The 57,671-nt window shown below is 53.4% G+C and carries 51 protein-coding genes (2 of these 51 cut by a window edge); 11 read left to right on the top strand and 40 right to left on the bottom strand.

The window, feature by feature from the left end; translation table 11 throughout:
- The 6 genes in view from trkA to ACFQDM_RS18080 are tightly spaced (at most 57 nt apart) and all read right to left on the bottom strand, a layout consistent with a single transcriptional unit that may run on beyond the window.
- Positions 1 to 1,250, bottom strand: the 5' portion of a protein-coding gene (trkA, locus tag ACFQDM_RS18105) for a Trk system potassium transporter TrkA (protein ID WP_377381757.1). 130 nt of this gene lie to the left of the window's left edge; only the first 1,250 of its 1,380 coding nucleotides appear in the window; it begins with the start codon at positions 1,248 to 1,250; the stop codon falls past the left edge of the window.
- A gap of 11 nt (positions 1,251 to 1,261) precedes the next feature.
- Positions 1,262 to 2,647, bottom strand: coding sequence for a nitrogen assimilation response regulator NtrX (ntrX, locus tag ACFQDM_RS18100; protein ID WP_377381755.1), 1,386 nt, complete (start codon positions 2,645 to 2,647; stop codon positions 1,262 to 1,264).
- On the bottom strand, positions 2,647 to 4,860 hold the full coding sequence (locus ACFQDM_RS18095; RefSeq protein ID WP_377381754.1) for a sensor histidine kinase NtrY-like: 2,214 nt from the start codon (positions 4,858 to 4,860) through the stop codon (positions 2,647 to 2,649). The genes ntrX and ACFQDM_RS18095 overlap by 1 nt, the downstream gene beginning before the upstream one ends.
- Before the next feature lie 57 nt (positions 4,861 to 4,917).
- Entirely contained in the window at positions 4,918 to 6,342 is a 1,425-nt protein-coding gene (locus ACFQDM_RS18090) for a sigma 54-interacting transcriptional regulator (RefSeq protein WP_377381751.1), read from the bottom strand.
- 2 nt (positions 6,343 to 6,344) lie between these two features.
- Positions 6,345 to 7,421 carry a two-component system sensor histidine kinase NtrB gene (locus tag ACFQDM_RS18085; protein ID WP_377381749.1) on the bottom strand — a complete coding sequence of 359 codons (1,077 nt, stop codon included), beginning with the start codon at positions 7,419 to 7,421 and terminating at the stop codon, positions 6,345 to 6,347.
- On the bottom strand, positions 7,418 to 8,641 hold the full coding sequence (locus ACFQDM_RS18080) for a tRNA dihydrouridine synthase (RefSeq protein WP_377381747.1): 1,224 nt from the start codon (positions 8,639 to 8,641) through the stop codon (positions 7,418 to 7,420). Before ACFQDM_RS18080 ends, ACFQDM_RS18085 begins: the two co-directional genes overlap by 4 nt.
- Here ACFQDM_RS18080 and ispF point away from each other — a divergent pair.
- Both ispF and ACFQDM_RS18070 read left to right on the top strand, forming a co-directional pair.
- Positions 8,594 to 9,718, top strand: coding sequence for a 2-C-methyl-D-erythritol 2,4-cyclodiphosphate synthase (gene ispF / locus ACFQDM_RS18075; protein WP_377381744.1), 1,125 nt, complete (start codon positions 8,594 to 8,596; stop codon positions 9,716 to 9,718). The genes ACFQDM_RS18080 and ispF overlap by 48 nt on opposite strands.
- Positions 9,719 to 9,750: 32 nt before the next feature.
- The gene (locus tag ACFQDM_RS18070) at positions 9,751 to 10,245 is read left to right on the top strand and encodes a CinA family protein (RefSeq protein ID WP_377381741.1); all 495 of its coding nucleotides are present in this window, start codon (positions 9,751 to 9,753) and stop codon (positions 10,243 to 10,245) included.
- A 5-nt stretch (positions 10,246 to 10,250) separates the two neighbouring features.
- On the opposite strand, the gene ACFQDM_RS18065 is transcribed toward ACFQDM_RS18070, so the two are convergent.
- Complete coding sequence (locus ACFQDM_RS18065) at positions 10,251 to 10,703, bottom strand: type II toxin-antitoxin system RatA family toxin (RefSeq protein WP_377381738.1); 453 nt, start codon at positions 10,701 to 10,703, stop codon at positions 10,251 to 10,253.
- Positions 10,704 to 10,727: 24 nt separating this feature from the next.
- Entirely contained in the window at positions 10,728 to 11,702 is a 975-nt protein-coding gene (gene lipA, locus ACFQDM_RS18060; RefSeq protein ID WP_377381735.1) for a lipoyl synthase, read from the bottom strand.
- Positions 11,703 to 11,839: 137 nt separating this feature from the next.
- On the opposite strand from lipA, the gene ACFQDM_RS18055 reads away from it, so the two are divergent.
- A complete protein-coding gene (locus ACFQDM_RS18055) occupies positions 11,840 to 13,411 on the top strand; it encodes an AMP-binding protein (RefSeq protein WP_377381732.1) in 1,572 nt (523 codons plus the stop codon).
- Here ACFQDM_RS18055 and lpdA read toward each other — a convergent pair.
- The 10 genes from lpdA to tpiA form a co-directional block, all read right to left on the bottom strand.
- Complete coding sequence (lpdA, locus tag ACFQDM_RS18050) at positions 13,408 to 14,820, bottom strand: dihydrolipoyl dehydrogenase (protein ID WP_377381730.1); 1,413 nt, start codon at positions 14,818 to 14,820, stop codon at positions 13,408 to 13,410. The genes ACFQDM_RS18055 and lpdA overlap by 4 nt on opposite strands.
- Positions 14,821 to 14,889: 69 nt before the next feature.
- Positions 14,890 to 16,236: a pyruvate dehydrogenase complex dihydrolipoamide acetyltransferase gene (locus tag ACFQDM_RS18045; RefSeq protein WP_377381727.1), complete on the bottom strand. Its 1,347-nt coding sequence runs from the start codon at positions 16,234 to 16,236 to the stop codon at positions 14,890 to 14,892.
- 9 nt (positions 16,237 to 16,245) lie between these two features.
- Positions 16,246 to 17,640: a pyruvate dehydrogenase complex E1 component subunit beta gene (locus ACFQDM_RS18040; RefSeq protein WP_377381724.1), complete on the bottom strand. Its 1,395-nt coding sequence runs from the start codon at positions 17,638 to 17,640 to the stop codon at positions 16,246 to 16,248.
- On the bottom strand, positions 17,640 to 18,647 hold the full coding sequence (pdhA, locus tag ACFQDM_RS18035; RefSeq protein WP_377381722.1) for a pyruvate dehydrogenase (acetyl-transferring) E1 component subunit alpha: 1,008 nt from the start codon (positions 18,645 to 18,647) through the stop codon (positions 17,640 to 17,642). The genes ACFQDM_RS18040 and pdhA overlap by 1 nt, the downstream gene beginning before the upstream one ends.
- 31 nt (positions 18,648 to 18,678) lie before the next feature.
- Positions 18,679 to 19,020: an FtsB family cell division protein gene (locus tag ACFQDM_RS18030; RefSeq protein ID WP_377381720.1), complete on the bottom strand. Its 342-nt coding sequence runs from the start codon at positions 19,018 to 19,020 to the stop codon at positions 18,679 to 18,681.
- 51 nt (positions 19,021 to 19,071) lie between these two features.
- Positions 19,072 to 20,349, bottom strand: a complete 1,278-nt coding sequence (eno, locus tag ACFQDM_RS18025; protein ID WP_377381717.1) for a phosphopyruvate hydratase — start codon at positions 20,347 to 20,349, stop codon at positions 19,072 to 19,074.
- 40 nt (positions 20,350 to 20,389) lie between these two features.
- Positions 20,390 to 20,572 carry a 50S ribosomal protein L32 gene (gene rpmF / locus ACFQDM_RS18020; protein WP_377381714.1) on the bottom strand — a complete coding sequence of 61 codons (183 nt, stop codon included), beginning with the start codon at positions 20,570 to 20,572 and terminating at the stop codon, positions 20,390 to 20,392.
- Positions 20,573 to 20,688: 116 nt separating this feature from the next.
- Positions 20,689 to 22,320, bottom strand: coding sequence for a CTP synthase (locus ACFQDM_RS18015; protein ID WP_377381711.1), 1,632 nt, complete (start codon positions 22,318 to 22,320; stop codon positions 20,689 to 20,691).
- Between the two features lie 65 nt (positions 22,321 to 22,385).
- Complete coding sequence (gene secG / locus ACFQDM_RS18010; RefSeq protein WP_377381709.1) at positions 22,386 to 22,814, bottom strand: preprotein translocase subunit SecG; 429 nt, start codon at positions 22,812 to 22,814, stop codon at positions 22,386 to 22,388.
- Between the two features lie 97 nt (positions 22,815 to 22,911).
- The gene (gene tpiA / locus ACFQDM_RS18005) at positions 22,912 to 23,652 is read right to left on the bottom strand and encodes a triose-phosphate isomerase (RefSeq protein ID WP_377381706.1); all 741 of its coding nucleotides are present in this window, start codon (positions 23,650 to 23,652) and stop codon (positions 22,912 to 22,914) included.
- Positions 23,653 to 23,751: 99 nt separating this feature from the next.
- Between tpiA and ACFQDM_RS18000 the strand changes: the two genes are divergently transcribed.
- Genes ACFQDM_RS18000 through lexA form a run of 6 tightly spaced genes read left to right on the top strand, consistent with a single transcriptional unit; the run spans position 23,752 to position 30,242 of the window.
- Positions 23,752 to 25,653 carry a peptidylprolyl isomerase gene (locus ACFQDM_RS18000; RefSeq protein WP_377381703.1) on the top strand — a complete coding sequence of 634 codons (1,902 nt, stop codon included), beginning with the start codon at positions 23,752 to 23,754 and terminating at the stop codon, positions 25,651 to 25,653.
- Positions 25,650 to 27,098, top strand: coding sequence for an anthranilate synthase component I (trpE, locus tag ACFQDM_RS17995; RefSeq protein ID WP_377381700.1), 1,449 nt, complete (start codon positions 25,650 to 25,652; stop codon positions 27,096 to 27,098). The genes ACFQDM_RS18000 and trpE overlap by 4 nt, the downstream gene beginning before the upstream one ends.
- Positions 27,095 to 27,667 (top strand): anthranilate synthase component II, encoded by a 573-nt coding sequence (locus tag ACFQDM_RS17990; protein ID WP_377381697.1) that lies wholly within the window; start codon positions 27,095 to 27,097, stop codon positions 27,665 to 27,667. Before trpE ends, ACFQDM_RS17990 begins: the two co-directional genes overlap by 4 nt.
- Positions 27,667 to 28,704, top strand: coding sequence for an anthranilate phosphoribosyltransferase (gene trpD / locus ACFQDM_RS17985; RefSeq protein WP_377381694.1), 1,038 nt, complete (start codon positions 27,667 to 27,669; stop codon positions 28,702 to 28,704). Before ACFQDM_RS17990 ends, trpD begins: the two co-directional genes overlap by 1 nt.
- Positions 28,704 to 29,501 (top strand): indole-3-glycerol phosphate synthase TrpC, encoded by a 798-nt coding sequence (gene trpC, locus ACFQDM_RS17980; RefSeq protein WP_377381692.1) that lies wholly within the window; start codon positions 28,704 to 28,706, stop codon positions 29,499 to 29,501. Before trpD ends, trpC begins: the two co-directional genes overlap by 1 nt.
- 57 nt (positions 29,502 to 29,558) lie before the next feature.
- Entirely contained in the window at positions 29,559 to 30,242 is a 684-nt protein-coding gene (lexA, locus tag ACFQDM_RS17975; RefSeq protein ID WP_377381689.1) for a transcriptional repressor LexA, read from the top strand.
- Here lexA and ACFQDM_RS17970 read toward each other — a convergent pair.
- Positions 30,239 to 32,158, bottom strand: a complete 1,920-nt coding sequence (locus ACFQDM_RS17970) for a ComEC/Rec2 family competence protein (protein ID WP_377382501.1) — start codon at positions 32,156 to 32,158, stop codon at positions 30,239 to 30,241. The genes lexA and ACFQDM_RS17970 overlap by 4 nt on opposite strands.
- Positions 32,159 to 32,321: 163 nt before the next feature.
- Here ACFQDM_RS17970 and gltX point away from each other — a divergent pair, with 163 nt between their 5' ends.
- On the top strand, positions 32,322 to 33,794 hold the full coding sequence (gene gltX, locus ACFQDM_RS17965; RefSeq protein WP_377381687.1) for a glutamate--tRNA ligase: 1,473 nt from the start codon (positions 32,322 to 32,324) through the stop codon (positions 33,792 to 33,794).
- A 17-nt stretch (positions 33,795 to 33,811) separates the two neighbouring features.
- A complete protein-coding gene (gltA, locus tag ACFQDM_RS17960) occupies positions 33,812 to 35,116 on the top strand; it encodes a citrate synthase (RefSeq protein ID WP_377381684.1) in 1,305 nt (434 codons plus the stop codon).
- Positions 35,117 to 35,170: 54 nt separating this feature from the next.
- Here gltA and lpxB read toward each other — a convergent pair whose 3' ends face one another.
- The 21 genes from lpxB to ACFQDM_RS17855 all read right to left on the bottom strand — a co-directional run.
- Positions 35,171 to 36,316, bottom strand: coding sequence for a lipid-A-disaccharide synthase (lpxB, locus tag ACFQDM_RS17955; protein WP_377381681.1), 1,146 nt, complete (start codon positions 36,314 to 36,316; stop codon positions 35,171 to 35,173).
- Positions 36,313 to 37,155, bottom strand: a complete 843-nt coding sequence (locus ACFQDM_RS17950; protein ID WP_377381678.1) for an LpxI family protein — start codon at positions 37,153 to 37,155, stop codon at positions 36,313 to 36,315. The genes lpxB and ACFQDM_RS17950 overlap by 4 nt, the downstream gene beginning before the upstream one ends.
- Complete coding sequence (gene lpxA, locus ACFQDM_RS17945; RefSeq protein WP_377381676.1) at positions 37,155 to 37,946, bottom strand: acyl-ACP--UDP-N-acetylglucosamine O-acyltransferase; 792 nt, start codon at positions 37,944 to 37,946, stop codon at positions 37,155 to 37,157. Before lpxA ends, ACFQDM_RS17950 begins: the two co-directional genes overlap by 1 nt.
- Before the next feature lie 17 nt (positions 37,947 to 37,963).
- Positions 37,964 to 38,971, bottom strand: coding sequence for a UDP-3-O-(3-hydroxymyristoyl)glucosamine N-acyltransferase (lpxD, locus tag ACFQDM_RS17940; RefSeq protein WP_377381672.1), 1,008 nt, complete (start codon positions 38,969 to 38,971; stop codon positions 37,964 to 37,966).
- 15 nt (positions 38,972 to 38,986) lie between these two features.
- The gene (locus tag ACFQDM_RS17935) at positions 38,987 to 39,577 is read right to left on the bottom strand and encodes an OmpH family outer membrane protein (RefSeq protein ID WP_377381669.1); all 591 of its coding nucleotides are present in this window, start codon (positions 39,575 to 39,577) and stop codon (positions 38,987 to 38,989) included.
- A 22-nt stretch (positions 39,578 to 39,599) separates the two neighbouring features.
- Positions 39,600 to 42,143: an outer membrane protein assembly factor BamA gene (gene bamA, locus ACFQDM_RS17930; RefSeq protein WP_377381666.1), complete on the bottom strand. Its 2,544-nt coding sequence runs from the start codon at positions 42,141 to 42,143 to the stop codon at positions 39,600 to 39,602.
- A 46-nt stretch (positions 42,144 to 42,189) separates the two neighbouring features.
- On the bottom strand, positions 42,190 to 43,344 hold the full coding sequence (locus ACFQDM_RS17925) for a M50 family metallopeptidase (protein ID WP_377381663.1): 1,155 nt from the start codon (positions 43,342 to 43,344) through the stop codon (positions 42,190 to 42,192).
- 5 nt (positions 43,345 to 43,349) lie between these two features.
- Positions 43,350 to 44,525, bottom strand: a complete 1,176-nt coding sequence (gene dxr, locus ACFQDM_RS17920; RefSeq protein WP_377381661.1) for a 1-deoxy-D-xylulose-5-phosphate reductoisomerase — start codon at positions 44,523 to 44,525, stop codon at positions 43,350 to 43,352.
- A 6-nt stretch (positions 44,526 to 44,531) separates the two neighbouring features.
- Positions 44,532 to 45,359: a phosphatidate cytidylyltransferase gene (locus tag ACFQDM_RS17915; protein ID WP_377381658.1), complete on the bottom strand. Its 828-nt coding sequence runs from the start codon at positions 45,357 to 45,359 to the stop codon at positions 44,532 to 44,534.
- Positions 45,356 to 46,093 carry a polyprenyl diphosphate synthase gene (gene uppS / locus ACFQDM_RS17910; RefSeq protein WP_377381655.1) on the bottom strand — a complete coding sequence of 246 codons (738 nt, stop codon included), beginning with the start codon at positions 46,091 to 46,093 and terminating at the stop codon, positions 45,356 to 45,358. The genes ACFQDM_RS17915 and uppS overlap by 4 nt, the downstream gene beginning before the upstream one ends.
- Positions 46,094 to 46,114: 21 nt before the next feature.
- Entirely contained in the window at positions 46,115 to 46,681 is a 567-nt protein-coding gene (frr, locus tag ACFQDM_RS17905) for a ribosome recycling factor (protein ID WP_377381652.1), read from the bottom strand.
- A gap of 10 nt (positions 46,682 to 46,691) precedes the next feature.
- Positions 46,692 to 47,435 carry a UMP kinase gene (gene pyrH, locus ACFQDM_RS17900; RefSeq protein ID WP_377381649.1) on the bottom strand — a complete coding sequence of 248 codons (744 nt, stop codon included), beginning with the start codon at positions 47,433 to 47,435 and terminating at the stop codon, positions 46,692 to 46,694.
- Positions 47,436 to 47,500: 65 nt separating this feature from the next.
- The gene (tsf, locus tag ACFQDM_RS17895) at positions 47,501 to 48,418 is read right to left on the bottom strand and encodes a translation elongation factor Ts (RefSeq protein WP_377381646.1); all 918 of its coding nucleotides are present in this window, start codon (positions 48,416 to 48,418) and stop codon (positions 47,501 to 47,503) included.
- Positions 48,419 to 48,439: 21 nt separating this feature from the next.
- On the bottom strand, positions 48,440 to 49,282 hold the full coding sequence (rpsB, locus tag ACFQDM_RS17890; RefSeq protein WP_377381643.1) for a 30S ribosomal protein S2: 843 nt from the start codon (positions 49,280 to 49,282) through the stop codon (positions 48,440 to 48,442).
- Between the two features lie 138 nt (positions 49,283 to 49,420).
- Entirely contained in the window at positions 49,421 to 52,846 is a 3,426-nt protein-coding gene (dnaE, locus tag ACFQDM_RS17885) for a DNA polymerase III subunit alpha (protein ID WP_377381641.1), read from the bottom strand.
- Between the two features lie 35 nt (positions 52,847 to 52,881).
- Positions 52,882 to 53,589, bottom strand: coding sequence for an ABC transporter ATP-binding protein (locus ACFQDM_RS17880; protein WP_377381638.1), 708 nt, complete (start codon positions 53,587 to 53,589; stop codon positions 52,882 to 52,884).
- On the bottom strand, positions 53,589 to 54,887 hold the full coding sequence (locus ACFQDM_RS17875; protein ID WP_377381635.1) for a lipoprotein-releasing ABC transporter permease subunit: 1,299 nt from the start codon (positions 54,885 to 54,887) through the stop codon (positions 53,589 to 53,591). Before ACFQDM_RS17875 ends, ACFQDM_RS17880 begins: the two co-directional genes overlap by 1 nt.
- A 10-nt stretch (positions 54,888 to 54,897) precedes the next feature.
- The gene (gene proS, locus ACFQDM_RS17870) at positions 54,898 to 56,217 is read right to left on the bottom strand and encodes a proline--tRNA ligase (RefSeq protein ID WP_377381632.1); all 1,320 of its coding nucleotides are present in this window, start codon (positions 56,215 to 56,217) and stop codon (positions 54,898 to 54,900) included.
- Positions 56,218 to 56,288: 71 nt separating this feature from the next.
- Positions 56,289 to 56,543: a DUF1467 family protein gene (locus ACFQDM_RS17865; RefSeq protein WP_377381629.1), complete on the bottom strand. Its 255-nt coding sequence runs from the start codon at positions 56,541 to 56,543 to the stop codon at positions 56,289 to 56,291.
- Positions 56,543 to 56,965, bottom strand: a complete 423-nt coding sequence (gene mce / locus ACFQDM_RS17860) for a methylmalonyl-CoA epimerase (RefSeq protein WP_377381626.1) — start codon at positions 56,963 to 56,965, stop codon at positions 56,543 to 56,545. The genes ACFQDM_RS17865 and mce overlap by 1 nt, the downstream gene beginning before the upstream one ends.
- Before the next feature lie 13 nt (positions 56,966 to 56,978).
- Positions 56,979 to 57,671 carry the end of a ribonuclease J gene (locus ACFQDM_RS17855; protein WP_377381623.1) on the bottom strand. 987 nt of this gene lie beyond the right edge of the window, so 693 of the gene's 1,680 nt are visible here — the last part of the coding sequence; its start codon lies off the right edge, out of view; it ends in the stop codon at positions 56,979 to 56,981.

Raw genomic sequence — 57,671 nt, 5'->3', positions numbered from 1 at the left:
TCACCTCGAAGTACTGCGCCGGCGACAACGCCTTCAGGCAAGCTGCCTGGCGAGAGGTTTGAATCCAGCAGCAATGAGTGCTCGAGGACTTCACCTTCCGCGATTTCGCCTGAACCGTCTTCCAGAGAATGAAGCGACAGGATACGCCCGCGTCTCAAGCGTAGAAGAATTTGAGAGACGGTCACAGCACGCGGGTCGATCAGTACATCCACATCCAGTGCAGAGTGTATCATGGCAAGGTCGGGCGTGTTGACCAATGCGATAGTCTTTTTGGCGCCCAGACGTTTTGCCATGGTGGACGATAGCAAGTTTACTCTATCGTCATTCGTCAGGCCGATCACAGCATCGGCGCGCGATACGCCGGCTTCCTCCAGAATTTCAGGATTTAGCCCTTCACCATGAATGACGATGGAGCGTGTGAGTTGTGAGGCTGCGGACTCTGCGCGCTTGAGATTCGTTTCAATCAGTCGAACTTTTCGACCGCGCTTCTTTTCAAGTTGTTCGGCAACATACATGCCAATATTGCCAGCCCCGATAATCACCGTTCGCTGGTCTGAGGTATTGCTGAGCCCCAGAAGCTCCGACAGACGTTCGATCTGTTCTTTTTCAATGATCAAATAGGCGCGGTCACCGGCCACGAGCTGATCACTTGGCGTTGCGGCGAACAAATGTCCGTTTCGCATGATCGCCAGCACACGGATGTGAAGGGCTGGAAAGAGCTCACTGATCTGAGAAAGCGTTGTGCGCGACAGTGGAGTGTCTTCGTGAATCTCAATGCCCACGCAGCGCACTTTTCCTTTCGCGAAGGGGATTGAGAAAAAGGCGCCCGGTGTTTCGAGACGCTGAAAGATCGAGTCGGCAACCGCTTTTTCTGGTGAAATAACAACATCGACGGCAAGGCCGCTTTTGCCGAACAGGTCGCCCGATTTCTTGTTCATATAAGCGCGTGAGCGAATGCGTGCGATTTTGGTCTGTATCTGAAACAGCACGTGAGCGACCTGGCAGGTCACCATGTTGACTTCGTCTGAGTAAGTCACCGCGACGATCATATCGGCATCAGCCGCGCCTGCAGAGCGCAATACATTCGGATGCGCCGCATGACCAGTGATGCCCTGTACTTCAAGTTCCGATGTCACAGACTGAATAAGCGAAGCATCTTCATCAATGATCGTGACTGAATGCCCATCAGACGCGAGGCGCCTAGCTATGCCCTGCCCCACACGACCAGCGCCGCAAACGATAATTTTCATACCAGTCTATCCTAGCTGTCAGAAGACGCTGATGGATCTACTCCTAAGGCCTTTAGCTTTCGATGCAATGCTGAACGTTCCATGCCGATGAAAGCGGCTGTGCGTGAAATATTACCGCCAAAGCGCGTGATTTGCAGAGAAAGATACTCTTTCTCGAACTGTTCACGCGCATCGCGAAGCGTCATCCCAATCACTTCAAGGGACGAATTCTGATTTTGATTCATCCCCATATCGGCCGCATCACTCGGAAGTTCATGTGCTCCAACCGGTGTTTCTCGACTTTCTCCGGAAAGAATGAGGACACGTTCCACAACATTGCGCAACTGGCGAACATTGCCCGGCCATGGCGCGGATTGAAGAACGGCAAGTGCCTCGTCGCCAAATGAACGCGGAGTCAAACCGACCGTCTGTGCCGCGCGCTTCACGAAAAATCGCACAAGGTCTGGAATATCTTCGCGACGTTCGGACAGTGATGGCACAGAGAGCGGTACGACATTGACCCGGTAGTAGAGGTCCTCGCGGAACTTTCCGTCCAGAATAAGGTGCTGCAAATCTGCAGAGGTCGAACTTATCAGGCGCACATCAACAGATACGTCGGCTTTGCCTCCGACGCGGCGGAAGCGTTGCTCCGTGAGGACGCGCAAGATCTTGTTCTGGGTGCCGAGCGGCATTTCACCGATCTCATCGAGATAGAATGTTCCTCGGTGCGCCTGCTCGAAAAGCCCGACCGATTGAATGCGCCCATCTGGTGTTTCGCGACCGAACAATTCACTTTCCATCTGGTCCGGCGTGATCGATGCCGCGTTGATCACCACGAATGGGCCTTTCTCACGTCGTGATTTGCGGTGGATGAGTTTTGCGGCCAATTCCTTGCCTGCGCCCGACGGGCCGGTGATCAGTACACGCGAGTTTGTCGGTGCGACCTTGTCGATTGCCAGGCGCAATTGAGTTGCTGCTGCCGATTTTCCGAGGAGTTCGTCTCCTTCAGACATATGAACGCGTAGCGCGGAGTTTTCTCGTTTGAGTGACGCTGCTTCAAGAGCGCGTTCGACAACAACGAGCAGTCGGTCTGCCTTGAAAGGTTTTTCCAGGAAATCGTAAGCGCCGCGACGAATTGCGGTGACCGCCGTTTCAATGGATCCGTGTCCGCTGATCACGATCACGGGCAAGACGGGGTCGATGGATTTGAGATAGTTCAACATCTCCAAACCATCCATATCGCTACCCTGAAGCCAGACGTCGAGGATAACAAGCTCCGGCTTGCGTTCTGTGATGGCTGCGAGGGCGCCTTCGGCGGTCGAGGCTGTTCGGATCAGATAGCCTTCATCTTCCAGAACGCCGCCAATCAGTTCCCGAATATCCGGTTCATCATCTACGATCAGAATCTCTGCTGACATCACGCTTGCTCCTCGGACAGTGTCCAACTCTCTACAGTTTCGTCTGAAGGCCCTGATAATGGCAGCTGAATGCAAACTCGTGCGCCGCGCGTCTCATCGCGACGGTCGAGCAGCGTGAGCTGTCCGCCATGGTCTTCCACAATTCGATTGACGATTGCGAGCCCAAGGCCGACGCCCTGCTCGCGAGTGGTGTAATATGGTTCAAGAAAATGGTGGCGATTGGCTTTCGGAAAGCCAGGGCCGGTATCTTCGATATCCAGAATGACGTAGTCGTCTGTCACTTGAATATCCGTGGTGACAGATGGCGATCGGCTTTCGCATTCATCATCTGCTTCGAGAGATCGTTCGACCGCTTCACCAGCATTCTTTAGCAGGTTGGTCAGTGCCTGACTAAGGAGGCGAGAGTCGCCGAAAATCTGAATTTCTTTCTGATTGGTCTGATAATCATACTCGATATTCGGTTTCGAAAGTCGCGCAGCGAAGACGCATTCGCGCACCTGCTCGATCAGGTCAAAAGCTTTGACCTCAGGCTTTGGCATTCGGGCAAATGTGGAGAACTCTTCAACCATACGGCCGATATCTGACACCTGGCGGAAAATCGTATCAATGCACCGATCAAAGACCTGATCTTCTTCATCAATCGATTTGCGATAGCGCCTGCGCAATCGCTCTGCAGACAGCTGTATTGGCGTCAAAGGATTACGAATTTCGTGTGCAACCCGGCGAGCAACGTCTCTCCAGGCTGTCTGGCGCTGTGCTGAGATCAGGCGCGTGGTGTCGTCGAATGTCAGAATGCATCCGAGTTCGTCTTCATGACTTGGCACGGCTCTCACCAGCAGGTGACGATACGACTGGTCGGTATTCAGAATGATGTTCGCTGATTTCGACTCCTTGTCAGCCATTGCCTTCATGGCGAGATCTGAGATTTCCGGACTGAATTGTCCTAGGAAAACATCTCCTGGTGTTTCCAGAATCGCGAAGATCCCGATCGCTGACGGGTTGGCGAGTGTGACCCGGAGATGGTCATCAACCCGGACGACACCGGCGCTGACGCCTTGCAGTACCGCTTCGATGAACTCTGAGCGTTCAATTGCTTCCCGGCTGGCAATATCAATTGCTTCGTGTTGCTGACGCAATTGCGACGTCATGGCGTTAAACGATGTCGTTAATTCAGCGACTTCATTGTTCTGCTCAGGCAGAGACACCTGAACGCTAAGGTCGCCGTGCCGTACCTGATCGGCTGCTTTCGCGAGTTTCAGAATTGGGTTGGATATGAGACCGGCAGCCCATACGCCGTATTGAACAAAGAAGAGAAGAATCAATGCTGTGATCTGACTGAAGCCCAACAGGAAGATGATCTGAAGTTGGCGGCTTTGCTCTTCTGCCTTCCGGTACACATTCAGCGTCTGTTCTGCGTTTCGTAGACTGCCGAGCAGCGGCGAGTCGATTGGCCTGACGGTGTAAAGATAGGCGTCGTCGAAATCAGACAGTTTATATAACGCCCAGAACTGAAGGGTCTCGTCAGAAAGCAACACGGACACGTCACCCTGATTGGCAGTGTCAAACATGTCTTGTGTTGGCCGTTCATACTTACGCTGACTTACGGGGTCAGACGCCAGCAGAATCTCACCTTCCGAAGACAGAATCAGTGCGCCGGTAAAATCTCTGAAAGCGGCCTGCTCTCGCATGAACTGTGCAAACACGTCAGGCTCTGTTTCAAAGCCTATCACGGCACGGTTCAAATCCATCGCCATAATGCCGGTATCAAGGCGAATGTCGTCACCCACAGATTCCAGGTTTGAGCGAGATACTGCTGCAGCGCCTTCGACAACGGCTTCAACACGCTCAGAGAACCAGTTGTCGATTGCTTTGTTGAGTGAGCTTCCGAGGAAGACACTGAAGAGTAGCGCCGGTGCGATCGCTGCGAAGCTGAAGAGCGTCGCGAACTGTGTCGCCAGGCGTCCTGTGCCCTTTTCGGGGCTTTTTGATCGCAGCTGGAAATAGTTTCTCAGCACGTTGATCGCGAGCACCGCGATCAGCAGAAAGTTGAAAATCAGAAGCCAGAAAATCGTGTTTGATTCTGGTCCCAGAGGTCCCGCGCCGGTGAAAGAAATCAGTGTAACCGCAACAGCGATAAGAGACGCGATCAGAAACAGGATCCGCGTCCAGCGCCCGAAAATCTTGATGATGGACTTATCGTTCAACTGTGGCACTACAAACACTCATGTGTCGCCTTCGCGACACTGTTTCATTTTGGCCACAGTATCTGATCAGTCAGGAGATGCAATCTCCAAACTGTTAATTTTGCTACGCAGCGTATTCCGGTTCATACCGAGCAGCTGAGCGGCTTTCACTTTGTTACCGCCGGTGACATTGAGCGCGAGTTCTATGAGCGGGCGTTCAACCATGGAGATGACATCCTGATAGATCGTGCCCTCGCCTTCTCCGGCTGACCGAAGTTCAGGTTCCACGTACTCCCGAAGAATGTCTTTCAGCTTTTGCTCAAGGCTTTCTCCGTCTTCCTGCGGCAGGCGACGCTCGGATACCAAGGACGCCTGCACCAGCTCTTCGGAGATGACGGGTTCGGAAGAGAGCGCGATCATGCGCATCACAACGTTCTGTAATTCGCGAACGTTTCCTGGCCAGTCATGTAGAGAGAGGCGCTTGAGGGCTTTGGCATCAATCGTCTTCTGGCCGAGGCCTTCGGCTTCTGCGCGTTTCAGAAAGCGTTTCGCCAGTTCAGGAATGTCGTCCTTACGAGCCCTGAGGGGCGGAATCGTAATCGTAACAACATTCAGTCGATAAAACAGATCATTCCGAAATGCGCCCTTTTCGACAAGAGCTCGCAGATCGTGTGACGTTGCCGCGATGACGCGGGTCGTTGAAACATCCGTTGTTGTTGAGCCAACGGGTGAAAACTCGCCGTTCTGCAGAAATCGCAGCAATTGCGTCTGGGCATCGAGCGGCATGTCACCGACCTCATCCAGAAACAATGTTCCGCCGTCACTTTGTGCCACACGTCCTGGTGTGACATTTCCATCGGGACCGACAACGCCAAAGAGCTCAGCTTCGATGCGCTCGCGTTCAACGGCTGCCATATTGACCGGTACAAATGGTCTTCCATTTCGATTGCCGAGATCGTGGATCGCGCGGGCGATTGTCTCTTTACCGGTGCCTGATTCTCCTTCGATCAGAACGGTCAGCGACGTATTCTTCACACGAGACATGGTGCGGAAGACAGCTTGCATAGGTGCTGAACGACCAATGACGGCTTCATTCAACCGACTGTCTGGCGCACGAACGGTTCGTTCTATCTTCTTTGGCCCCGCTTTGGAGCTCAGCGCTTTCTTGGTCAGCGTTGCCAGTTCATCGATATCAAATGGCTTCGGAAGGTAGTCGAATGCGCCGTGTTCCGCTGCGGACATGGCCGTCATCAGCGTGCTTTGTCCGCTGATCACGATGATTGGCAGATCAGGACGTTCGGCGCGAATGTCCGGCATAAGGTCAAAAATGCAGTCATCGCCCATGTACACGTCTGTGATCAGCAAATCGCCATCGCCGTTTCTGACCCAACGCATCAACGCTGTTGGATTCGTGGTGGATCGCACGGAATGACCTTCTGCAATGAGGGTCTGGCTGGCGATGAGACGGATACCTGCGTCATCATCTGCGAGCAAAATAGTGGATTGCGCCATGCCTATGACCTTGTCGTTTCTCGTTGAATTGGAAGAATGATGTCAAATTGGGTGCGACCCGGACGGCTCGTGAAAGAGATGCGTCCGCCGTGCGCCAGAATGATGTCCTGACAAACCGATAGTCCGATACCGGAACCCGATGATTTGGTAGAGAAAAAGGGCTTGAAGACCTGTTCCTGCGCGGCGTGTGGAATGCCTGGGCCATTATCGCGAATGCTGATCTGAAGGGCACCTGAGAAGCGGCGTTCATTTCCAGGTCGCGGGAGTCGAATGCCAGCCTGATAAGAGGTCGAGACTTTGACTTCTGGATGCTCTTCTCCGGATACGGCCTCCGCTGCGTTCTTGGCAATATTCAGAATGCACTCGTGCAGATGGTCCCGGTCAGCTGAGATTTCTGGCAAGGAGGGATCGAACGACTTCTTGAAGGTTACATTTGGTGACGCAACCGTTTGCATGGTCAGAATGTCATCCAGGATTTCATGGATATTGACCGGTGCGAAACGCGGCGCGTTATAAAGTTCGAACGCGGTGAAACGATCAATCAGCCTGCCAATGCGTTGGGCTTCGGACCGGATCAAGTGCAAAAGCTCCATTTGGTCGGCCCGGCATGATCTTTCCATCAGCTGAGCCGCGCCAGAAATACCTCCGAGCGGATTTTTGATCTCATGACCCAGCATGCGGGCAAACGTTGCGAGACCTGAGGGATCTTGTCTTACCCGCGTGGTCGGAGGAGAAAGTGCAATGTTCATAACGCAAGTCGGATGATCATAATTCATCCGAACATCGAACTGTTGAGACTGGAAGAAAGGCCCAGTCAGCGTGATGCCAGATGCGCTGACCTCCCCTGTTTCGCGCAAGACGCGGTCGATCAGTTGGAACAGTTCGCAGTCGTGAAAAAGGACTTCGCTGAGTTTTCGGCCAACAAGTCTGTCATGCCCGCCCCCAAGAAACGTTTGTGACTGGAGGTTTGCGCTGAGAATTTTTTGGCTGTCGTCGACCTGAATCAGGGCGACAGGCGCGTCCTGGGCAAGAATTGCTAGCAATTTCTGTGTGGCCTCATCTCTCGGATGGTCAATCATGCGGCGACCTCCAGTTTGGTTTTCAGCGTTGAAAGAAGGGTGCTCTTGAGCTCAGGGAGTGTGTTTGACTGGCATGCTATCTTCTTCAGCGCTTGCCAGTCTTCATGCTCGCCTTGTTGATAGCCCTGGCTCCAATGGGAAATGGCTTCGGCAAGATGTTTTCGAATGGTTCTAATACCGACACGCTCGCCATAAACTTCGACGCTGTCATGGGCTTGTTCAATAAGGCTTTCGACCTGTTCCGCGAAACTCGGTTCTTCGGCCGCAATACCCGTGTTGATCTCCTGCTCGATTGCAGACGGTAGCCACGCGAGGCCAATGGCGGCGCGTCCAACCATGGCGCCGCGGGCGCCTGATTGTTGCAATGCTTCTTTCGCAGTCGCGGCGTCCTTGATGTCGCCATTTACAATGACGGGGATTGAAACAGCATTCACGACCTCGGATATTGTGGCCCAATCTGCCACCCCGTTATAGAAATCCTGCCGTGTTCTTCCATGGACGGTGATCAATTCCGCGCCGACGTCCTGAGCACGTTGCGCAAGTGTTGGTGCGTTCATTGTGTCACGATCCCAGCCGAGACGCATTTTTAATGTAACAGCGGTGCCTGCTGCGCCATCAACGACGGCCTCAATGAGAGAAACGGCGTGCTCTAAATCACGCATCAGCGCTGAACCGGAAAGACCGCCGGTCACGCGCCGTGATGGGCAGCCCATATTGATGTCGATGACATCTGCACCGGCATTGCGTGCAATTGATGCGCCTCTTCTCAGAGAATCGTGATCGCGACCAATTAGCTGCACCACGTAGGTCGCATCACCGTTTGGGCGACGAAATCTCTGCAAGGCTTCGCGTCGACCGGCGTGTAGGTCGTCGCCAGCTACCATTTCAGTAATTGTGGCACTCGCGCCGAATTTATCAGCTTGCTTCCGGAATGGTGCATCAGTTACGCCAGACATGGGCGCCAAAAAAACTGGCGTTACGTCTGTACCAAATGCATAAGGTCCAAACACGGTGATAAAACTCTCTCGCTGCCCAAGATTTGCGCAGATAAGCATACCGGGGGCGATATGAAAACAGCCGCTAACGAAAAATGCCCAAATATTGACCAGAAGGATTCTCTGTTCTCTGCGGTGGTCGTCGCCGCCGGAAAAGGCCGTCGTGCCGGACAATCCTTGCCAAAACAGTACCGAAGCTTCGGTGGAAAACCGGTCTTTCTTCATGCGCTCGACACGTTTTTAAATCACCGGTGTTGCGTTGAAGTCGCACTGGTTCATCCCGAAAATGAGGCAGAACATGTTCATAAGTTGCTTGAGCAGCTTGAACCCGCGGGATTTGCGAAGCTCGTGCTTGTAGAAGGCGGAGCCGAACGTGTGGAGTCGGTCCGTAAAGGATTGGCTGCTATACAGTCGGAACGTTCCCAGCATTTCATGGTGCATGATGCCGCGAGGCCCGGGGTGTCTGGCGTGGTGATCGATAACCTGCAAGCTGCCCTTCAGAAACATGAGGGTGCTGCCCCTGCTCTTCCCATCGTCGATGCGTTGAAATTCTGGGATAAAGCGAGCGTTCGGTCGGTCTCGCGATCGGACCTTTATAGGATTCAGACACCTCAGGCTTTCCGAATGAGTAAGAAACAGGAGCTCACGGCATCTTCGGATGACTCGGCTTTGGATGAATTTGAACTCGCGGAAAAGCTCGGATTTGATCTCACGCTTACGGAGGGCAGTGAGCAGTTGTCGAAGCTGACATATCCGCAGGACTTTGAGCGATTGGAGAGGCTTTTGTTTGACTGGGAGACGCGGACCGGGCTTGGTTACGACGTGCACGCCTTTGAAGATGGTGCGCAGGTATTTCTGTGCGGTATTGAAATTCCTCATGAAAAGAAACTCAAGGGACATTCGGATGCGGATGTTGGCTGGCACGCGCTGACAGATGCGATTCTCGGTGCCCTCGCGGATGGTGATATCGGCGACCACTTCCCTCCAACGGATCCACAGTGGAAGGGCGCACCATCCGATGTCTTCTTACGTTTCGCGGCAGACCTGGTTCGCTCCAGAGGAGGCAAGATTCTCCATTTGGACGTGACGTTGATTTGTGAGGCTCCAAAAATAAAACCTCACCGAGACGCTATGCGTTACAAAACAGCTCAAATCGTCGGGGTCGACGCAGATCGCGTTTCTGTGAAAGCAACCACAACGGAAGGATTGGGATTTGAAGGGCGACGGGAGGGAATTTCCGCGCAAGCTATTGCCACGATTTCCTTACCTTCAAAGTCTCGACTTAAGGATAAAGCTGAGTAACCCTTACGCTTATAAAGTGGAGGAGACTTACCTTGTTTTCAGACAAATTGCTCAATATGGCACGTCTGTTTCTGGATGATGCTCAGCAGAGGCGTTTGAAAGTTGTCACCGCGGAGAGCTGTACGGGAGGACTGGTAGCCGCCTTGCTGGTTGAAATTCCAGGCTCATCCAAGGTGCTCGAACGTGGATTTGTCACCTATTCCAATAAAGCAAAGGAAGAAGTGCTGGGAATACCCGGTGACTTGATCGCAGACTATGGCGCAGTCAGTGAGCCGATTGCCCGCGCGATGGCAGAAGGTGCTTTGGAAGAAAGTCGCGCTAACATGGCGATCTCCATCACCGGTATTGCGGGACCTGGTGGTGGCACACGCCTGAAACCCGTTGGGACGGTTCATTTCGCTTTGGCACGTGAGAATGCACCTATCCGCCACCGAATGGAAAACTTCGGTGATATCGGGCGCAGCGAAATTCGAATGGCGAGCGTAGAAGTCGCGCTTCAGATGATGATGGAAAGCGTGAGTGGTTGACGGAGCTAGCTTTTGTTGCCGTATCGACGATCTGCTTCGGCAACAAAGGCAGCCATAATTCGGTTCACCGCCAATTCGAAATTAGCTGCAGCCAGCGCTCTCAAGATAAAATTCTTGAACTCAAAATCGATGAAAAATTCGATATCAGTGCCAGATTCCGCTGGTTTGAAGGTCCACTCATTTTCAAGGTGTTTAAGCGGCCCATCTTCAAGACTGACCTTGATGTGGCGTGTCTCTGCATCTGAGACAACTTGGGTGGAGAACGTTTCGGTGAAGTTTGCGAATCCAACCCGAGCGGAGCCAATCTTGATGGATTTAACACCATCTTCTTCGACAGGGCTGACATCCATCTTCTGAACCCACTTTATGAATTCTGGATACTGTTCAATTCCGGATACAAGTTCAAACAGGTTATCTGGATCGTGATTGATCCGAACCACTCTACGAAAACGGGTCATAATGTGTCTTGTCGCTAGATAGGGCTAAGCGTCTGCAGCAAGTTGGGCTTGTCTTGCGGCGCGAAGTTTCTCGAAGTCGTCACCGGCATGATAGCTGGAACGCGTCATGGGAGATGATGAGACCATCAGAAAACCTTTGGCACGAGCAATGGTTTCATATGCAGCGAACTCCTCAGGAGACACATAGCGATCAACAGCGGCGTGTTTCCTGGTTGGCTGGAGGTACTGGCCGATCGTTATGAAATCCACTCCGGCGGACCGCATATCGTCCATAACCTGCATGACTTCTTCTTTGCTCTCACCCAAGCCAACCATAAGTCCTGATTTGGTGAACTGAGAGGGATCGCGTTCTTTCACGCGCTCAAGCAACCGCACAGAATGATAATAGCGAGCGCCCGGACGGATAGACAAATATAGCCGCGGGACTGTCTCCAGATTGTGGTTGAACACGTCCGGTTTGGAATCGATCGCGATGTTGAGCGCGTCGCCTTTGCGGAGGAAGTCAGGCGTCAGGATCTCAATCGTTGCACCAGGTGCTTTCGAGCGAATAGCGGTGACGGTATCTGCAATATGTTGGGCCCCACCATCCGTTAGATCGTCGCGATCTACAGACGTGATGACAACGTGCTTAAGCTCCATAGCTGCCACTGCATCGGCCACGCGATCAGGCTCTGTCGCGTCAAGAGCATCCGGACGGCCAGTCTTCACATTACAAAAGCTACAAGCACGCGTGCATGTGTCGCCCATGATCATCATGGTTGCGTGTTTCTGTTGCCAGCATTCGCCGATGTTCGGACAACCTGCTTCTTCACACACGGTGACCAGATTGCGGTCTTTAACGATCGCGCGTGTGTCGGCATAGCCCTGACTGACAGGCGCTTTGACGCGAATCCATTCCGGCTTGCGTAGCACCGGAGTGTCAGGACGATTACGTTTTTCGGGGTGCCGAAATTCCGACGCTGGGCGTCGTTCAGACACGTTATCAATCAGCTTGGCCATAGCTAGCAAATGGCCCGTTTTGAGGCAGACATCAAGTGGCGTTTCCGGCAATAGTACGGAACTAATGTGCCATGATTGCTTTCACGTAGTGTGACATAGTGTTACAGAGCGTCAAAAAAGTTTCATGGAGTGAACGCATGGCGGCATCGTCTTACGCCTTTCGCCCTCAACTGGCACGTACTGACCTCTTTTCAGGTCTCTTGAGAGCGCGGCGCCAATTCGGTGGTAAGAAAGAGATTATCGTCGATGGCGACGAGCGCGTATTGACTTATGACGAGGTCGTTCGCGCGGCATTCGGTCTCGGCTCTGCGCTGTGTCGCTTCACTGATAGAGAAGAGAACGTTGCGGTGATGCTTCCGACAGGCGCGGGCGCTGTGATCGCGTTTTACGCGCTGCTCGCTTATGGGCGCATCCCGGCCATGTTCAATTTCACGGCTGGTAGTCGCAATCTCAAGGCGGCCGGTCAGGCTGCCAATGTTACGAAAATTGTAACCGCGCACAAGTTTGTTGAAATCGGACAGCTGCAGCCGCTGATTGAAGAGCTCTCAGACCGCTATGAAATCATCTATCTGGAAGATGTCCGCGAACAATTGTCTCTGAAAGATAAAATCGCGGGAGCGTTGGGGCCGTTCATTCCTTCACTCTTCAAAGCGTCACAAGGGCACGACGAAACAGGCGTGGTGCTTTTTACGTCAGGCACCGAAGGTGACCCTAAAGGCGTTGTCCTATCGCATGAAAATGTAATGGCGAATGTTGAACAGGTTCGTTCACACATTGACCTCTACCCCGAAACAGATTCCGTATTTAATCCCCTTCCTACCTTCCACTGTTTCGGTTTGACGGTAGGAGCCGTGTTGCCACTGGTCGCCGGGATCAAAGCGGTATTCCACCCTTCCCCGCTCCAGCCGCGCGAGATTGCACGCCGAATCCGCGAACACGGAACCACGGTTCTTCTGGCGACTGATACCTTCATTTCCCAGTATGCGCGCGCAGGTGATCAAGGCGATCTGATGTCACTTCGCCTCGCGGTTTGCGGCGCAGAGCGTGTTCGGGATGAGACCCGCCAGATGGTGCGGAAAAAATATAATATTGAGATTTTGGAAGGTTATGGTGCGACCGAGGCTTCTCCTGTTGTGGCTGCGAATTCGGTCGGTGCAAATGTACCAGGCACCGTCGGTCAGTTCATGTCTGGCGTCGAACACAAGCTTGAGCCTGTTCCGGGCATCGACAAAGGTGGCCGACTTTGGGTGCGTGGCCCTAACATCATGCAGGGATATTTGCGTTCGTCTTCGCCAGGTGTTCTTGAGCCGCCGAAAGATGGTTGGCATGACACCGGTGATATTGTCACGATCGACAAAGAAGGCTTCATTCGCATCCGTGGACGCGTGAAACGTTTCGCAAAGGTCGGCGGGGAAATGGTATCGCTGGCCGTCGTTGAGAACTGCGCATCCGCGATCTGGCCTGACAATATGCATGCCGCTGCTGCTGTTCCGGATACCCGTAAAGGCGAGCAGATCATTCTGTTGTCAGATTGCTCGGACGTGAATCGCCCAGACATTTTGGCCTGGGCGCAGAATCACGGTGTTTCGGAGCTCTCTGTTCCCCGCAAGGTGTTTCATGTCGATGCGATACCGGTTCTGGGAACTGGCAAGGTCGACTACGGCACTGTGACGAAACTTGCGCTCGAACTATCCGGGAAACAGACTTAGTAGTGGATTGCACGTCCAAATGCATCCAGCGTACTCTCATGCATCATCTCTGAGAGCGTTGGGTGCGGGAATACAGTCTCCATGAGCTCACCTTCAGTGAGCTCGCCTTGGCGAGCGACCACATAGCCCTGGATAAGCTCTGTAACCTCGGCACCGATCATATGCGCACCGAGCAACTCTCCCGTCTTCGCATCGAACACGGTTTTGATCATACCCTCAGGCTCGCCGAGCGCGATCGCTTTACCATTTCCAATGAATGGGAAACGACCGACCTTAACGTCGTGGCCGGTTTCTTTTGCTTTGGCTTCTGTCAGACCAACTGACGCAATTTGCGGACGGCAATAGGTGCAGCCAGGAATATTCCAGGTTTCAAATGCATGTGGGTTCTTACCAGCAATCTTCTCGACGCAGACAATCCCTTCGTGGCTGGCTTTGTGAGCGAGCCATGGAGGTCCGGTCAGATCCCCAATTGCATAAAGTCCTGGAACATTGGTTTGTCCGAATCCGTCCACAGTCACGTGTGAACGGTCAACTTTCACACCAAGATCCTCCAGTCCCAGATTTTCAACATTTCCAACAATGCCGATCGCGAGCACGATGCGGTCATATGATTCTGTTGTTTGCTTACCGTCCTTGGGTTTGATGGTTGCCTGAATGGTGTCTTTTCCGGGCTTCACGCTATCAACGGCAGCGCCTGTTATCACCTTCATGCCGTCCTTTTTGAACGATTTCAGCGCCATTGCGGAAATTTCTTCATCCTCCACAGGGAGGATGCGGTCCATCATCTCGACGACAGTGACGTCGGCACCCATGGTCTTGTAGAAGCTTGCAAACTCAATACCGATTGCACCGGAACCGATGACGAGAAGCTTCTTGGGCATGGTGTCCGGCACCATGGCTTCTTTTGCAGTCCAGATAAACTTTCCATCTGGTTCCAGACCGGCCTGAGGAATTGTTCGCGCTCGTGCGCCGGTCGCCAGCATCACATGTTTTGCTTCCAGGCTGGTGTCTTTGCCGTCTTTGCCTTTGACGATCACTTTGGGAGCGGGCTTGCCTTTCTCAAGGCGTCCCTCTCCCTCAATCACTGTGACCTTGTTCTTCTTGAGCAGGTGTTTGACGCCGCCAGATAGCTGTCCGGCGATCTGGCGTGACCGCTTCACAACGGCATCGAGATCAAAGCTGACGCCTTCTGCTTTCAGACCGAATGCTTCTGCGTGCTTCATGTTGTGATAGACTTCGGACGTCCGCAGCAGGGCTTTCGTTGGGATACAGCCCCAGTTTAGACAGACGCCGCCCAGCGCGTCGCGCTCAACGATCGCTGTTTTCAGTCCAAGCTGGCTTGCGCGAATGGCAGCGACATAGCCCCCAGGCCCTGAGCCCACTACGATCAGATCAAATTTATCAGCCATGTGTGTGTCCTGTCGTCAGGATTGTGTGTCTGGAACGCGCGGCAGGAGTCTGCGCGCGTTCCTTTGAATTTAGAGCAGCATCGCTTCTGGCGTTTCGACAAAGCGCTTGAAGGCTTGCAGCCATTTCGCACCTTCTGCGCCACCGATGACGCGGTGGTCACAGGTCAACGTTACGGTCATGACGCTGCGCGCCGCAAGGCTTCCGTCTTCCAGAACGACGGCTCGTTTCTCACCTGCGCCAACGGACATGATCATGCCTTCCGGCGGATTGATGATAGAGCCGAATGACTTGATGCCGAACATACCAAGGTTGGAAATTGAGAATGTTCCACCCGAGTATTCTTGTGGTTTCAGCTTACGGTCACGCGCGCGAGTTGCGAGATCTTTCATCTCTTCTGATATCTCTCTCAGGCCCTTCTGCTCCGCGTCCCGGATAACGGGCGTGATCAGTCCGCCATCAATCGCAACGGCAACAGAGATATGCGCGCCTTTGTGATAGGCGATACCTTTATCTGTATAGCTGGCATTGCAGTCTGGCTCAGTCATGAGTGCGAGCGCAGATGCCTTGATCAGCATATCGTTCACAGACACCTTAACGCCTTCTGGTGCTGCTGCATTGATTGCTGCGCGTGCCGCCAACAGTTTGTCGAGCGTGATGTCCACTTCGAGCGGGAAGTGTGGCACTTGCATAAAGCTCGTTGTCAGACGCTTGGCGACCGTCTTGCGCATACCGTCCAACGGTACGAGTTCGTAGCTGTCAGGCGCATAGACGCGATCGTCGAGGACTTGAGGCAGGATCAGACCGTCCGGAGAGCCAACAGACGCAACGGGTGAATCCGGCTGACCAGAAGCAGTTTCTGCTGCTTCGACATCCTTGCGGATAATTCGTCCATGTGGACCCGAGCCTTTCAGGCCTGAAAGGTCCACACCTTTTTGTTCTGCGATACGCCGCGCCAGAGGGCTTGCCTTGATGCGGTCTTTCCCGGAGCCAACGCTTTGAAGTTTGCCTGATGTGTCCAGTTCGACAGCCTGCTTTTTCGAAGACTTCTCTGGTTTGGCAGGAGTGTCGTCCTTTGGTGGAGCGACTTCCTTCTTTTCCTCGTTAGAAGCTTCACCAGATTTTGCTTCAGGTGCAGTGTCTTCATCATTGGCTTCGACGTCGTCAGGATTCTCTCCCTCTTCTGCCAGCACAGCGATAACGGAATTGACTTTCACGCCTTCGGTACCGGCGTCGATCAGGATTTTGGCCAGTATGCCTTCATCGACTGCTTCAACCTCCATCGTTGCCTTGTCGGTTTCGATTTCAGCGATTACGTCTCCGGAGGATATCGTATCGCCTGGTTTGACGAGCCATTTTGAAAGCGTGCCCTCCTCCATGGTGGGAGACAGTGCAGGCATGGTGATATTAATAGCCATGACGTCCTCCTAAAGACCTTCGCAGACAGCGCGGGCGGCTTCCAGAATGTCTTCGACACCCGGCAATGAGAGCTTCTCAAGATTTTCCGCATACGGCAGCGGAACGTCTTTCTGGTGAACCCGCACAGGTGGTGCATCCAGATAATCGAAAGCTTCGTTGACAACGGTCGCGGCGATTTCGGCCCCGACGCCCATAAAGCGCCAGCCTTCTTCGCAACAGACAAGACGGTTTGTCTTTTTCACGCTCTCAACGACCGTATCGGTGTCCAATGGACGAAGCGTGCGAAGGTCGATGACCTCGGCGTCAATGCCTTCGTCGGCAAGGATTTCTGCAGCTTGCAGTGCAAATCCGACCATGCGGGAGTGAGCGACCAGCGTCACATCGCTACCTTCGCGTTTGATCTTCGCTTTGCCGATGGGCAGGATCCAGTCATCAAGCTCCGGAACATCGAAACTCTCACCGTAAAGCATCTCATGCTCGAGAAAGACGACCGGGTTTGGATCTCGAATAGCGGCTTTCAAGAGCCCCTTAGCGTCCGCGGCATCATATGGGGCAACCACTTTAAGCCCTGGCACGTGTGCGTACCAGGCTGAGTAATCCTGGCTGTGTTGTGCGCCGACGCGTGAAGCCGCGCCGTTCGGGCCACGGAATACGATCGAGCAACCCATTTGCCCGCCAGACATGTAGAGCGTCTTGGCCGCAGAGTTGATGATTTGGTCAATCGCCTGCATGGCGAAGTTGAACGTCATGAACTCGACGATTGGTTTCAGTTTTCCGAAGGCTGCACCAACGCCAAGGCCGGCAAACCCGTGCTCTGTGATAGGTGTATCAACCACACGCTTGCCACCAAACTCCTGAAGCAATTCGCGTGTGACTTTATAAGCGCCCTGATATTCGGCAACTTCCTCGCCCATGACGAAAACAGTCTCGTCACGTCGCATTTCTTCAGCCATCGCATCACGAAGTGCGTCGCGCACGGCAGTTGATTTGAAAGTCGTGCCCTCCGGCACGTCAGGTTCAATCAGCTTTGACGCGTGCGGCGGTTCAACCGACTGGCTTTGTTCTGAACTGTTAGAAGCTTCTTCCGTTTGCTCGTCGTCAGAAGGCTCAGGTTTAGACGACTCATCCTGTTTTGGCGCGTCCACTGCCGACGCATCTTCGCCTTCTTCTGCGAGCATAGCGATGACGCTGTTCACTTTGACATTCTCTGTTCCAGCTGGGATCAGAATTTTCGCCAAAACGCCTTCATCGACAGCCTCGACTTCCATGGTCGCTTTGTCGGTTTCAATCTCGGCGATGACGTCACCGGACTGAATTTCGTCGCCTTCATTTTTCAGCCATTTCGAAAGCGTGCCTTCTTCCATTGTTGGAGACAGCGCGGGCATCAAAATCTCAATCGCCATTATGCGTTCTCCGTCTCAACAAGCACATCCGTCCAGAGTTCGGACGGGTCAGGCAGTGGGCTTTCTTGTGCAAAGTCGACCGATTTTCCAACAATCGCTTTGATCTCTTTATCGAGTTCCTTCAGTTCAGCCTCAGTCGCTTCCTCAGCTTCGAGAAGTTGCTTTTTCAAACCATCAATGGGGTCATGGTGAGAGCGGATGTCGTCAACTTCTTCACGTTTGCGGTATTTGGCCGGGTCAGACATGGAGTGTCCGCGATAGCGATAAGTTTTCATTTCGAGGATAAACGGACCTTTGCCGGAGCGTGCATGCTCAACGGCTTTCTGTCCGGCCTCGCGAACTTTGAGAACATCCATGCCATCGACTTCCATGCCTTCGATTTCGAAGGAGATGCCGCGCTTATAGAGTTCTGTCTCGGAAGCATGGCGAGCCACGCTGGTACCCATGGCGTACATATTGTTTTCGATGATGTAGATGGCAGGCAGTTTCCAGAGCGAAGCCATGTTGAAGGCTTCATAAACCTGCCCCTGGTTCGCAGCGCCGTCGCCGAAATATGTCAGGCTGACTTTGTTGTTTTCGCGATACTTGTTCGAGAATGCCAAACCTGTGCCGATCGGTACCTGTGCACCAACAATGCCGTGCCCGCCGTAAAAGTCTTTCTCACGAGAGAACATGTGCATTGAGCCACCCTTACCTTTTGAATAGCCGCCCTCGCGACCGGTAAGCTCAGCCATAACGCCATCAGGATCCATTCCGCAGGCCAGCATGTGACCGTGATCACGATAGCCCGTCACGACCTGGTCACCATCCTCTATGCAGCTTTGCATGCCAACTACGACAGCTTCCTGTCCGATGTAGAGATGGCAGAAACCAGCGATGAGGCCTCGGCCATAAAGCTGGCCCGCTTTTTCTTCAAATCGCCGGATAAGGAGCATGTCCTTATAAAACTTCAGTTTGTCTTCTGTGGAGACAGAAGCAGGTTTTGTCGTCTTGGTAGATTTGCTCAAACCCAATCTCCCTATTTGGGAGAAATATAAGTCAAAAACGAGAATTGCTAAGGGTAAATAGGTCTTCGTTTTCGGGTAGCTGCGCTGACGTAGCGGGTGGTTCTAGCAGATATTCGTCCTGATAGACGAAATGAAACTGAAGACGCGCCAGCTCCTCAAGGTAGTCTTCGTCCAGAGATTCGTCGTAAAGACGCTGAACTTTATCTCGTAAATCGGACTGTTCAACCTTAAGGGCTTCGAACTTCGCTTCGAGCTCACTTTCACGCAATTGCATCTCAGACCAGCTTGAAAGCCCCTGCTTTCCCGCGACCGCATGGTAAGACAAATAGGATATGGCGCCGATCAGCGCGATCCCAACTGGTCCGATTCTCATCCTTATGGCCTCCGCAATCCCGAAGGATTGCAGAAGCCGCTTAGGAAAGCGTTAACCGGCTTTGATCGTGCCCATGCCAGCATACATGCCTTGCTCGTCCAGTTCTTCTTCAATGCGAATGAGCTGGTTGTATTTCGCCAGTCGGTCAGAACGTGCAAGTGAGCCAGTTTTAATCTGACCGCAATTCGTAGCGACAGCCAGATCAGCAATGGTCGTATCCTCAGTTTCGCCTGAGCGGTGAGACATGACGGCAGAGTAAGAGTTGCGCTGTGCCAGCGCGACGGCGTCGAGGGTTTCTGTGAGCGTGCCGATCTGATTCACTTTGACCAGAATGGAGTTTGCTGCGCCTTTTTCGAGGCCCATTGCAAGGCGCTTCGGATTGGTGACGAAAAGGTCGTCGCCGACGAGCTGGCACTTATTGCCAACTGCTTGTGTCAGAGCGACCCAGCCTTCCCAGTCGTCTTCAGCCATGCCGTCTTCGATAGATACGATCGGATATTTTGCGACCAGATCTTCGAGGTAGCGTGCCATTTCTTCAGAGCCGAGCGTCTTGCCCTCGCCAGCCAGCGTGTATTTGCCTTTTGAGAAAAACTCCGTAGATGCCACATCAAGCGCAAGCACGCATTCTTCGCCTGGCGTGTAGCCAGCTTTCTCAATCGATTTCAGAATGAAGCTGATCGCGTCTTCTGTTGACGAAAGGTTTGGCGCGAAGCCGCCTTCATCACCTACATTGGTGTTGTGTCCTTCAGCCTGAAGAGATTTCTTCAGAGAGTGGAAAACCTCAGCGCCCATGCGCACCGCTTCAGAAAGGCTTGATGCGCCGACAGGCATGATCATGAATTCCTGAACATCGATCGGGTTATCAGCATGCTCGCCGCCATTGATGATGTTCATCATTGGTGTCGGCAGAATGCAGGCATTGGCGCCGCCTACATAGCGATAGAGAGGGAGACCGGCAGCCTCAGCTGCAGCATGTGCGTTCGCAAGCGAGACACCGAGAAGCGCATTCGCGCCGAGGCGAGACTTGTTCTCGGTTCCGTCGAGTTCGATCAGGGTCAAATCAAGACGACGCTGATCTTCTGCTTCCATGCCAGAAATTGCGTGGAAAATCTCGCTGTTTACAGCTTCCACGGCTTTGCGCACACCTTTGCCGCCATAACGATCGCCGCCATCGCGAAGTTCGTGTGCTTCGTGCAGGCCGGTAGAAGCACCGGAAGGAACAGCAGCTCGGCCGAGCGATCCGTCTTCCAGTGTGACTTCTACTTCAACAGTCGGATTGCCCCGGCTGTCCAGGATCTCTCGTGCATAGATATCGACGATTTCAGTCATTGTGGTCCCTCATTAAAAATTTCTGAGAGACCTAATGGACCTAGTCGTCTTTTGGTTCAAGCACTTGTCGACCACGATACATACCTGTTTTCAGGTCGATGTGGTGTGGACGGCGCAGTTCACCAGAATCTGCGTCTTCGATGTAAGTGTTCACAGGCAGACGATCGTGAGAGCGACGCATGTTGCGCTTGGACGGTGTCGTCTTTCGCTTAGGAACAGCCATGATAAAATTCCCAAAATTCGTACGATGGGCCGTCAGGCCCGGAAACCAAAGCGCGCTTAATACACTTTGGAGCAAAAACTTCAAGCCATCTCTTGTGTAGAAGGCAGATTTTCCGATCAGACCAACCGGCTGTACTTCATGGATGCATGAATGAAGCTGGCAAACAGCGGATGCGGTTCGAATGGTCGAGATTTCAGTTCCGGGTGGAACTGCACGCCGACAAACCATGGATGGTTCGGCAATTCAACAATTTCCGGCAGACGACCATCTGGTGAGAGTCCGGAAATTGAGATGTTTGCGGCTTCGAGCGCATCCTTGAAGTTTACGTTCACCTCATACCGGTGACGGTGACGTTCGCTGATGTCGAGCGTGCCATAGGCTTCTGCAACCTTGCTGCCTTCTTTCAGGCGTGCGGGATATGCGCCCAGGCGCATCGTTCCGCCAAGATCACCATCCTGCGACCGTGATTCGACGGCGTTCCCACGTGCCCACTCCTCAATGAAGCCGACCATAGGGATGTCTGGATTCTGAAACTCTGTGGTCCCTGCCCCCTTGAGGCCCGCAACATTCTGCGCAAGCTCAATCGTCGCGAGCTGCATGCCGAAGCAAATGCCAAAACACGGTATCTTGTTCTCTCGGGCAAAACGCGCAGCCCGCATAATCCCGATGGCGCCGCGTTCACCGAAACCACCAGGAAGAATGATGCCGTGATATTCGTCCAGAACGGACAGGTCAGCGTTCTCCGCATCGAGCGGCGTTGAATCGATCAGCGTGGTTTTGACTTTCACCTGATTCGCCAGACCGCCATGCTGGAGCGCTTCCAGTACAGATTTATAGGCATCCGGAAGGACGGTGTACTTGCCCACAAGCGCAATACGCACTTCGCCGTCTGGCTTGCGCAGACGTGCGGAAATGTCGTTCCATTTTTCGAGATCGGGCGCAGGAGCGCCGGTCATACGAAAATGGTGCAGGACTTCGCGGTCGAGGCCCTGCGAGTGATACTCGAGTGGGGCTTCGTAGATGAAATCGACATCGCGCGCTTCGATGACACTCTCCTGTCGGACGTTACAGAACAGTGCAATCTTGCGCTTTTCATCTGACGGAATTGGGCGGTCACAACGACACAAAAGAATGTCTGGCTGAATACCGATCGAACGCAACTCTTTCACTGAGTGCTGCGTTGGCTTGGTCTTCATTTCGCCTGCGCTTGGAATGTATGGCAGGAGCGTCAGATGGATAAAGACCGCCTTATCTGGGCCGAGCTCCTGGCCGAGCTGACGGATTGCTTCGAAGAATGGAAGGCCTTCGATATCACCGACTGTGCCGCCGATTTCACACAATACGAAATCAACATCCTCGACTTCGCTCAGAACGAAGTTCTTGATGGCGTCTGTAACATGCGGAATGACCTGAATGGTCGCCCCCAGAAAATCGCCGCGACGCTCTTTCTCCAGAATCGTCTGATAGATTCGACCGGTCGTTACATTATCGGATTGTCTGGCGGAAACGCCCGTGAACCGCTCATAGTGGCCTAGATCGAGGTCAGTCTCGGCGCCGTCTTCCGTCACATAGACTTCGCCATGCTGATATGGCGACATAGTGCCAGGATCGACATTGAGGTAAGGGTCAAGCTTGCGCAGCCTTACCCGATAACCGCGCGCCTGGAGCAGAGCTCCCAGCGCCGCTGAGGCAATGCCTTTCCCAAGGGAAGAAACCACGCCGCCCGTAATGAAAATATATCGCGTCATGGACACTCAGGATGTTCAGATTCGTTGAGCGAAGCGAGCGAAAAGCGTTCGCTCGCGATGATAGTTTATTGTTCCGGTGTCGTTTCCGGCGCCGGAGTCGTTTCCGTCTGTGGTGCAGGATCAAGGTCAGACGGAGCTTCGGTTGCGGGTGCTGATGATTCATCAAGGTCGCTTGCTGGCGGCAAGGCGGGCCCGATATCTGATGGTAGATCGAGGTCGGAAGCGTCTTCCGCCGCTGCTGCGTCACCCAGCGAACTTGTGCTTTGATTGCTGCGTGTTGCGATCGTGGTGAGGATGAGGCTCGTTGCAACGAAAACGCCGGCAAGGATCATGGTAATGCGTGTCAGCATGGATGCAGCACCGCGACCTGATACGAGGCCGCCGCCACCGCCGCCGCCAATGCCGAGAGCGCCGCCTTCTGAACGCTGAAGCAGCACCACACAAATCAGTGCGATACATGTCAGGATATGAACGACCAGTAGAACGTTTTCCATGATTTCCTGCTTTCCTCGGAACCGAAGCGGCTTCCGTTACTACCCGAAGGTGGTTTCGCCAAGCCCTAGTCGCAAGAACTTACCTAAAAACTATCGCTCAGGCGCGAATAATTCCCAGAAAATCTGCTGCTTTCAGGCTCGCGCCACCAACCAGTGCGCCGTTCACATTCGAGACAGTGAGGATTTCACCTGCATTGCCTGGTTTCACTGAACCGCCATAGAGAAGACGAATCTCGTCTGCGTTCGCGATCCCCATATTCGTGAGGGTTGCGCGAATATGGTTGTGAGCCTCCTCGATATCGCTCAGTTCAGGTACGAGCCCCGTGCCAATCGCCCATACGGGTTCATATGCGACGACCATTTTGGTGCCGTCGAGATCCGTTGGGACCGAGTTTTCTACCTGCTCGGTCAGGACCTTCAAAGTGTTCCCGGATTCACGTTCGGACTGCGTTTCACCAATGCAGATGATTGGCAGAACATTGGCGCGTGTCAGCGCGTAGGCTTTGGCCTTCACCTCATCATTCGTTTCGCCGTGATCCGTGCGTCGTTCAGAGTGCCCGACAATGCCGAATGCGCACCCTAGGTCGGCTAGCATCTCAGCACTGATGTCACCTGTGTGGGCGCCAGATTCGTTTGTGTGGCAGTCCTGACCGCCATACTGCACAGCTGTGCCGGTCAGTTTTTCTTCGAAAACCGCGATCAGCGTTGCGGGTGGACAGATTAAAACATCGCAATCTGCAGATTGCTCAGAAAGGCTCTTGGCGACAGTCTCTGCTTCGCTCACGGCTGCTTTCAAGCCGTTCATTTTCCAGTTTCCGGCAATCAAACGCTTTGGCATGTTCTCGTTCCATCTTGAATGTGACCGTAATCCCGCCTAGCAAGCCATTCTTGAGCGTGCAAGAATTCAAAACGCGATTGTCCTGAAAGCCGAGAAAGTATGCTGACTGTATTTCGAAATCTTATCCGATCCAAAGTTGCTTTGGTCCTGATTGGTCTTCTTATCCTCAGTTTGGCGGTTTGGGGCATTACTGACATCTTCAAACCGGGGCTTGGTGCGAGCCTTGTGAAAGCTGGAAATCGCACCGTCGAAGTGTCGGATGTGGACCGGTACGCGAACAACTTTGTTCGCTCACAGCAAAATCAGGGCAATGATGTCACGAAACAAGATCTGGTTCAAAGCGGACGCCTGGACCAGATCATCAATCTTCTCGCTGATCGGCAGTTGACAGCGGCATATTTCGACAAGCTCGGCATTAGCGCCAGCGACAAGGCGGCGACGCAGCTTGTTCGATCCATGGACGCAGCGAGAAACGAGATCACCGGTGAGTTCGACGTCGATACGTTCCGTAATCTCATCGCGCAGCAAGGCTATTCGGAAACCCAGTTCGAGCGTGCGATTCTGGATGATTTGACGTTTGATCTCGTTGAGAATGGTATCAGTGCGGCACTTCAGCCGTCTGATGCGATCTCCGACCTCTGGAACATTTATCAGGCGGAAGCGCGCAATATCGCTTTCTTCATCACGACTCCTGAAGATCTTCCAGAAGCGGTCGATCCTCCAACGGATGAGGAGCTGGAAGCGTTTTATGCCGAAAGTGAAGCCGCGCTAACCGAGCCTGAACGCCGCCAGTTTTCTGTGATCGCTCTCAATGAAACTGATTTCTATCATCAGGTGACAATCGATGATGCTGACCTCCGCAATGAGTATGAAGCGCAGCAACGTCGCTTTTCATTACCGGGAACAAGAACATACGAAGTTGCCCGGTTTGACGATCCGGACCGTGCGCGTCAGGCGCTTGGTCCACTGCTGGGCGGAAATGACTTCGCCTCCGTTGTAACCGATGGGGCTGCGCGCGTTGAAGCGCCCGTCACCAGCGAACAGTCCGAAATTTCTGATCAGGCGCTGGCGCAGGCTGTGTTCCAATCTCCTGTGAATGTGTGGAGCGGGCCAGTACAGGCGCTGGACGGTCGCTGGGCACTTTTCCGTGTTACCGAGGAAGAAGCAGGTGAAGCCATTCCATTCGAAGACGTGAAGGAAGAGATTCGTCGAGAGCTCACCTCGTCGCGCGCGCAACGCATGCTCACACGTGCCATTGATGACATTGACGATGCTGTCGGTGCAGGCTTGAAGGTCGAGGAGATGGCCGACATTCTGGGCTCTCCGGTATTCACCTACCCGCCCGTTGATCAGCGCGGCCGCACGAAAGACGGCATGCTCATTCGCAATCTGTCTACTCTCGAGGGTGCGCTGGAGTATGGCTTCCAACTTTTCCCGAATGAGACAAGCGACCGACGCGAAGGTGAAGGAACACAGTATGTTATCCAGCTCGATAAAATCGTTGAGCCGCGCATTCCTGAACTTGATGAGATTCGCGAAGAACTCCGTAATGCGCTTCAAATACGCCGGACTCAGGAAGCTTTTGCTGAATTTGTCGAAGGTATTCAGGAGCGGATCGATTCCGGTGCGTCTTCTCTAACGGTTGAGGCGGAAGCGCTTGATCGCTCGGTGGAGCGTCCGCCTCAGGCTATTACGCGCCAATCAGGCGCAGCGCTTGGCTTCTCCCAAAGCGCAGTCGGGCAGATTTTTAGTGCGAAACTCGATGAAGCATTTGCTGCGCCATTGCAGTCCGGGCTTCTGATCGGGACTGTTGAGGCCATTCAGGTTCCGGACGCACAGGCTTTGGAAAATATGCGCTCTGAAACGCGCGCCAATCTCGTTCCGGTCATCAGCAATGACTTGCTTCGGGGGCTGTCGAGCGAAGCTGAGAAAAATATTGATTACGAGATCAACTCTCAGATGATTGAAACGTATCTCTCAGAGCTTCAGGTAACGGAATGACCAAACCTAAAGCGCGATTGATTACACGTCGGCGGATCGCAGATACCGAAACGCCGATCAGCGCCCTGTTGAAACTGGGGGCGAATGAACCAGGCCATTTCCTGTTTGAGTCCATTCATGGCGGGCATCAACTGGGACGGTATTCGTTTATTGGCGTGAAGCCGGATTTGTGGTGGCGCGTCAATGAAGGGATTGCTGAGACGAGTTCGGACGCGACCTTCACTCAAATATTATCTCGCTCTGATCAACCGCTCGATGACCTTGACCGGTTTGCGAATGAAGCTCGCGCTGAAAGTGATGAAGACCTTCCCCCAATGGCCTCGGGTGCGTTTGGATATCTGGGCTATGACATGGTTCGTTATTTCGAGCCTGTCGGGAAAAAGCCACCTTCTGACTTTGAGGTTCCGGAAGCGCTTCTCGTCCGACCAAAGGTCGTTCTGATCTTTGACCACCTTCACCAGGAACTCATTCTTGTGGGCGCTGTGCGACTTGATGGAGAGCCTACGGTCGAAGAGGCACGAACGAATGCTGCTCTTGATGAAGTCGAAGAGGCGCTTGATCGGCCTACGCCAGCAACGCCTCGCGGTCAGAGCGAGCGATCGTTAGCGTTTGAGTCCAATAAAAGCCTCGATGCTTATCATGACATCGTGGAAAGTGCTCGGCGTTATATTCGCGCTGGAGATATCTTCCAGGTTGTCCCAAGCCAGCGATTTACGGCAAATTACCCTTATTCATCTTTGGCTTTCTATCGCTCTCTGCGCGCGCTCAATCCGTCTGCCTTCATGTTTCACATGCGATTTGGTGACACGCAGCTGGTTGGCTCAAGCCCTGAAATTCTGGTGCGTGTCAGAGATGGCCGCATGTCGGTTCGACCAATTGCAGGAACACGCCCGCGGTCCGATGATAAGGCCGAAAATCTTCGTCGACAGCAGGATTTGCTGAGTGATGAGAAAGAATGTGCAGAGCATTTGATGCTGTTGGACCTTGGCCGGAATGACGTAGGGCGCGTTTGTGAATACGGCAGTGTTGAAGTGACCGAATCGTTCGTTGTTGAACACTATAGTCACGTCATGCACATCGTATCTCAGGTTGAAGGAAACCTTCGGGCGGACAAGACTTTGAAAGACGCACTTATGGCTGGCTTTCCTGCTGGTACAGTTTCTGGCGCGCCGAAAATTCGCGCTATGCAGATCATTGATGAACTGGAAGGCAATTCTCGCGGCGTTTATGGAGGCGCGGTGGGATATTTTGGCTGGAAAGGTGATCTCGACACCTGCATCGCGCTTAGAACAGCCGTGCTTCAGAATGGACAACTGCATATTCAGGCTGGTGGCGGTGTCGTTCTCGATAGCGATCCGGAATACGAATACCAGGAGACCATGCACAAGTCTCAGGCTCTGAAACGTGCCGCTGAAATGGCTAGCCGTTATGAGGGGAACCGATGATCCTGCTCATCGATAACTATGACAGCTTCACCTACAATCTGGCGCACTATCTTGCAGATGTTGGGGCCGAGCTGAAAGTCGTTCGAAACGACGAATTGACGGTTGAAGAAGCGCTGGCGCTGAAACCGGAGGGAGTGGTGCTTTCTCCAGGGCCGTGTACGCCGAACGAAGCTGGAATTTGCGTCGAGTTCGTGAAACAAGCCCCTAAAGACTTACCCATTCTGGGTGTCTGTCTGGGACATCAGTCAATCGGTCAGGCAGAAGGCGGTGAGATCGTTACCGCACGTGAGATTCGCCACGGCAAACTGAGCACAATCACGAATTATGGCGGTGGCGTTTTGGCTGGTCTGCCTAAATCGTTCGAAGTTGTGCGCTATCATTCGCTGGCGATTGATCCTCCAAGCCTGCCTTCAACGCTCATCGCGGATGCTGTCACTGACGATGGAGAAATCATGGGTGTTCATCACCGTGATCGTCCCGTCTTTGGCGTTCAGTTTCATCCGGAAAGCATCAAGACAGAGCACGGCCATGCAATGCTTGAGAACTTCATGAAAGTGGTGCGCTCGTGATGGAAGAGAAAGCAATTTCCCAAGCCATTAAGGCAATTGCCCGCCACGAGGAATTATCAGTCAGTTTTCTGGAGCGATCATTCACGGAAATTCTGACCGGTCAGTCTGCGCCAGAACACATAGCGGCCTTCCTGATGGGGCTTGCAGTCAGGGGCGAGACAAGCGCTGAATTGCTCGCCGGGGCGCGTGTTATGCGTGAGAACGCACGCACGATCGAACTCGATGGCGATGTGCTCGATACATGCGGAACCGGTGGTCTGGGCTGGACTAGTCTAAATACATCGACTGCAAGCGCGTTAGTGATTGCAGCGTGCGGCGGAAAAGTTGCTAAACATGGTAATAGATCGGTTCCCCCTAAAACGGGCTCAGCTGATGTACTGGAAGCTTTGGGCGTTGAGTTGGAGCCTGATGAGCAGACATTCCGTGCCTGTCTGGATGAGGCAGGCGTTGGATTTTTGTTCGCGCGAAGCCACCACTCCGCTATGCGCTTTGTGGCGCCAATTCGAGCGAGCCTCGGCATACGTACCGTATTTAATATGCTCGGTCCTCTTTCCAATCCGGCCTCGGCAACACACCAGATTTTGGGCGTTTTTGACGACCAATGGCTTCGACCAATGGCGGAAACGCTGAGGGACCTCGGCGTAAAACGCGCCTGGGTCGTGCATGGCGTTCACGATGGCGATCGCGCCATTGATGAACTGTCCATTGCGGGTGAGACGAAGGTCATTGAAGTGGAGCGCGGCCAACTTCGGGAGTTCTCACTGTATCCCAAGGATGTTGGCCTTTCGGCTTCTCCGCTCAGTTCGCTGCAAGGCGGAACGCCTGAATACAACGCTGAACAGATAAGAGACCTGCTTTCAGGAGTAGCAGGGCCATTCCGGGATGCTGTTGCTCTAAATGCAGGTGCTGGTCTTCATTTGCTGGACTTGGCATCCTCGCTTGAGGAGGGAATGTCCCAAGCACTTGCGTGCATCGATGATGGCCGTGCGAAAGCCTGTCTGGAAACACTTGTTCGGGTTTCAGGAGGTCAGTCGTGATGGCTACGGCTCTTGATCGAATAATCGAATACAAGCGTGATGAAGTCGCGGTGCTCAAGGCGCAGACAACTGTGGCTGAGCTTGAGGCTAGAGCTTCTGCGCAAGAATCTCCTCGAGGGTTTGATGCACGCCTTCGGGAGATCGCCAGCGCCGGCCAGAACGCTCTGATTTGTGAGATGAAGCGCAAAAGTCCGTCTGCCGGGGATATTCTACCAGGCGCCGACCCGCTTCAGATCGTTCGTGAGTACGAAAACGGCGGTGCGGCTTGTCTGTCTGTCCTGACTGATTTTCCGAGCTTTGGCGGTACGCTTGAAGATTTAGAGACCATCCGTAGCGCGGTTTCTATGCCAATCCTGCGAAAAGATTTTATGATCGATCCGATCCAGATTGTCGAAGCGCGTGCTTACGGCGCTGACTGTATTCTCGTTATCCTTTCGGCGCTCGACGATGGCTTGGCGCGCGAGCTTATTGCGACGGCGGTCTCATTCGGGATGGATGTTCTGACGGAGGTTCATGATTCAAGGGAGCTTGATCGCGCTATTGCGCTTGATGCGTCCTTGATTGGCGTGAACAATCGGGACCTCAAAGCGATGAAGACAGATCTTGGCGTGTCAGAGGTGCTTGCCAGGCATGCGCCGGAGTTGGAGATGGTATCTGAAAGCGGTGTCCGTGATTCAGAGGATATCAAACGACTGCGGCAGTCCGGTTTTCGGCGATTTCTTATCGGCGAAAGCCTGATGAAGGAAACAGATCGTGAATCAGCGGTACATGCCTTAGTAAATGCTGGAACAGATTGACGTATTGATCGAACGGATGTAGAACAAAACGCGACTCAAAATGGATCGGATTGTTCTATGCTCACGGTAAAACAACGCGAACTTCTTCTATTCATTCATCAGAAGATACAAGAAACGGGGGTTTCACCTTCGTTTGATGAAATGAAGGAAGCGCTTGATCTCGCGTCGAAATCTGGCATTCACCGTCTGATTACAGCGCTCGAAGAGCGTGGATTTCTCCGCAGATTGCCCAATCGGGCGCGCGCGCTCGAGATATTGAAGCTTCCGGATGCTATGGGTGCTGGGCAGACGCCGCGCCCGTCCCGTCCCTTCAAGCCAAGCATTGTGTCGTCTGACGTGGTGCATGAACCACCTCCCGCAAACGACACCATTCCAGTTCTTGGACGCATCGCTGCAGGTGTTCCGATCGAAGCCATTCAGCATGAGGTCGACCGTATCATGCCTCCTGAAGGTATTATGGGGCGCGATCACTTCGCGCTCGAGGTTCAGGGTGAGTCCATGATAAATGCCGGTATTCTCGACGGTGATATCGTGATCTGCTCTCCAGGAGAGACAGCGACATCTGGTGACATTGTTGTCGCTCTTATTGATGAGGAAGAAGCGACCTTGAAGCGGTATCGTAAAAAAGGGGGCTCCATCGCACTGGAAGCGGCGAATCCGAATTTTGAGACACGCATTTTCGGGCCAGATCGTGTTCGCGTTCAAGGGAAATTGGTGGCGCTGGTTCGCAAGTACAATTAGCGTCGACACACAGGCCAATCATTGGACCAGGGGCGGCACCTATTCGGTGCCGCCTTTTTAATAATCAGCTTGTCGTGATCGATCCTGATATGAGCTGCACTTGCCAGCCTTACTGGTTTGTCGCCGTTCAGTGTCTTTAACACGAGGACTGTTTCATCCTGTGAGATGGAGCTTCGCTCTGCGAAGAAGGCGCGATCATAAGAGTCAAACTGACATATCTGATCACATCGAATTTCCGGATAATCGATAAAGCTGAGCGGCTTCAGGCCAGCCCCTTTGAATTCGTAGACAACAAGCTCGTTCGAAGGTTCCGTTCTTGTTAGGATATGGCCTGTTGGACTGAAAATCACCTGCGTTCGGTCCTGCGCCATCCATATGCCTGCGCCTGTGAGAGCAAGCACGGCTGCCAATTTGATCCCCTGCCATCCATGAATGATTAGCACCAGCATGCCGAACGTGATGGTGACCAGAGACAGGGCGGTAAAAGGCTTCATCACAAACAATCCTCCCGCTGCGCTATCGTCGGCAAAGAAACGTGCGAGCTTCAGAACCCACTCCAGTGAAAGTCCAAGTGCTGCCAAAGGTATCTCACCGAGCCCGAATGGCATGAAGACAACGCTCATAACTGCAAGTGGAACACTAACCAGCGTAAAAAGCGGCATGATGATGAAGTTGGCTGGAATCCCCCATGTGGCCACTCTCGAGAAGTGAAAGATTGCAAAGGGTGCTGTTGCCATGCCAGCTACAACAGACGTCAGAATAATGGGCTTAAGGAAGCCGACGATCGGATTTTGTTTGTGGCCGGCTTTGTGATCCGGTGAAACCGCGAAAACGCGTATGAGCGATCCGGCAGCCAGAAAGCTCATTTGAAACCCCGGCGAGATCACAGCCCATGGCGTCAACAATAAAACGGCAAAGACAGCCACTGCCAGTGTCTGAAATGACAGGGCTGGCTTATCAAAGAGCAGTGCCAGAAACGCGATCGCCACCATAACATAGGCGCGTTGGGCGGAGACACTTGCGCCCGATACAATAAGATAACCTGTAACACTCGTCAGGGCAGCGACAGCAGCAATCTTTTGTACCGGAAATCGAGCAGACAACGGCTCGATCAGTGCGAGTGCGCGGAAAAACAGAAAATAGAATGCGCCGCCGGCCAGCCCCATGTGCAATCCTGAGATTGCGAGCAAATGAGCCATCCCTGCAGAACGAAGTGTCTCTTCATCCTCAACAGACAGGTAACTACGATTCCCGGTCATTAGCGCTGCTGCGAGCCCTCCACCCCTCCCGGCTTTCTCATTGATGAAGCTGGCCAGTGATTGTCGAAACGCATTTGCATGATTGCGGGACGTAAGAAGGAGCTCGTTCGGTTCCTGCATGGCCCCGGGAGCGCATTGACCGAAGGTGTAACCAATACCGTCAATCCGACTGAAGAACGCATCTCGGGCGAAGTCGTATTCTCCGCTCAAGGCTGGGGCTGGCGGTGGTCCGATATTGGCATAGCAGCGAATGAAACGTCCTGGATAAAAGCCGCCGTTCTTACGCTGACTGATTCGAACCTGGCTGGGCAGTTCGTCAGGTGACATGCCCGAAATAGCGTGGATTTGGATTAGCAGACGTTCCCGGCCAGTGGCGCTACGCGAGGTTTCGACAACCCAGCCTTCCACCATCACTCGATCCAGCGCTCTGCTTAACCGATTTGGTTCAATCATATGCGTCCGTGCGGCACTGAAAAGGAAGCCAGACACGAAAAACAATGTAAACAGAACGGCGTAGAACGTACGTTCACCAAGGAGGTTGCGTCGTTGCCACATAACGGCTGCCGAGCCTGCGAATAAAAGTCCGCTGATAATAAGTACAATGGTCGCTGGTTCGGAAGATAAAGAAAAATAGGCTGCGCAGCCCGCTCCAAACATGATACTCAACCACAGCATTCGGTCGAAATAATTGGCTGATGGGACCAGATGTCGGAAAAAATCACGAAACTGGATGGCGGCTTGAAAGATAAGCCGTCTTGCATTTGACCTTTTGGTCAGCTCACGCCAAATGACGGCAGAATTCCGCTGAACGAGGATCTTCATGACGGTTACCACCCGGTTTGCCCCCTCCCCGACAGGTTTTTTGCACATTGGGGGCGCAAGAACAGCTTTATTCAACTATTTGTTTGCGCGCCATCACAATGGGCGTTTCCTTCTGCGGATTGAGGATACTGACCGCGCGCGTTCCACTCAGGAAGCAATTGACGCGATTTTAGAAGGCATGGCCTGGCTTGGACTGGAACCTGACGAGCCTCCGGTGTTTCAGAGTGAGCGGGCGGATCGGCATACGGAAGTTGCAGAAGAGCTGCTGCGTTCTGGGCGCGCCTATAAATGCTATTTCACGATGGAAGAGCTCGCCGCGCGCCGGGAAGAAGCTCAAACCATGCTAGCGGCCATCCGCGCAGGTGAATACCCGGAGGCGGAAGTCGAAGAAGCGAAAGCTCAGGCGAACAAACTGCTCGCACCATTCCGATCACCTTATCGCGATGGTGGCGATCCGCCCTATGACGCAGCCCCGTACACCGTGCGCCTGAAAGCACCCAGTGACGGTGCTATCTCACTGGAAGACGGTGTTCAGGGGCATGTCAGTATTCGGGCACAGGAAATCGACGATCTGATTCTGCTTCGCGCAGATGGAACCCCGACATACATGCTCGCTGTCGTGGTGGACGATCATGATATGGGCGTCACGCAGGTTATTCGCGGTGATGATCACCTGACGAATACATTCCGACAAATCCCGATTTATCAGGCCATGGAATGGGACATCCCGTCTTTCGCGCATATTCCACTTATTCACGGACCGGACGGTGCGAAACTTTCCAAACGCCATGGTGCGCTTGGTATCGAGGCGTATCGCGATATGGGATATTTGCCTGAAGGGCTGAAGAACTATCTGTTACGGCTGGGCTGGAGCCACGGTGACGATGAATTCATCTCTGAAGCGCAGGCGATTGAATGGTTTAATCTCGACGGCGTCAATAAAGGCGCTGCACGAATGGACTATGAGAAGCTGGGCCACATCAACGCACTTCACATCCGTCAGGCCGAACCTGAGCGTTTGAATAAGCTTGTAGTCGACACGCTCGAAAAAGAGAAATCGCTCTCTGAAGACCAGAAAGCTCGCATAAAATTGGCTTTAGGCGGCCTCTCTGAGCGAGGTCAGACCATTCCAGATATTGCAGCCGCTGCGGAATTTCTGCTAATCGAACGTCCAATTGACATCTCTGGCAAGGCACGAAAGAAGCTCAAGCCAGATTCATTGAATTATTTGAGGGAGCTTCGGAAAAACCTACATAACTTGGAGGATTGGAAACCAGATACGATCTCCGATCTGATTTCTGAGTTTTGCGATACAAACGAACTCTCGATGGGCCAGGTCGGTCCACCTTTGCGTTCGGCACTCACTGGCGGGCTTCCCGCTCCTGATATCAACCTCATCCTGTTCTGGTTGGGGAAAGACGAAGTTCTTGGTCGCATAGACGATGTTCTGTCTGCGGCCCCAAACGGATAACGAAAAGGGCACACAATATGGAAAACAAGACGAAACAAACCGGTTCTGCGACTATTTCCGTAGGCGGCAAGCAAATCGACCTGCCAGTGCTCGGTGGTACGGTTGGTCCCGACGTGATCGATGTGAAAAGCCTGCATGCTCAGACAGGTATGTTCACGCTGGATCCAGGGTTCACGTCGACAGCAAGCTGTGAGTCTCAGATTACCTACATCGACGGTGATGAAGGTACCCTCCTCTATCGTGGTTACCCGATTGACCAGCTCGCAGACAATTCCAGCTTTCTGGAAGTCTGCTATCTCCTGCTGCATGGCGAACTGCCGACAGAAACAGAGCTGAAAGACTACACGACGACCATCACGCACCACACCATGCTGCATACGCAGTTTGATCGCTTCTTCGAAGGCTACCGTCGTGATGCGCACCCAATGGCGGTGATGGTTGGTACAGTCGGCGCCCTGTCTGCTTTCTACCATGACTCGACGGACATTGATGATCCGATGCAGCGTATGATCGCGACGCATCGCCTGATCGCAAAAATGCCAACTATCGCTGCACGCGCACATAAATACTCAGTTGGTCAGCCATTCGTCAGCCCGCGAAATGATCTGAGCTATTCTGAGAACTTCTTGCGCATGTGTTTTGCGGTTCCTGCGGAAGACTATGAGGTCAATCCGGTTCTCGCGCGCGCAATGGACAAGATTTTCATTTTGCACGCTGACCACGAACAGAATGCATCGACATCGACAGTTCGTCTGGCTGGTTCATCGGGCGCGAACCCATTTGCATGTATCGCAGCAGGCATTGCTTGCCTGTGGGGCCCGAGCCATGGCGGTGCAAACGAAGCGGCTTTGAATATGCTCCGTGAGATCGGCAGCGTCGATAAGATCCCGGAATACGTGAAGCGCGCGAAAGACAAGAGCGATCCATTCCGTCTGATGGGTTTTGGTCACCGTGTTTACAAGAACTATGACCCGCGTGCGAAGGTCATGCAGAAGACATGCCACGAAGTGCTTGATGAGCTCGACAAACGTGATGAGCCACTGCTGCAGGTGGCTATGGAACTCGAGCGAATTGCACTGGAAGACGAATATTTCGTAGAGAAGAAGCTGTATCCAAACATCGACTTCTACTCTGGCATCACTCTGAACGCACTCGGTTTCCCGACAGAGATGTACACAGTTCTGTTCGCTCTGGCGCGTACCGTTGGCTGGATTGCTCAGTGGGAAGAAATGACAACAGACCCAACACAGCGTATCGGTCGTCCTCGTCAGATCTACACCGGCGCTGCACAACGCGATTATGTGCCACTCGATAAGCGTTAATTCTACGCATCTCTAAACGGAAAAAGGGCGCCAGATTGGCGCCCTTTTTTGTGCTCAGCTGATTTGGTCGAGAATGCTTTTGGCCGCTATTTCATCGGCCGGAGCGTCATCCCAGCCCATTTTGTCGAGGGCCTTTTTGAGATCACGCTTTTGAACACCTCTTTGTTCTTCACTCTCAAGATACGCGCGGGCACAAGTCGCCATATCATGCGCAACCAGATCTCCTTGCAGAAACTCGGGGATGGCCTCTCGATCCAGCGCAATATTGATGAGCGAGGCGTATTGAATTTTCAGAAGGAACGCCTTGGCAATCGTCCAGGTCAGCCACCCCATCTTATAACCGACCAGCATCGGCGTACCCTGTGCCGCAACTTCTGTGGTCACTGTACCTGAGCATGCAAGCGCAAAGGTGGAGGCAGCCATGAGATCAGCTTTCCTTTCAAGGTCGCTGAAAAATATGGTGTTATTGGGCCAGATGAGTTCCTGGGATTTTAGCGCGGCTTCAGCAGAGTGAGCAACAAGGACGTAGGTTTTAACCTGACATTCTTCAGACGTCAGGCAAGCTGCTCGTGCGAGCTCCGGAGCGACTTTTTTGATTTCTGACGACCGACTTCCTGGCAGCACAAGAAGAACCTTCTCGTCTGGCTCCAAGCCCTCTTCCTGCCGGAAACGTTGAGGATTTCCCTTTGGCAGTCTGTGCAGGGCTGGATTGCCAATGACTGTGCATGGCAGATTGTAAGGTTCGTAGAAAGGGACTTCAAATGCGTGGATGCACAGAAGGTGATCGACGCAATCCGAGAGTGTCTTGGCTCGCCCGGGGCGCGTTGCCCAAACCTGCGGACCGATCAGCTTGATGACTTTGATATGAGGCGCCTGCTTTTTCAGGCGTTGCGCAACTCGGATTGAGAAACCCCATGAATCGACGAGGACCACCGCCCTTGGGTTCTCATCGATAATGAATGCAACAGTCTCATCCGCAATGCGGATAACCTCTTTGTAGATCTTAAGGCCTTCAATCAGACCAACCACGCCAAGTGGAGACACATCGATTGGGGACGTAAGTCCGACGTCGTGTAGACCGTCTCCGCCGACAGCGGCGATAAGACAGTCAGGTGCATGTTTTCTGATTTCACGAATGACATCCACTGACATTTCATCGCCGGACGCTTCGGCCGATACAAAGATCAGATCCACACTCATGGCATACCGCCATCCGGACGGAGAACAACGATCGTCATGTCATAAGCGTTGGCTAGATCGATCATTTCTGTCTGATTGACAAGCAAGGCACCGTCTTCGACCAGTGCAAGGGTTGAGAGGCCTGCTTCGGCTGCACGTCGAACGGTTTCACACCCTGCAGTCGGAAGGTCGATCCTGGCTTCCTGAATTGGCTTGGGGCGTTTTAATAGCACGCCGCATCGAAAATCCTCTGTGCCTCTGATGGCATCCGGAAGGCGCGCCACGCGTTTCAGCATTTCGTCGGTGCCTTCCTGTGCCTCCACAGCTAGCACCAGCCCGCGTGCAACGACAGCGCCCTGTCCGATGTCGAGACGCCCGATCTCTCCGGCGACGTCGAACGCACGCTGGATGTCCTGCAGATCCGTCTCGTTTGGTGGGCGCTGTGTCAGCAGGCCAGCAGGGCTGTTTAGGTTCTTCAGCAGTTCCTGAGCACCTATGACCGCAAAGCCTTCCTTCTCGAAGCATTCGATCACTGTTCGCAAAAGTGCATCATCACCCTTGCTTGCCGCCCGTATAACCTTCGGAAGGATCGACATGCCTTTCAGGTCCGGTTTCAGATTTGAAAAATCCGGACGCTTCACATTACCAATGAACGAAATTGTATCACATTGCGCCGATCGGAATGCCTTTATTTGCGCGCCAAATTCAGCGATTCCGCAAACCTGATGCGGATATGCGTTCATCCAGTCTTCTTCGAAGCCTCGAATGGCAACGATAAAGATGCTGTCTCCGGATGCGACGGTATGTTCGGCAATGGTTTTCGGTATTTCGCCACTTCCGGCGAGCAAGCCCAGCTTCATTACCCTTTACGCGCGCCGCAGAGTGGACGGCCTCCCCGTTCAGAATCGATAAAGGCTAAAACAGCATCAATATGCGGATCCGATGGTTTCTCCCGCAAGGCAGCGAGCCTTTCTGCGAATGTACCCTTCCCAGCGAAAAGATGCATTACGCTGCGGTGGATGTGACGCACATCCTGCTTGTTGAAGCCGCGTCGCTGCAGCCCCGTCATATTGACCGAAGCAATGCCTGCCGGCTGTCCGGAGGCCATCGCAAATGGAGGTACATCGCCGACCAGAACTGCGCCGCCCGCAACGAATGCGTGATCTCCGATCCAACTCTTCTGGTGAATGAGCGCACCACCGCCTGTCCAGACCTGAAAACCAAGATGGGTCTCGCCGCCTATGGCTGTGTTGTTCGCCAGAACACATTTGTCGCTAATGAGGCAGTCGTGACCGATATGCGAGGTCGCCATGAAATAGCAGTCATTGCCGATCCGGGTAGGATGCGATTTGTCTGGTGACGCGCCGTGGACCGTGACGTGCTCTCGAAACACGTTGCGATCTCCAATCTCAACACGGTGGGGAACATCCTTGTTGCCAAGTATTTGTCCACGTTCCCCAATAACGGAGAACGGAAAAAACTCGCAGTCGGCTCCAATTGTGGTGTCCCCGGTGACGATAACATTCGCGCGCAGTTTCGTGTTTGCGCCGATTGTGACCTGCGGGCCTACCATGCAGAACGGTCCGATTTCGGCAGTTTCCGCTATCTGGGCGCCGTCTTCGATCAATGCAGTGGGATGAATTTGGGCCATTTGCGTATATCGCTTCGTTATTTCGGTTTCTTCTTAAGAGCGTTCCGGGACAGCCAGGCCACTTCCCGCATCCATTGTGTTAACGGCTTGGCTGGTGAACCACCCCATGTCTCGCCTGCCGGAATATCTCGCATAATGGCAGAGTCCGCGGCGAGACGCGCACCGGCGCCTATGTGCGTGTGGTCAGCGATGCCAACGCGTCCGCCCATCATCACCCCATCTTCAACTGTCACAGAGCCAGATAGGCCTGCAAATGCAGCCAGTACACAATTACGTCCGAGAACGACATTGTGAGCAATCTGGGCGAAGTTGTCGATACGTGTGCCTTCACCGACCACGGTGTCATCAAACGCTCCTCGGTCTACACAGACGCAAGAGCCGATCGACACGAAATCCTGAATGACGACCCGGCCGAAATGCGGCGCCTGCATGAGGCCCGTTGGCCCCTGCACCACACCGAACCCAGTGCCGCCAATTGTACTATTTGCCTTGATCGTCACGTTATTGCCGATCAGAGCAGACTCGATCACGGTATTTGCGCCGATTGTACAGTTCGTTCCAATTCGAACACCTGGACCGATCACGGTGTTTGGGCCCAGAACGCTACCCTGTCCGATCTCAACACCATCGCTGATCACGACATGTGTGCCTACTTTGACACTTGGATGCAGCTGGGCTGGGCCAAGATCGTCATAGGTGTCGCTGATCTCGCGGCGTTGCAGGAAAGACAACGCGGCTCTTGAGAACGCATAGCGAGGATTTTCACAGACAATCGCATTCATGCCGTCCGGAAGGTATTCGCGCAGCTTCTCAGTCACAAAACACGCTGTGGCTGCCGAATTGACGTTCCTCGCATGGTCCGCCTTGCCTTCCGCAAAGCAGATGGAGCCGCGCTCGGCATGTTCGGCAGCAGCCACCGTAACAACAGCGGCACTGCTATCACCAAAAACCTCGCCACCGACTAAGGTGGCGAGATCTTGCAGGGTTACATCTGAGATACGCTGATAGAAACGCAGGTCGTGCATAGATGCTGCGATCGATTAGCGTTGTTGTTGCGCCGGTTGGTCTGGAAGCGTCACGCGCGTTACCGCAATCGTTGGCGAATCCTGGTCCATTTTGGCAATGACTTCCTGTGTGATGTCCACAGAGTCATCGAACAGATAAACATCGGCAGACGTCATGACGATTTTCGCGCCCTTTTGAACGCGGATGGCTTCAGCCGCTTCGGACATTTTTTCGCCAAAGGCGCTGAGTGCAGTACGCTCTGTTGCGACGAGTTCTTTAGAGCGCTTGTCAGTTTTCTGTGCGTAAGCCTGAAGCTTGCGCGTATAAGCTTGGCCTTGTGCGACGAGTACCTGATCTGCGCGGATATCGTCCTGCGTCTTGCCTTCGATTTTCGCGTCCAGAGACGCTTTCTCAGTCTTCAACGCGTTTTGTTCTGGTTGCAGTTCAGACTGCATCGCATCGCCAATCTGGCGAACTTTTGTTTCGATGTCCTGACCGGCCTTGGAATCCTGAAGAACGGTCGCTGTATCAACCACAAGGATATCCTGAGCGAAGGAAAGCGGAGCGGCGATAAACACGCTGGCAGCCATCGAGACAGACGCTGCAATGAGTTTCAGTTTTGACATGTTAGGCAACCCTTTTGTCAATTTAGAATTGGGTGGACGTACTGAACCGGAATGTTTCTGTCCGGTCGTATTCTTCTTTGGCGAGGATCTGAGAAAAGTCGAAGCGGATCGGACCGAACGGCGAATCCCAGAAAATGCTGATACCAGCCGCCGCACGTAGCGACGTTTCATCAGCGGTTTCGAGCATGGTGTAACCGGTTACGTTCCCATCGTCGTCAGTGATCTCATAGATCTGAGTTGGGGTTTTGTCCTCGTCATCCAAGAGGCCAACTGTACCAAACTCTGTAAATAGTGATGTCTTGATACCGTACTCTTCCGGCAGGAAATTCGGAACGGTCAGCTCAGCGGTACCGATGGCGTACATTTTACCACCCAGGGCGCTGTTGCGGTTCGCCCGGCGCGTATCGATGACATTCCCCTCAAGGTCATATTCCTTGAAGATGTCACGTGGTCCAATACCGGCAACATCAAAACCACGGAAACTGTTACCGCCTTTGAAGAAGCGGTTATTAATGCGCAGATCATCGTCGTTGAACGCACTGACATAACCACCAGCAAGTTTCAGCGATGCGATGAAGTCACGCCAGATGCCGCGATACACCGTACCCACGGCTTCTGTACGCAGGTAGAAAACATCACCGCCGAGACCAGACGCTTCCTGGCTGAAACCAAGCTCAAAGCCGCGTGTTGGACGGATCGGATCATTACGCTTGTCCCAGGACAGGCTGTAACCGACGATAGATGAAATATCACGGCGCTCCTGACGGCACAGCGAACTCCGGTCGAAGTTTGCAATGTCGCACTGGTCAACGATTGCACCACCCGTCGGAACGTTCTCTTCAATCGGGTCGATGGAGATGACGTAATAAGGGAAGTTTGGATCGCGAACGATATTGCCGTTTGCATCAATCACGACATCGCGGTCACGAACCTGAACGTCATCCTGACGAAGCGTGTAGCGCAGGCTGAGGCTACTGTTCTCGGTCAGCGGAAATCCCAGTCGAAGGCCTGCACCAATGGTTTCGGTTTCATAATCGGCAATGTCCAGGAAGTCGGTGCGCGTTGAGAAGACATCAACACCAGCAACAAGATTGCGGTCTAGGAAACGCGGTTCAGAGAAGCGTAGGTCGACCGTTTGCTGACGGGAACTGGTCTGGATGCGACCACGAACAAACTGACCGCGACCGCGATAGTTGCGCTCTGTCAGGTTCAGGTCGAGCAGGAAGGAGTCTACGGAGGAAAATCCAGCAGCGAACGAGACTTCACCCGTCGGCTGTTCTTCCACTTTTACGTCAACTTCAGTCCGATCTGGCAGAGAGCCAGGTGTTTCCGTGATTTCAACATCTTTAAAGAAGCCGAGCGCGCGAATGCGATTGCGAGACTGGTCGATAAGCACGCGGTTGAATGCGTCACCTTCTGAAATGCGAAGCTCACGTCGGATCACGCGGTCAAGCGTGCGCGTATTGCCCACAATATTGATGCGCTCGATGTAAACACGCGGGCCTTCATCGATCGCGAAGGTCACATTTACTTTCCGGGTTTCCGGGTCGCGGTCCACACGTGGACGCACATCAACGAATGCATAGCCAGCAATACCGGCCGCAAATGTCAGTGAGTCGACAGTGTTCTCAATCAGATCACCCTGAAACTGCTCGCCTTCCCGAATAGGAATGATCGCTTCCAGGGCTTCGGCATTGAGTTTGTCCAGCGCTGTTTCGACCTTGATCTCACCGAAGTCATAGACCTCACCCTCATCAATCGTGAAGGTGATGTAGAAGTCTTTCTGATCTGGGGTCAGTTCAGCAACAGCGGAAACCACACGGAAGTCCGCATAACCACGGTTGGCATAGAACTGGCGAAGCAGTTCACGGTCATATTCGAGCCGGTCCGGGTCATAGTTGTCGTTGGAACTGAAGAAGCGCCAGAAACGGGACTGTTTCGTGACAACTTCGCTGCGAAGGCGCTTGTCTGAAAACGCTTCATTGCCAATGAAGTTGATCGAGCGAACACCTGTGACCGGACCTTCGGCGATCTCGAAAATCAGATCAACGCGGTTTTGATCCAGTGGCTTGTATTGTGGTGTCACATTGACTGAAAAACGCCCGGCCCGGCGATAAACTTCAAGAATCCGCTGCACGTCTGCCTGAACGCGCGCGGCCGTGAATACGCCTCGCGGTGAAGCCTGAATCTCTTCTCGCAGCTTGTCATCATCAACCGCTCGGTTTCCTTCGAACAGGACCTGGTTGATGATCGGGTTTTCAACGACCTGAACAACAAGATTATCTTCGTTTCGGGCGATCACAACGTCGGCAAAAAGACCCGTCGCAAACAGTGTCTTCAGAGAGAGGTCGACACGCTCCGGGTCGAACGGCATTCCCGGCTCGAGCAGAAGGTAGGATTCGATCGTCCGCGCTTCGATACGCTCATTACCCTGAACGATAACGCGACGAATCGGATCCGTTTCCGATTGTTGTGCAATGGCATTAAGCGCAAATGGCCCACTCAGACATGTCGTCCCCATTAATACCGACGATAGAGCCACCGCGCTGGCCAGAACTGATCGCATTAGTTCACCCGTTCACTACAAATCTCAATTCTTCACAGGTTACAGACTACAACCCGCGAAAAACCTCAAGAAGCCCCGTCTCTTGAAAGTCGCCGATGGTGATGAAAAGCGCCATCATTGCAAGAAACGCAAGCGTTAAAGTCATGCTGACTGCTTCTATCCGTTCGGACGGCAATCGCCCAGTTAATGCTTCGTAAGCGTGGAAGACCAATCGTCCTCCATCCAGAATCGGCAATGGCAGCAAGTTGAAGAACCCAACGGCCACAGAAATATAAGCGATGAGCTGAAGCATACTCATCCCGGCAACGTATAGCCTCTGCATAAAGGAAATCTGCTCGATTTCCAGTGAAGCCTTTGCAGTTGTTCCAACTGTGTTGGCAATGCCAACCGGCCCGGACAAGCTTTGAATTGATTCTTTACCCGTTACGATTCTTCCGAGCATCCGTATCGACGTCGCAACCGCATTGTAGGTCTCTCGTGCGCCGTACCCGATCGCTGCAACTGGATTCAAGCGATTTCGGTCAACCAGCGTCGGTCGATATTCTATCCCGAGTTTTCCGGTCTGCTGCTTTATACCAACCCCATTATCCATCTCCGCGCGTTTGGGTGTGGCTGTTATTGCGAGTGGTGCGCCGTCACGCTCGACAACGAACCGAACGGGATCACCGGAAGACAGTTTAATCTCTTGCTGAAAGCGATCCTGCTTGTTCGCTTCTCGTCCATTCACTTCAAGGAAGATATCACCAGGAAGCAAACCGGCTTCTTGGGCAGCACTGTTTTCTTCGACATTGGTGATCTGGATCTGAACAAGCGGATCACCAAGTGTCATGCCAAAGCCTGCAAAGACGGCGATCGCCAGAATGAAATTCGCCAGTGGGCCCGCAACAGCAATCACTGCGCGTTTCCAGACGTTCAACCCACTGACCTGAACACCGGCCGCATTGCGTTTTTCAAGTTCGGGGTCATCGTCATCAAACCAGCTTACAAAACCGCCAAGTGGAAGCGCGCTGATTTTCCAGTCAGTCCCGCGCTTGTCCCGTAGGGAGAGAAGTTGCGGACCAAATCCGATGGAATAGGATTTAATGGCAGAGTTGAACGCTCTGCCCGCCCAGTAATGGCCGAGTTCGTGAATAATGATCACCACCGAAATCACAATGATCGGCGTCAGCAGATAGATCAGTGTCAGAACTGGTAGCGACATTAAATTTAAAGCCCAAGCAATGACGTGCTCACATGATCAGAAACGCGTTTCGTCACATGCAGAACATCGTCAGTAGAAGTGATGGATGGTGGCATTTCAGGGTTGGTGCTGTCTAGCGCCCAGTCCATTGCAAGTCGGACATGTTTGGCGATGTCCAGAAATCCGCACTTGCTGTCCAGGAACAGGAGTCCAGCAGCTTCGTTGGCGGCATTATAAACACAGGTGCCGAGTGGCCCCTCCCGGCTAGCAGCTCGCGCAATCTCGAGAGCTGGAAAACGTTCGGTATCCGGTTCCTCGAAATCCAGTCTGGACAGAGCGGCGAGATCCAATCGCTTCACGGTCGTTTCAACACGGTTTGGCCAGCCGAGCGCATAGGAAATCGGCGTACGCATGTCAGGATCACCCATCTGCGCAAGCACCGATCCGTCTTTATACGCCACCAGAGAGTGGATGATGGACTGCGGGTGAATAAGAACGTCGATACGGTCTTCCGGCAATTCAAAGAGATATGCCGCTTCGATGAGTTCCAGGCCTTTGTTCATCATGGTGGCGCTATCGAGCGAGTTCTTGGCACCCATGGACCAGTTTGGATGGTTTAGCGCCATAGCAGGTGTTGCAGCCCGCATCTCTTTCAGCGGAGTCGTGCGGAAGGGGCCGCCGGAAGCTGTCAGCGTCATCCGCTCAACGGCATTGGACTGGTCCAGAACCTGAAATATCGCATTGTGTTCAGAGTCGACCGGAATGATCTCAACGCCGAGTGCTTTCGCTTTTGCCAGGATGATCGGACCCGCGCACACCATGGTTTCCTTGTTAGCGAGCAAGATTGTGTTCCCGGCTTCCAGTGCTGCAAGCGTAGGGCGCAGGCCTGCTGTGCCTGATATGGCCGCCATGCAGCGATCCACAGGACGCGCAGCGCCATCCAGAACAGCATCGAGCCCCGCTGCGCAGCTAATGTTCGTGCCAGCAAGGTTTGCCTGCAATGTCTGGTACTGCCCCGGATCGCTCACAACAGCGTGTTTCGCGTTCACCGCTATTGCTTGTTTGGCGAGCATTTCGGCATTGCTGCCAGCAATTAGCGTGTCGATGTCAAAGCTTCCGGGATGAAGTGAGTTTGTGTGTGAAATCACATCGAGCGTGGAGACTCCAATTGAGCCTGTCGAGCCAAGGACGGTAATTTTCATACGCAACTAACCTAGCAAAGCCTGCGGGAAATCGACCACCAGCCAGCTGGTAGCACTCGTCGTGATAAGCACTGCAGAAAAGGAATCAAGACGATCAAGCAATCCGCCATGTCCAGGGATGAGTGAACTTGAGTCTTTTACGTCGAAACGACGCTTCCAATAAGATTGGATCAGATCGCCGAGTTGAGCGACCATGCTGATGAGCGCAGCATAAGGCGCCCAAAGCAAGAGAGAGGCACCAAAAAGCCCCGCGAGTAGTGCCCCGATCAGGACGGTACAAATCACGGCGCCTGCTGCACCCGACCAGGTTTTATTCGGGCTGCCCTGTGGTGCAAGCTTGGGACCGCCAAAGCCTCTGCCGGCAAAATAGGCAAAGATATCTGTCGACCATACGCAAACCATGATGGCGAGCGTCAATTGCAATCCGCCTGAAACGCCGTTCCTTAGCAAAAGAAGTGATAACAAGGCAGCATTGATGACGACAAAACCTGCGACGAGCCATCCGCACTTCGGCGTCCGATTCAGGCAAAGATAAAAGCCAAGCAAAACGCTACTAAGACCGGCCACCATAAAGCCGACGGATATACCGAGCAGACTCGCTAGGCAGTTCAATGTGATCAGAACGCCGCCAACGAACTGTAACTCTCGTCTCGAAGTGCGACTGCTGACGGTCTGATACTCCAGCCACATGCCGATGCCGCAAGCGACACACGCCAGGACCAGTATTATACCGCCGGCAGATACGACCACCAAACCTGCCGGGATCATCACCACGGCAGATAGGATGCGCATGAACAGCGCATCTTTTGATTTTCCAGGATTGTTGCGTGTCATCTGGAAGCGGCGCTCTCGGTCGCTAGCCCGCCAAATCGTCGATCTCTGGATCGATAGGTTTTTAGTGCCTCGTCCAGTTGATCTTCGCCAAAATCAGGCCAGAGACAGTCCATGAAGACAAGCTCGCTATATGCGATTTGCCACAGCATGAAATTGCTGATTCGGAATTCGCCACTGGTTCTGATGAGAAGTTCTGGGTCTGGAATGTCGCCAAACCAAAGCGCTTGTTCGAAATGCTCAAGCGTAATGTCGTCTGACGTTAGTTCGCCGCGCTCGCAGGATCGGGCCAGCGTTTTGCAGGCAGTCAAAATTTCGTCCTGACCACCATAGTTGAACGCGATGTTGAGCTGAAAGCGACTATTCTGCGCCGTCAAAGTTTCTGATTCCTCGATCAGTGAAAGGACGTCGTCTGGTAAGCCTGCGCGCGTTCCGATCACTCGAATACGGACGCCTTCTGAATGTAGTTTTTTAAGATCCTGGCGCACATAGAGGCGAAGTAATGCGAAAAGCGATGAGACTTCGGTGGCAGGTCGTTTCCAGTTTTCAGTTGAAAACGAAAAAACCGTCAGGTGAGATAGGTCTCGCGAGCGGCAAGCTTCGACTGTTCGGCGCAGTGCTTCGACGCCACGCTGGTGCCCCACCTCTCTTGGAAGTCCGCGTGCCTTCGCCCATCGGCCGTTACCATCCATGATGATGGCGACATGTTGAGGGTCGTGTTTCGGACCAGCGGACATCCTCAAGCTAAATCATGCAGACTAAACCTGCATGATTTCCTCTTCTTTGGCCGCGAGAGCTTCATCGACGCGTTTGACCATTTTGTCTGTTAGCTTCTGAACATCATCAGAAAACGCTTTCAGCTCGTCTTCGCTGATGTCGCCGGCTTTCTGCATTTTCTTCAGCGTATCCATACCGTCTTTCCGGACGCTGCGGATTGCGATGCGGGCTTGTTCGGCATATTTGCCGGCTACTTTGGCCAGCTCGGCGCGGCGTTCTTCGTTTAGAGGCGGAATCGGAATGCGAAGGTTCTGGCCATCAACAACAGGGTTGAGGCCCAGCCCGGATTCACGGATGGCCTTGTCTGCAGCGCCGACATTTACCTTGTCCCAGATGTTCACTGTCAGCATGCGTGGTTCTGGTACAGAAACCGAACCAACCTGGTTGAGCGGTGTCGGAGCGCCATATGCCATGACAGTAATGTTATCGAGCAAATTGACAGACGCACGACCTGTACGCAGGCCACCAAACTCACTGGACAGTGCATTCAGTGCGCCATCCATGCGGCGTTTCAGGTCGGCTTCGTCGAAATCAAGTTCTTCTGACATGTTCTGTTCCTCAGGAATTGCCGATGACCGTGCAGACGCCTTCACCGGTCAGCACTTTATTCAGCGCTCCAGGCTCATGAAGGTCAAACACGACAATCGGGATATCGCTGTCCCTTAACAGGCTGACAGCTGAAGCATCCATGACACGGAGGTCTCTGGCAAGAACCTCCTGATAATCGAGCTGGTCATAGCGGACGGCTTCGGGGTTTTTCTTCGGATCTTCAGAGTAGACACCGTCTACCTGAGTTCCCTTAAGCATGGCGTCGCAATCCATTTCCGCCGCGCGGAGCGCAGCGCCGGTATCGGTTGTAAAGTATGGATTGCCTGTACCAGCCGCAAAAATCACAATCCGTCCTTTTTCCATGTGACGGATGGCTTTGCGTCGGATGAATTGTTCGCAAACGGTTGGCATCGGAATAGCAGACTGTACCCGTGTCGGAACGCCGATCTGTTCGAGTGCAGACTGCATAGCCAGCGCATTCATGACCGTCGCTAGCATGCCCATATGGTCCGCCTGAGCGCGATCCATGCCCTGAGCGGCACCCGCCAATCCGCGGAAGATGTTTCCGCCGCCAATGACAAGACAGATTTCTGCGCCAGCCTGAGACGCCGCAGCGACCCCACGAGCGAGGTTCGCACAGGCATTCATATCGATGCCAAAGGATGAGGCGCCCATGAGCGCCTCGCCTGATATTTTCAATAATACACGTCGGAACCGGAAGTTGGTGCTAGGGGACGGTGATCCATCATCCATGTTTCGGCTCCATGCGTTATCAGGTTGTCTCTGACCAGATTCGGCCAAAGACAACCAGAGACAAATTAACCGGCTTTGGTTGCAGCAGCAACTTCAGCAGCAAAATCTGACTCTTCTTTCTCGATGCCTTCACCAAGCGTAACACGCTTAAAGCCAACGAGTTCAGTTTTCAGACCAGCAAGGAACTGCTTCACAGTTTCGTCCGGGTTCATGACAAACTGCTGCTCCACCAGAACAACTTCTTTGTAGAACTTGTTGATGCGGCCTTCGATCATCTTTTCGATCACGTTATCCGGCTTGCCGGATTCGCGCGCCTGTTCGGTAAGAACCGTACGCTCGCGTTCGACCAGTTCAGGGTCGAGCTCATCCGTCGTAGCAGCAGCTGGGCTTGTCGCTGCGATATGCATCGCAACTTTGCGGCCCGCGTCTTCCATGGTCGCAATGTCTGCGTCGCCTTTGAGGGCAACGAGAACACCGATACGGCCAAGGCCTTCTGCAGCAGCTGTGTGCATATAGCTGCTGACAGCGCCTTCTGGAGACTCGAGTTTCTCGACGCGACGAAGCGTGATGTTTTCACCAATCGTAGCGATCAGACGTGTAATCTGGTCCGCAATGGTGCCCTCGCCTTCTGTCGCAGGTGCAGCGAGCAGGCCGTCTTTCGAACCATCGGTCGTAAGAGCGGCGTTTGCGAAGCTGAGCAGAGCCTTCTGGAAACCTTCGTTGCGGGCAACGAAGTCTGTTTCAGCGTTGAGCTCGACCAGGACGCCTGTTTTCTTGTCGTCAGAAACAACAGCAGCGACGAGACCATCAGCAGCAACACGGTCAGCTTTCTTCGCAGCCTTCGAAAGACCTTTCTTGCGAAGCCAGTCAACAGCAGCTTCCATGTCGCCGTCTGTTTCGACCAGAGCTTTCTTCGCGTCCATCATGCCTGCGCCGGACTTGTCGCGAAGTTCCTTGACGAGAGAGGCTGTAATCTGAGCCATTTTATAAAACCTTTGTCGGAGTTAAGCGTCTGTGGATTCTTTAGAAGCAGAGCCTTCGCCCTCTTCTGTTGAACCTTCTGCTTCTTCGGCGGCTTCTGCGACATTCAGATCAGCGAGCGCTGCGTCCGTGATGTCTTCAGATTCGCCAAGATCAATGCCGAGACCTGCAGTTGATTCAGCGAGGCCATCAAGAACCGCATCAGCGATGAGGTTGGCATAGAGTGAAATTGCACGAGCTGCGTCGTCATTGCCCGGGAATGGGAAGTCGACGTCATCCGGGTCGCAGTTTGTATCAACAACAGCAACAACTGGGATGCCGAGCTTTTTCGCTTCTTTGATCGCGATCTGCTCTTTGTTGGTGTCGATGACGAACATCAGGTCAGGCAGGTCGCCCATGTCCTGAATACCACCGAGTGCGCGTTCAAGCTTCTCGCGTTCACGCTCGCGGTTCAGAAGTTCTTTTTTCGTCAAACCAGTCGCCGCAGCGTCCTGAGACAGAAGCTCTGTTAGTTCTTTCAGACGCTTGATGGAGTTGGAAACCGTTGACCAGTTAGTCAGCGTCCCGCCAAGCCAGCGATGGTTCATGTAATATTGTGCACAACGGGAAGCAGCTTCTGCAATTGGTTCAGAAGCTTGGCGCTTTGTACCAACGAAAAGAACGCGACCGCCTTTAGCGACGGTATCACGGACTTTCACAAGCGCCTGGTGCATCAGCGGCACAGTCTGAGACAGGTCCAGAATGTGGATGTGGCTGCGCTCACCATAGATGAATTTTTTCATCTTTGGGTTCCAGCGGTGTGTTTGGTGGCCAAAGTGTACGCCAGCTTCGAGCAGCTGAGCCATTGTGAATTCAGGCAGTGCCATTTTATTTTCTCCTATCCGGTTAGCCGCCGCAGACAAAGCCAGCTCCAACGTGAAGCCAGCACCGGATGCAAATGTTTGCCGTCCGCGTGTCGGAATGATCGTGGCTTATACAGAGTTTCGCCTATGAGGCAACCGCCTTTATGCGGCAAGTTCCCTAACGCTTCGTACGCCTGCAGAGGATTTCAGAAGCTGTGCTGCGCCCGTACTGACAGCGTATCGACCGGGAAGTCGGATATAGGCAACCGAACCGTCGGAGATGCGCAATTCAAGCTGTATCTCGCCGCGCTCATTGGTGTCGATCCGTGCGAGCTGTTTGGACACTTCAATAAGAAGTTCTGGGGACATGCCCGGTTCGAGAGATACCATCAGTCCTTTCGGCGCACCCAGCGAGGCTTTCTCGATCGGTACAGCACCATCAACAGACAGACGCAGCTCGTCTTCTTTGACGCGTGGACGAATACGAACGACAACTGAGCTACCCGGTTCCAGCGTATCTCGTATTTCCATCAGCGTTTCAGGAGGCACCATGGCTTCGAATTCACCGGTGGGATCGGAGAACGTCACATAAGCGAACTTGCCACCCGACATGGCCGGTTTTTCGATACGGGCACGAACAATGCCCATCATTTCGAGAGACGACTTTTCCCGCGCGACTTCCTGAAGATCCATCGCAAGCGTGATGCGATCACGCGCTCCGGCCAGAAGCAGACCATCAAGCGGGTGACCACTCAGATAAAATCCGACGGCTTTGAACTCATGATCCAGTTTTGTAGTTGCCGACCACATCGAGGCCTTTGGAAGCGGGGCCCGAATGACAGCTGCGTCATCGCCAAACAGGCTCACCTGACTGGAAGCACGATCTTCGGCTGCTGAAGCGCTCGTCGCAACAAGCACATCTACGGCGGCCAGCGCACGTGCGCGGTTGGATTCAAGACAATCAAATGCTCCCGATTTGGCGAGCGACTCCATGCATTTCCGATTGACGTGGCGTGGGTCTACGCGCTCAGCAAAGTCGTGCAGGCTCTCGAAAGCACCGCTCTTTCGGATTTCGACAACGTGTTTCATTGCTTCGAGACCAACACCTTTGATCGCGCCAAGTGCGTAGATGATCGCACCGTCACGTACATCAAAGTCGGCATTGCTCTCATTGATGTTCGGAGGTTTGACCTCGATGTCGAGACGTTTGGCTTCCTGGAAGAAGGCAGCCAGCTTGTCGGTGTTCTGAATATCGAGGCTCATGGACGCCGCCAGGAATTCAATCGGATGGTTCGCCTTCAGGTATGCCGTCTGATAGGAAATGGCCGCATAGGCCGCCGCGTGCGATTTGTTGAAACCGTACCCTGCGAACTTTTCCATCACGTCGAATATATGGCTGGCCTGTTTTTCCGGAACGTCTTTTTCTTTCGCGCCAGCGATGAAGCGCATACGCTGCTTCACCATCTCTTCGACTTTCTTTTTTCCCATGGCGCGGCGAAGCATGTCAGCTTCACCCAGTGAATAGCCAGCCAGTTCCTGGGCCATTCGCATCACCTGTTCCTGATAGACAGGCACACCGTAAGTCTCTTCGAGGATCGGCTTTAGCAAAGGGTGATAATAGTCTGCGTCTTCGCGACCGAATTTCACATCCACAAAGCGCGGAATGTTGTCCATCGGGCCGGGACGATAAAGAGAGATGATCGCAATCACGTCTTCGATCGAGCCGGGACGCACTTTTTTCAGTGTGTCGCGCATGCCCTGTCCCTCGAGCTGGAACACGCCGAGCGTATCGCCATTGGACATAAGATCGTAAGATTTCTGGTCGTCGTACAGCCGCCATTCTGACGGCATGGTCTCTTCTGTTTTATCCAGAAAGTTTAGCGCTCGCTGCACAACGGTAAGCGTTTTTAGTCCGAGGAAGTCGAACTTTACGAGCCCGGCCTGCTCTGCCCATTTCATATTGAGCTGGGTTGCTGGTAGATCGGAACGCGGATCTCGATAGAGCGGTGTCAGCTGAACGAGCGGACGGTCACCGATCACAACACCGGCAGCGTGCGTGCCTGCATTTCGGTAGAGCCCTTCAAGCGCCAGCGCTGTATCAAGCATTTCGCCGACTAGCGGATCGCGGTCGATCTCTTCCTGAAATTTCGGTTCATCATCGATGGCATCAGAAAGTTTTGGAGGTTTGGCTGGGTTGAACGGAATGAGTTTCGACAACCGGTCGACCTGTCCATAAGGCATCTGCATGACCCGACCAACGTCGCGAACGACAGCCTTCGCCTGGAGCGTACCGAAGGTGATGATCGACGCCACACTGGCTTCGCCATATTTGTCACGCACATAGCGAATGACTTCGCCGCGTCGCTCCTGACAGAAGTCGACGTCGAAGTCCGGCATGGAGATACGTTCCGGATTCAAGAAGCGTTCGAAAAGCAAGCCAAATCGGAGCGGATCCAGATCGGTAATCAGGAGCGACCAGGCAACGAGAGAGCCCGCACCAGATCCTCGCCCCGGCCCAACCGGGATGCCCTGCTCTTTTGCCCATTTGATGAAGTCCGATACGATCAGGAAGTAACCCGGAAACCCCATCTTCTCGATGATGCTGAGTTCGAAATCGAGCCGTTCCTGATACTCCGCTTCCGTCCCATAAATGGTATCGGCCATTTTGATCCGGTTTTGCAGGCCCTCATTTGCCTGAGCGCGAAGCTCATCGGCCTCGCTTCGACCAAATCCACCATCGAACGCTGGAAGGATGGGGGCGCGAAGACGTGGTCGCACAGCGCAGCGCTGCGCCAATTCAACGGTGTTTTCGATTGCTTCCGGTAAGTCGTTGAAAAGAGTCACCATTTCGGCTTCTGTCTTCAGATAGTGCTCGGCCGTTATCCGGTAGCGTTCTGTCTGGCCGACATAATTGCCGTTTCGAATACACATCAATGCGTCATGCGCAGCATGGTCGCTACGCTTAAGGAACCGGGCATCCTGTGTAGCGATGAGCGGCAGATCGAGTTCGTAGGCGGCATCGACCAGAAAAGGTTCGCTTTCGATTTCCTCGGGTTCGTCATGGCGTTGGATTTCCACGTAACACCGTCCAGGATAAGCGTCGCTGAGGCGTTGAAGCGAAGCTTTCACCTGATCAGCCTTGCCGCGACAGGCAGCTTTGCCTGCGGCGCCCCACGCGCCGCCGGAAAGGGCGATCAGTCCGTCGGTGTTTTCAAAAACATGGGCTTCATTGAGAACCGGCACGCCATTGGCGCTTTCCAGATAGGCAAAGGACGACAACGCCATCAGGCGCTCATAACCGGTTACATCCTGCGCATAAATCGCCAATCGATAGGTTTCCGCATCATGTCCGGGCGGTAGAACATCAAAAGCGCAGCCGACGATTGGCTGAACGCCAATTCCGGCCAGACCCTCGGAAATCTCGAGCGCGCCAAAAAGGTTATTGTGATCGGTAAAGCCGATGGCTGGTACGAGATGATCTCCAGCCCATCCGATCAGGGCCTTGCTTGTGATCATGCTCTCAAGCAGCGAGAAAGCTGAGCGCACGCCCAGATGAATGAAACTGGTTTTTCTCAGCGTATCGGACATGCTCTAACCCTCTCGAAGGGGTATCTTGTCTGACTCTAGGCTGGAGTTGAAGTCAGGGGATCTGAAAAAGCTGTGAGGCGTCCATCATCCAGCGTCACTACATGGTCCATAAACTGGATGAGTTCGAGATTGTGGGTCGCAATCAGCATGGCGAGACCTTCGGTACGGCCGACATTGATCAACTGCTGGAAAACGCTCGCTGTTGTTTCGCGGTCCAGATTGCCGGTGGGTTCGTCAGCGATCAGAACCTTCGGACGGTTTGCGAGTGCGCGCGCAATTGCAACGCGTTGCTGTTCCCCGCCTGACATCGTCATGGGTTGGTGTTGAAGACGATGCCCCAGCCCCATTCTCTCGAGGAGGTCGACCGCGCGATCTCGTGCTTCCTTGCGGTTCACACCGCTGAGATAGAGCGGCGCAGCCACGTTATCGATGGCGTTGAACTCCGGAAGCAAATGGTGAAACTGGTAGACGAAGCCGAGCCGAGTGCGTCGCATCAATGTGCGCTCACGATCTTTCAGCTTCAGGCAATCCTCGCCGTCCAGAATCACCTCGCCCGAGTCAGGCTTTTCCAATAGGCCTGCCGTGTGAAGCAGCGTGGACTTGCCGGAGCCGGATGGACCGACCAGACCGACCAGCTCGCCGGGATTGAGATCCAGATTGATGCCTTTCAGCACTGGTACATCAGTAGCGCCGGTATGGTAGGTCCGTTTGACGTCGATCAGTCGAAGAACAGGTGTTGTCATTATTCAGACCTCAACGCTTCAACCGGATCGAGACGCGCAGCATTCCAGGCAGGTGGCAGTGCGACTAGCAGCGACACAAGGAACGCATAACCAGCTGCAAAGCTCACTTCGAACCAGTCAATCTGTGCTGGGATGTATGGCAGACCATAGACATCCGGGTTCCAGATAGCGCCGCCTGTCAGCATGTTCAGGGCATCTTGTATTGGCTCAATGTAGACGCAGAAAAGGATGCCGGTGATCAGGCCAAGTACCAGGCCCGCAAGGCCAAGAATGCCGCCAATCATCAGGAAGACTCTTAGGATGGTGCTGCGCGACGCACCCATTGTCCGCAGAATGGCGATATCTCGCCCCTTGTTCTTCACGAGCATCACAATGCCCGTGATAATGTTGAGCGCGGTAATCGTAATAAGAACTGCGAAAATCAGCCTCATCATGCTCCGCTCAACTTCCAGTGCGCCGACAATTCCGCGATAAATCTGTTTCCAGGTCTGATACGGCATTCCAGATGGCAGATACTCGGCATCGAGACGTCGAGCGATCGCTTCAACGGCCTGTGGATCCGTCAGCTTCAGCTCCATGAACGGGTATTGTCCGCGAAAATTGAAGAAAAGCTGCGCCTGCTCCAGCGGCATGAGAATTAGCGCGTCATCCATCGGATTGGCGTTACCGGCAAAAATCTCAAACACGCCAACAACGCGATATGTTTTCTTACGCGGTACCACACCGCCCATCGTCGAGGCGCCTTCCGGTGCAATCAAGGTTATAGAGTCACCCGCGCGCACGCCAAAACCTCTTGCGATTCTTTCGGACAGAAGGATGCCATCCCCACCAAATCGCCCGTCACCGAACTCATCAAGCGAGCCGCTGAAGAGATCACTCTGAAGAAACGGGAGTTTGGTCGCGTCTGTCGGAGAAATGCCTCGAACGAATCCGGGCTGAGCGACGCCGCTGGATGATGCGAGGACAAAGCCCTCAACAAGAGGGATGACGCTCTGCACTTCACGATCGGACTCGAGTTTCGCTGCCAGCTCATCCAGTTCTAGCGTTGGATAGTTCTGCGTATAGAGGCGGATATGACCGGAGTTTCCGAGCACCCTGTCGATCAGCTCGGCGCGAAAACCGTTCATGATCGACATAACGATAATCAGCGCCGCAACGGCAAGCATAATGCCGACCAGTGACAGAATGGAAACGATTGCAATCCCGCCATACTCTCGCTTGGCTCGAAGATATCGAAAGGCCAGTGAGCGTTCATATGTCCCGAACGGTCTGTCCTTGAGGGCCTGGTTTGCAATCATGTGCTAGATTTTACTCCGCGGTGAGTTTGTTGAGGGCGTCGTCCAATGACAACTCAACCGCTTCGCCGGTTGCGCGATCTTTCAGTTCAACAATGCCTTTTTCCAAACCTTTTGGACCGATCACAAGCATATATGGCAGTCCGATCAATTCCATCGTTGAGAACTTCACGCCTGGACGCTCATCACGGTCATCGTACAAAGGGTCAAGACCTGCCGCTGTCAGTGTTTCATATGCCTTTTCGCAGGCTTTGCTGACGTCCCCGGTCTTGTCTTTCATGCCGACAATTCCAACCCCAAACGGTGCAACACTTTTCGGCCAGATAATGCCTTTGTCGTCATGGCACGCTTCAATGATACCGCCCACGAGGCGTGAAACGCCGATGCCGTAAGATCCCATCTGGACCGGTACGCTTTTACCATTCTGGTCCATGACCATGGCATTCATCGGTTTTGAGTATTTGTCGCCGAAATAGAAAATGTGGCCAACCTCAATGCCGCGAGCCGACAAACGGCGCTCTTCGGGGACTTCCTGAAACGCAGCTTCGTCATGCATTTCTTCTGTCGCTGCATAATATTGAGTGCGTTTTTCCAGCTCTGTTTCGAGATTACCATCGAAATCGAAGTCAGGACCCGGGACAGGAAGGTCGAGTAAAGCGGAATCGCAGAAAACAGCACTCTCGCCTGTATCCGCGAGAATGATGAACTCATGGCTTAGGTCGCCTCCTATAGGGCCGGTATCAGCTTTCATCGGAATAGCGGTCAGGCCCAAACGGTCGAAAGTATTCAGATATGCACAGAACATTTTCTGATACGCTTTGCGCGCACTCTCTTCGTCAGCGTCGAAGGAATAGGCATCCTTCATCAGAAATTCCCGGCCACGCATAACGCCAAAGCGCGGACGGATTTCATCCCGGAATTTCCACTGAATGTGGTAGAGATTGAGCGGCAATTGTTTGTAGCTGCGAACATAACTGCGGAAGATGTCAGTGATCATCTCCTCGTTCGTCGGACCGAAGAGCATTTCCCGATCATGACGATCGGTAATTCGCAGCATCTCTTTGCCATAGTCTTCGTAGCGGCCGCTCTCCTGCCATAACTCTGCCTGCTGGATCGTGGGCATAAGCAACTCGACCGCCCCTGCCCGTTCCAGTTCTTCTCGTACAATCGCTTCGATCTTGCGAAGGACTTTGAGCCCGAGCGGCAACCAGCTGTAAATGCCGGCGCCAGACTGACGGATCATACCTGCACGCAACATGTACTGGTGCGAGGCGATTGTCGCTTCCGCAGGTGTTTCTTTCAGGACTGGAAGAAAATAGTTGGAGAGTCTCATGTCACGGCCTTGAAACAATGTGATTGCTGAGCGGGCTGTAAACGGGTCCGCGCCAGAGCGCAATTGACCTCTTAGCCCCAGGGCGCTTCTGGTGGCTGAATAATACCCGAAACTCCGATCAAAAAGGCGATCAGTGTAATCACAGTCGCACCAATCGTTGCCCAAAGGGCCTTCTTGGGCAGCATATGATGAACCGGTGCACCGGGATCAGTTCCAAGATTGCGCTCGCCGTCTTCGAGCTGACTGTTAACGCCGATCGGCAAGGTGGCCAGAAAAACCAGCCACCAGGCGATCACAAAAACGACGATTGCGGAGAACCAATTCATTAGTGCTTCGGTGCTTCCATAAGCTCAATCAGAACTCCATTCGAGTTCTTTGGATGTACAAAGATAATCAGGGTTCCATGAGCCCCAATGCGTGGTTCATTGAGAACGGTTGCGCCGCGCTCTTCCATGACCTTTTTCGCTTCATGAATGTCATCAACTTCGAAGCAGACATGGTGTTGCCCACCCTTCGGGTTTTTCTTAAGGAAGTTCACGATCGGCGAATTTTCGCCAAACGGTTCGATCAGTTCGATCTGGCTGTTCGGAAGGTTTACGAAACAAAACCGAACACCCTGAGCTTCCATTTCGCCTGGCTCTGTAATGTCGATAGCACCATAAAGCTCCCGATAGGTGTTTGCCGCTTCCTCAATAGAAGGAACAGCAACGCCAACATGGTTGAGTGGTCCGATTTTAAATTCGCTCATCTGGGGTCCCTTTTCATGGTCTCAGAACGGCGACGTCGATGACAGGTCGCTTTCCAAGTTCTTTTTCGCAGATTTTTCTCAGTGCGCGCACAAGTGAACGTTCCACCTGTGAATCGTCAAGACGAGACTTGCGCTTCAGGTCGTCCAGCGCGTTTTCCGCAGCTTCTTCAAATATGTCGATTGTCTCATCCAGAAGTCGGCCATCCGTCTCTGAGTGTCCGCGGATGGTGATGAGAGGCCCGTCACTTACGCTGCCATCTTCGTCGAAGGCGACGGAAACAGAGAGTTGCCCGACGTAGGAAAGCCGACGACGTTCTATTATGCCTTGCGCATTTTCAGGTATCAGGCGTTTGCCATCAAGTAACAACCGACCGGTCGGAACCTCATCGACAATGGCAGCATCACCAGGCGCAAGACGGATGACATCTCCGTTGCGCGGCGTAACAGATTGCGAAATCTGAAGAGACTTTGCATACGCGGCATGTTCGAGGATATGGCGTCGTTCGCCGTGCACCGGTACGGAGATTTTCGGGCGTACCCACTGATACATGCGTCGCAATTCATCCCGGCAAGGGTGGCCTGACACGTGAATGGGCCGCATCCGGTCCGTTATGATGCGAATACCGCGTTCTGCCAGGGCATTCTGCAGATCATAAATTCCGCGCTCATTGCCCGGAATGACGCGCGATGAAAAGATGACTGTGTC

Origin of the sequence: Ponticaulis profundi (assembly GCF_042659465.1) — a bacterium.
In the GTDB taxonomy this organism is placed as follows: domain Bacteria; phylum Pseudomonadota; class Alphaproteobacteria; order Caulobacterales; family Hyphomonadaceae; genus Ponticaulis; species Ponticaulis profundi.
The sequence above is the reverse complement of the archived record's forward strand: the minus strand, read 5'-3'. Positions and strand labels throughout refer to the sequence as shown.

Coding starts and splice junctions, on each gene's coding strand:
- dxr (WP_377381661.1), bottom strand. CDS start 44,525: ATGAAAATTACCGTCCTTGGCTCGACAGGCTCAATTGGAGTCTCCACG.
- ACFQDM_RS17970 (WP_377382501.1), bottom strand. CDS start 32,158: ATGTTTGGAGCGGGCTGCGCAGCCTATTTTTCTTTATCTTCCGAACCA.
- trpE (WP_377381700.1), top strand. CDS start 25,650: ATGACCAAACCTAAAGCGCGATTGATTACACGTCGGCGGATCGCAGAT.
- ACFQDM_RS18065 (WP_377381738.1), bottom strand. CDS start 10,703: ATGACCCGTTTTCGTAGAGTGGTTCGGATCAATCACGATCCAGATAAC.
- ACFQDM_RS17875 (WP_377381635.1), bottom strand. CDS start 54,887: ATGATTGCAAACCAGGCCCTCAAGGACAGACCGTTCGGGACATATGAA.
- gltX (WP_377381687.1), top strand. CDS start 32,322: ATGACGGTTACCACCCGGTTTGCCCCCTCCCCGACAGGTTTTTTGCAC.
- uppS (WP_377381655.1), bottom strand. CDS start 46,093: ATGTCCGCTGGTCCGAAACACGACCCTCAACATGTCGCCATCATCATG.
- ACFQDM_RS18085 (WP_377381749.1), bottom strand. CDS start 7,421: ATGATTGACCATCCGAGAGATGAGGCCACACAGAAATTGCTAGCAATT.
- rpmF (WP_377381714.1), bottom strand. CDS start 20,572: ATGGCTGTTCCTAAGCGAAAGACGACACCGTCCAAGCGCAACATGCGT.
- rpsB (WP_377381643.1), bottom strand. CDS start 49,282: ATGGCACTGCCTGAATTCACAATGGCTCAGCTGCTCGAAGCTGGCGTA.
- trpD (WP_377381694.1), top strand. CDS start 27,667: ATGGAAGAGAAAGCAATTTCCCAAGCCATTAAGGCAATTGCCCGCCAC.
- trpC (WP_377381692.1), top strand. CDS start 28,704: ATGGCTACGGCTCTTGATCGAATAATCGAATACAAGCGTGATGAAGTC.
- dnaE (WP_377381641.1), bottom strand. CDS start 52,846: ATGTCCGATACGCTGAGAAAAACCAGTTTCATTCATCTGGGCGTGCGC.
- tsf (WP_377381646.1), bottom strand. CDS start 48,418: ATGGCTCAGATTACAGCCTCTCTCGTCAAGGAACTTCGCGACAAGTCC.
- mce (WP_377381626.1), bottom strand. CDS start 56,965: ATGAGCGAATTTAAAATCGGACCACTCAACCATGTTGGCGTTGCTGTT.
- eno (WP_377381717.1), bottom strand. CDS start 20,349: ATGACTGAAATCGTCGATATCTATGCACGAGAGATCCTGGACAGCCGG.
- lpxA (WP_377381676.1), bottom strand. CDS start 37,946: ATGGCCCAAATTCATCCCACTGCATTGATCGAAGACGGCGCCCAGATA.
- lexA (WP_377381689.1), top strand. CDS start 29,559: ATGCTCACGGTAAAACAACGCGAACTTCTTCTATTCATTCATCAGAAG.
- lpdA (WP_377381730.1), bottom strand. CDS start 14,820: ATGGCTGATAAATTTGATCTGATCGTAGTGGGCTCAGGGCCTGGGGGC.
- ACFQDM_RS18080 (WP_377381747.1), bottom strand. CDS start 8,641: ATGAAGAAAGACCGGTTTTCCACCGAAGCTTCGGTACTGTTTTGGCAA.
- proS (WP_377381632.1), bottom strand. CDS start 56,217: ATGAGACTCTCCAACTATTTTCTTCCAGTCCTGAAAGAAACACCTGCG.
- ACFQDM_RS18015 (WP_377381711.1), bottom strand. CDS start 22,320: ATGACGCGATATATTTTCATTACGGGCGGCGTGGTTTCTTCCCTTGGG.
- ACFQDM_RS18040 (WP_377381724.1), bottom strand. CDS start 17,640: ATGGCGATTGAGATTTTGATGCCCGCGCTGTCTCCAACAATGGAAGAA.
- ACFQDM_RS17925 (WP_377381663.1), bottom strand. CDS start 43,344: ATGTCGCTACCAGTTCTGACACTGATCTATCTGCTGACGCCGATCATT.
- pyrH (WP_377381649.1), bottom strand. CDS start 47,435: ATGGATGATGGATCACCGTCCCCTAGCACCAACTTCCGGTTCCGACGT.
- ACFQDM_RS18030 (WP_377381720.1), bottom strand. CDS start 19,020: ATGAGAATCGGACCAGTTGGGATCGCGCTGATCGGCGCCATATCCTAT.
- lpxB (WP_377381681.1), bottom strand. CDS start 36,316: ATGAGTGTGGATCTGATCTTTGTATCGGCCGAAGCGTCCGGCGATGAA.
- ntrX (WP_377381755.1), bottom strand. CDS start 2,647: ATGTCAGCAGAGATTCTGATCGTAGATGATGAACCGGATATTCGGGAA.
- ACFQDM_RS17950 (WP_377381678.1), bottom strand. CDS start 37,155: ATGAAGCTGGGCTTGCTCGCCGGAAGTGGCGAAATACCGAAAACCATT.
- ACFQDM_RS17915 (WP_377381658.1), bottom strand. CDS start 45,359: ATGACACGCAACAATCCTGGAAAATCAAAAGATGCGCTGTTCATGCGC.
- ACFQDM_RS18055 (WP_377381732.1), top strand. CDS start 11,840: ATGGCGGCATCGTCTTACGCCTTTCGCCCTCAACTGGCACGTACTGAC.
- gltA (WP_377381684.1), top strand. CDS start 33,812: ATGGAAAACAAGACGAAACAAACCGGTTCTGCGACTATTTCCGTAGGC.
- tpiA (WP_377381706.1), bottom strand. CDS start 23,652: ATGCCAAAGCGTTTGATTGCCGGAAACTGGAAAATGAACGGCTTGAAA.
- ACFQDM_RS17865 (WP_377381629.1), bottom strand. CDS start 56,543: ATGAATTGGTTCTCCGCAATCGTCGTTTTTGTGATCGCCTGGTGGCTG.
- ACFQDM_RS18045 (WP_377381727.1), bottom strand. CDS start 16,236: ATGGCTATTAATATCACCATGCCTGCACTGTCTCCCACCATGGAGGAG.
- ACFQDM_RS18000 (WP_377381703.1), top strand. CDS start 23,752: ATGCTGACTGTATTTCGAAATCTTATCCGATCCAAAGTTGCTTTGGTC.
- ACFQDM_RS17990 (WP_377381697.1), top strand. CDS start 27,095: ATGATCCTGCTCATCGATAACTATGACAGCTTCACCTACAATCTGGCG.
- ACFQDM_RS17880 (WP_377381638.1), bottom strand. CDS start 53,589: ATGACAACACCTGTTCTTCGACTGATCGACGTCAAACGGACCTACCAT.
- frr (WP_377381652.1), bottom strand. CDS start 46,681: ATGTCAGAAGAACTTGATTTCGACGAAGCCGACCTGAAACGCCGCATG.
- lpxD (WP_377381672.1), bottom strand. CDS start 38,971: ATGCACGACCTGCGTTTCTATCAGCGTATCTCAGATGTAACCCTGCAA.
- lipA (WP_377381735.1), bottom strand. CDS start 11,702: ATGGCCAAGCTGATTGATAACGTGTCTGAACGACGCCCAGCGTCGGAA.
- secG (WP_377381709.1), bottom strand. CDS start 22,814: ATGGAAAACGTTCTACTGGTCGTTCATATCCTGACATGTATCGCACTG.
- bamA (WP_377381666.1), bottom strand. CDS start 42,143: ATGCGATCAGTTCTGGCCAGCGCGGTGGCTCTATCGTCGGTATTAATG.
- ACFQDM_RS17935 (WP_377381669.1), bottom strand. CDS start 39,577: ATGTCAAAACTGAAACTCATTGCAGCGTCTGTCTCGATGGCTGCCAGC.
- ACFQDM_RS18090 (WP_377381751.1), bottom strand. CDS start 6,342: ATGGCGCAATCCACTATTTTGCTCGCAGATGATGACGCAGGTATCCGT.